This window comes from Mycobacteroides sp. H003, assembly GCF_001440135.1.
In the GTDB taxonomy this organism is placed as follows: Bacteria; Actinomycetota; Actinomycetes; order Mycobacteriales; family Mycobacteriaceae; genus Mycobacterium; species Mycobacterium gwanakae.
Map to the genome: position 1 here is coordinate 56,571 of NZ_LJYL01000010.1, position 57,671 is coordinate 114,241.

The 57,671-nt window shown below is 64.6% G+C and carries 56 protein-coding genes and 1 riboswitch (3 of these 57 running past the window's edge); of the genes, 13 read left to right on the top strand and 43 right to left on the bottom strand.

What is annotated here, in order from left to right; translation table 11 throughout:
• On the top strand, positions 1-549 hold the 3' portion of the coding sequence (locus AOT87_RS06165; protein WP_256364547.1) for a DUF6498-containing protein. It extends 267 nt beyond the left edge of the window; the window shows 549 of its 816 coding nt (coding positions 268-816); its start codon lies off the left edge, out of view; its stop codon occupies positions 547-549.
• Positions 550-556: 7 nt separating this feature from the next.
• Here the strand turns inward: AOT87_RS06165 and AOT87_RS06170 are convergent, their stop codons facing one another.
• Positions 557-973, bottom strand: coding sequence for a DUF5313 domain-containing protein (locus tag AOT87_RS06170; RefSeq protein ID WP_030093419.1), 417 nt, complete (start codon positions 971-973; stop codon positions 557-559).
• A gap of 171 nt (positions 974-1,144) precedes the next feature.
• Between AOT87_RS06170 and AOT87_RS06175 the strand changes: the two genes are divergently transcribed.
• Positions 1,145-1,522: a metalloregulator ArsR/SmtB family transcription factor gene (locus tag AOT87_RS06175; protein ID WP_030093420.1), complete on the top strand. Its 378-nt coding sequence runs from the start codon at positions 1,145-1,147 to the stop codon at positions 1,520-1,522.
• Here AOT87_RS06175 and dnaE read toward each other — a convergent pair.
• The 4 genes from dnaE to lspA form a co-directional block, all read right to left on the bottom strand.
• Entirely contained in the window at positions 1,519-5,076 is a 3,558-nt protein-coding gene (gene dnaE / locus AOT87_RS06180) for a DNA polymerase III subunit alpha (protein WP_030093421.1), read from the bottom strand. The two genes, AOT87_RS06175 and dnaE, sit on opposite strands and share 4 nt — an antisense overlap.
• A 387-nt stretch (positions 5,077-5,463) precedes the next feature.
• Complete coding sequence (gene rarD, locus AOT87_RS06185; protein ID WP_057969069.1) at positions 5,464-6,378, bottom strand: EamA family transporter RarD; 915 nt, start codon at positions 6,376-6,378, stop codon at positions 5,464-5,466.
• The gene (locus tag AOT87_RS06190; RefSeq protein WP_030093423.1) at positions 6,375-7,292 is read right to left on the bottom strand and encodes an RluA family pseudouridine synthase; all 918 of its coding nucleotides are present in this window, start codon (positions 7,290-7,292) and stop codon (positions 6,375-6,377) included. Before AOT87_RS06190 ends, rarD begins: the two co-directional genes overlap by 4 nt.
• Positions 7,289-7,954 (bottom strand): signal peptidase II, encoded by a 666-nt coding sequence (gene lspA, locus AOT87_RS06195; protein ID WP_346425710.1) that lies wholly within the window; start codon positions 7,952-7,954, stop codon positions 7,289-7,291. Before lspA ends, AOT87_RS06190 begins: the two co-directional genes overlap by 4 nt.
• A gap of 101 nt (positions 7,955-8,055) precedes the next feature.
• Here lspA and AOT87_RS06200 point away from each other — a divergent pair, with 101 nt between their 5' ends.
• Positions 8,056-8,973: an asparaginase gene (locus tag AOT87_RS06200; RefSeq protein WP_057969101.1), complete on the top strand. Its 918-nt coding sequence runs from the start codon at positions 8,056-8,058 to the stop codon at positions 8,971-8,973.
• Here AOT87_RS06200 and AOT87_RS06205 read toward each other — a convergent pair.
• Positions 8,938-10,308, bottom strand: a complete 1,371-nt coding sequence (locus tag AOT87_RS06205; RefSeq protein WP_081343294.1) for a DNA polymerase IV — start codon at positions 10,306-10,308, stop codon at positions 8,938-8,940. The two genes, AOT87_RS06200 and AOT87_RS06205, sit on opposite strands and share 36 nt — an antisense overlap.
• 147 nt (positions 10,309-10,455) lie before the next feature.
• Here AOT87_RS06205 and AOT87_RS06210 point away from each other — a divergent pair, with 147 nt between their 5' ends.
• Entirely contained in the window at positions 10,456-11,025 is a 570-nt protein-coding gene (locus AOT87_RS06210) for a class I SAM-dependent methyltransferase (protein WP_198528430.1), read from the top strand.
• Positions 11,026-11,035: 10 nt separating this feature from the next.
• Here AOT87_RS06210 and ileS read toward each other — a convergent pair whose 3' ends face one another.
• Both ileS and AOT87_RS06220 read right to left on the bottom strand, forming a co-directional pair.
• Positions 11,036-14,245: an isoleucine--tRNA ligase gene (gene ileS / locus AOT87_RS06215; RefSeq protein WP_057969072.1), complete on the bottom strand. Its 3,210-nt coding sequence runs from the start codon at positions 14,243-14,245 to the stop codon at positions 11,036-11,038.
• Between the two features lie 218 nt (positions 14,246-14,463).
• On the bottom strand, positions 14,464-15,720 hold the full coding sequence (locus AOT87_RS06220) for an MFS transporter (protein WP_057969073.1): 1,257 nt from the start codon (positions 15,718-15,720) through the stop codon (positions 14,464-14,466).
• A 91-nt stretch (positions 15,721-15,811) separates the two neighbouring features.
• On the opposite strand from AOT87_RS06220, the gene AOT87_RS06225 reads away from it, so the two are divergent.
• Positions 15,812-16,684, top strand: coding sequence for a LysR family transcriptional regulator (locus tag AOT87_RS06225; protein ID WP_057969074.1), 873 nt, complete (start codon positions 15,812-15,814; stop codon positions 16,682-16,684).
• Between the two features lie 15 nt (positions 16,685-16,699).
• Positions 16,700-17,752: a putative nucleotidyltransferase substrate binding domain-containing protein gene (locus tag AOT87_RS06230; protein ID WP_057969075.1), complete on the top strand. Its 1,053-nt coding sequence runs from the start codon at positions 16,700-16,702 to the stop codon at positions 17,750-17,752.
• Here the strand turns inward: AOT87_RS06230 and AOT87_RS06235 are convergent.
• The 4 genes from AOT87_RS06235 to mutA are packed head-to-tail and all read right to left on the bottom strand — an operon-like array spanning position 17,741 to position 23,378.
• Positions 17,741-18,289 carry an exonuclease domain-containing protein gene (locus tag AOT87_RS06235; RefSeq protein ID WP_030093432.1) on the bottom strand — a complete coding sequence of 183 codons (549 nt, stop codon included), beginning with the start codon at positions 18,287-18,289 and terminating at the stop codon, positions 17,741-17,743. The genes AOT87_RS06230 and AOT87_RS06235 overlap by 12 nt on opposite strands.
• Positions 18,290-18,310: 21 nt before the next feature.
• Positions 18,311-19,270, bottom strand: coding sequence for a methylmalonyl Co-A mutase-associated GTPase MeaB (gene meaB, locus AOT87_RS06240; RefSeq protein WP_057965894.1), 960 nt, complete (start codon positions 19,268-19,270; stop codon positions 18,311-18,313).
• Positions 19,271-21,550 carry a methylmalonyl-CoA mutase gene (gene scpA, locus AOT87_RS06245; RefSeq protein WP_030093434.1) on the bottom strand — a complete coding sequence of 760 codons (2,280 nt, stop codon included), beginning with the start codon at positions 21,548-21,550 and terminating at the stop codon, positions 19,271-19,273.
• Position 21,551: 1 nt separating this feature from the next.
• A complete protein-coding gene (gene mutA, locus AOT87_RS06250; protein WP_057969076.1) occupies positions 21,552-23,378 on the bottom strand; it encodes a methylmalonyl-CoA mutase small subunit in 1,827 nt (608 codons plus the stop codon).
• A 180-nt stretch (positions 23,379-23,558) separates the two neighbouring features.
• Here mutA and AOT87_RS06255 point away from each other — a divergent pair, with 180 nt between their 5' ends.
• Positions 23,559-24,290: a TVP38/TMEM64 family protein gene (locus AOT87_RS06255; protein WP_030093436.1), complete on the top strand. Its 732-nt coding sequence runs from the start codon at positions 23,559-23,561 to the stop codon at positions 24,288-24,290.
• On the opposite strand, the gene AOT87_RS06260 is transcribed toward AOT87_RS06255, so the two are convergent.
• From AOT87_RS06260 to AOT87_RS06285, 8 genes are all read right to left on the bottom strand, one after another.
• On the bottom strand, positions 24,287-24,661 hold the full coding sequence (locus AOT87_RS06260) for a DoxX family protein (RefSeq protein WP_057969077.1): 375 nt from the start codon (positions 24,659-24,661) through the stop codon (positions 24,287-24,289). The two genes, AOT87_RS06255 and AOT87_RS06260, sit on opposite strands and share 4 nt — an antisense overlap.
• Positions 24,658-25,026 (bottom strand): DoxX family protein, encoded by a 369-nt coding sequence (locus tag AOT87_RS06265; protein WP_057969078.1) that lies wholly within the window; start codon positions 25,024-25,026, stop codon positions 24,658-24,660. Before AOT87_RS06265 ends, AOT87_RS06260 begins: the two co-directional genes overlap by 4 nt.
• 53 nt (positions 25,027-25,079) lie before the next feature.
• A complete protein-coding gene (locus AOT87_RS29490) occupies positions 25,080-25,211 on the bottom strand; it encodes a hypothetical protein (RefSeq protein ID WP_256364546.1) in 132 nt (43 codons plus the stop codon).
• Positions 25,212-25,297: 86 nt separating this feature from the next.
• Positions 25,298-27,019, bottom strand: a complete 1,722-nt coding sequence (locus AOT87_RS06270) for an Nramp family divalent metal transporter (protein ID WP_057969079.1) — start codon at positions 27,017-27,019, stop codon at positions 25,298-25,300.
• Complete coding sequence (locus AOT87_RS06275) at positions 27,016-28,320, bottom strand: CBS domain-containing protein (RefSeq protein ID WP_057969080.1); 1,305 nt, start codon at positions 28,318-28,320, stop codon at positions 27,016-27,018. The genes AOT87_RS06270 and AOT87_RS06275 overlap by 4 nt, the downstream gene beginning before the upstream one ends.
• Positions 28,321-28,457: 137 nt before the next feature.
• Entirely contained in the window at positions 28,458-28,595 is a 138-nt protein-coding gene (locus tag AOT87_RS28990) for a hypothetical protein (RefSeq protein WP_044103922.1), read from the bottom strand.
• Between the two features lie 232 nt (positions 28,596-28,827).
• Positions 28,828-28,996: riboswitch (M-box (ykoK) riboswitch) on the bottom strand.
• A gap of 61 nt (positions 28,997-29,057) precedes the next feature.
• The gene (locus AOT87_RS06280; protein ID WP_030093441.1) at positions 29,058-30,212 is read right to left on the bottom strand and encodes an SPFH domain-containing protein; all 1,155 of its coding nucleotides are present in this window, start codon (positions 30,210-30,212) and stop codon (positions 29,058-29,060) included.
• 30 nt (positions 30,213-30,242) lie between these two features.
• Complete coding sequence (locus AOT87_RS06285; RefSeq protein WP_057969081.1) at positions 30,243-30,668, bottom strand: NfeD family protein; 426 nt, start codon at positions 30,666-30,668, stop codon at positions 30,243-30,245.
• A gap of 65 nt (positions 30,669-30,733) precedes the next feature.
• Between AOT87_RS06285 and AOT87_RS06290 the strand changes: the two genes are divergently transcribed.
• The gene (locus AOT87_RS06290; RefSeq protein WP_057969082.1) at positions 30,734-31,561 is read left to right on the top strand and encodes a hypothetical protein; all 828 of its coding nucleotides are present in this window, start codon (positions 30,734-30,736) and stop codon (positions 31,559-31,561) included.
• Here the strand turns inward: AOT87_RS06290 and AOT87_RS06295 are convergent.
• The 9 genes from AOT87_RS06295 to AOT87_RS06335 form a co-directional block, all read right to left on the bottom strand.
• Positions 31,558-32,580 carry a ferrochelatase gene (locus AOT87_RS06295; protein ID WP_057969083.1) on the bottom strand — a complete coding sequence of 341 codons (1,023 nt, stop codon included), beginning with the start codon at positions 32,578-32,580 and terminating at the stop codon, positions 31,558-31,560. The genes AOT87_RS06290 and AOT87_RS06295 overlap by 4 nt on opposite strands.
• Before the next feature lie 10 nt (positions 32,581-32,590).
• Complete coding sequence (gene inhA, locus AOT87_RS06300; RefSeq protein ID WP_030093445.1) at positions 32,591-33,400, bottom strand: NADH-dependent enoyl-ACP reductase InhA; 810 nt, start codon at positions 33,398-33,400, stop codon at positions 32,591-32,593.
• 71 nt (positions 33,401-33,471) lie between these two features.
• The gene (gene fabG1 / locus AOT87_RS06305) at positions 33,472-34,209 is read right to left on the bottom strand and encodes a 3-oxoacyl-ACP reductase FabG1 (RefSeq protein ID WP_057969084.1); all 738 of its coding nucleotides are present in this window, start codon (positions 34,207-34,209) and stop codon (positions 33,472-33,474) included.
• 61 nt (positions 34,210-34,270) lie between these two features.
• Positions 34,271-35,281: a VWA domain-containing protein gene (locus AOT87_RS06310; protein ID WP_030093447.1), complete on the bottom strand. Its 1,011-nt coding sequence runs from the start codon at positions 35,279-35,281 to the stop codon at positions 34,271-34,273.
• Complete coding sequence (locus tag AOT87_RS06315) at positions 35,278-36,249, bottom strand: DUF58 domain-containing protein (RefSeq protein ID WP_030093448.1); 972 nt, start codon at positions 36,247-36,249, stop codon at positions 35,278-35,280. The genes AOT87_RS06310 and AOT87_RS06315 overlap by 4 nt, the downstream gene beginning before the upstream one ends.
• The gene (locus AOT87_RS06320; protein WP_057965904.1) at positions 36,246-37,394 is read right to left on the bottom strand and encodes a MoxR family ATPase; all 1,149 of its coding nucleotides are present in this window, start codon (positions 37,392-37,394) and stop codon (positions 36,246-36,248) included. Before AOT87_RS06320 ends, AOT87_RS06315 begins: the two co-directional genes overlap by 4 nt.
• A gap of 181 nt (positions 37,395-37,575) precedes the next feature.
• Positions 37,576-38,262, bottom strand: coding sequence for an NlpC/P60 family protein (locus tag AOT87_RS06325; protein WP_234795874.1), 687 nt, complete (start codon positions 38,260-38,262; stop codon positions 37,576-37,578).
• 74 nt (positions 38,263-38,336) lie between these two features.
• Positions 38,337-39,782: an NlpC/P60 family protein gene (locus AOT87_RS06330; protein WP_057969102.1), complete on the bottom strand. Its 1,446-nt coding sequence runs from the start codon at positions 39,780-39,782 to the stop codon at positions 38,337-38,339.
• Positions 39,783-40,098: 316 nt separating this feature from the next.
• On the bottom strand, positions 40,099-40,656 hold the full coding sequence (locus AOT87_RS06335; protein ID WP_030093452.1) for a DUF6676 family protein: 558 nt from the start codon (positions 40,654-40,656) through the stop codon (positions 40,099-40,101).
• A gap of 269 nt (positions 40,657-40,925) precedes the next feature.
• Here AOT87_RS06335 and acnA point away from each other — a divergent pair, with 269 nt between their 5' ends.
• The 3 genes from acnA to AOT87_RS06350 are packed head-to-tail and all read left to right on the top strand — an operon-like array spanning position 40,926 to position 44,818.
• Positions 40,926-43,715, top strand: coding sequence for an aconitate hydratase AcnA (gene acnA / locus AOT87_RS06340; RefSeq protein WP_030093453.1), 2,790 nt, complete (start codon positions 40,926-40,928; stop codon positions 43,713-43,715).
• A gap of 16 nt (positions 43,716-43,731) precedes the next feature.
• Entirely contained in the window at positions 43,732-44,304 is a 573-nt protein-coding gene (locus tag AOT87_RS06345) for a TetR/AcrR family transcriptional regulator (RefSeq protein ID WP_030093454.1), read from the top strand.
• The gene (locus tag AOT87_RS06350) at positions 44,288-44,818 is read left to right on the top strand and encodes a DinB family protein (protein ID WP_030093455.1); all 531 of its coding nucleotides are present in this window, start codon (positions 44,288-44,290) and stop codon (positions 44,816-44,818) included. Before AOT87_RS06345 ends, AOT87_RS06350 begins: the two co-directional genes overlap by 17 nt.
• Here the strand turns inward: AOT87_RS06350 and AOT87_RS06355 are convergent.
• The 7 genes from AOT87_RS06355 to AOT87_RS06385 form a co-directional block, all read right to left on the bottom strand.
• Positions 44,815-45,384, bottom strand: a complete 570-nt coding sequence (locus AOT87_RS06355; protein WP_044103924.1) for a hypothetical protein — start codon at positions 45,382-45,384, stop codon at positions 44,815-44,817. The genes AOT87_RS06350 and AOT87_RS06355 overlap by 4 nt on opposite strands.
• Positions 45,385-45,462: 78 nt before the next feature.
• Positions 45,463-46,095, bottom strand: coding sequence for a hypothetical protein (locus AOT87_RS06360; RefSeq protein WP_030093457.1), 633 nt, complete (start codon positions 46,093-46,095; stop codon positions 45,463-45,465).
• A 64-nt stretch (positions 46,096-46,159) separates the two neighbouring features.
• Positions 46,160-46,342, bottom strand: a complete 183-nt coding sequence (locus AOT87_RS06365) for a helix-turn-helix domain-containing protein (RefSeq protein WP_030093458.1) — start codon at positions 46,340-46,342, stop codon at positions 46,160-46,162.
• A gap of 118 nt (positions 46,343-46,460) precedes the next feature.
• A complete protein-coding gene (locus tag AOT87_RS06370; RefSeq protein WP_030093459.1) occupies positions 46,461-48,089 on the bottom strand; it encodes an ABC-F family ATP-binding cassette domain-containing protein in 1,629 nt (542 codons plus the stop codon).
• 37 nt (positions 48,090-48,126) lie between these two features.
• On the bottom strand, positions 48,127-48,936 hold the full coding sequence (locus AOT87_RS06375; RefSeq protein ID WP_030093460.1) for an enoyl-CoA hydratase: 810 nt from the start codon (positions 48,934-48,936) through the stop codon (positions 48,127-48,129).
• A 56-nt stretch (positions 48,937-48,992) separates the two neighbouring features.
• A complete protein-coding gene (trxA, locus tag AOT87_RS06380; RefSeq protein ID WP_030093461.1) occupies positions 48,993-49,346 on the bottom strand; it encodes a thioredoxin in 354 nt (117 codons plus the stop codon).
• 43 nt (positions 49,347-49,389) lie between these two features.
• The gene (locus tag AOT87_RS06385) at positions 49,390-50,517 is read right to left on the bottom strand and encodes an NADH:flavin oxidoreductase (protein ID WP_057969086.1); all 1,128 of its coding nucleotides are present in this window, start codon (positions 50,515-50,517) and stop codon (positions 49,390-49,392) included.
• A 52-nt stretch (positions 50,518-50,569) separates the two neighbouring features.
• Between AOT87_RS06385 and AOT87_RS06390 the strand changes: the two genes are divergently transcribed.
• Positions 50,570-51,331, top strand: coding sequence for a DUF5666 domain-containing protein (locus tag AOT87_RS06390; protein ID WP_220096905.1), 762 nt, complete (start codon positions 50,570-50,572; stop codon positions 51,329-51,331).
• Positions 51,332-51,441: 110 nt separating this feature from the next.
• The gene (locus tag AOT87_RS06395; RefSeq protein WP_057969087.1) at positions 51,442-52,209 is read left to right on the top strand and encodes a DUF5666 domain-containing protein; all 768 of its coding nucleotides are present in this window, start codon (positions 51,442-51,444) and stop codon (positions 52,207-52,209) included.
• Here AOT87_RS06395 and AOT87_RS06400 read toward each other — a convergent pair.
• Positions 52,206-52,550, bottom strand: coding sequence for a metal-sulfur cluster assembly factor (locus tag AOT87_RS06400; RefSeq protein WP_030093465.1), 345 nt, complete (start codon positions 52,548-52,550; stop codon positions 52,206-52,208). The genes AOT87_RS06395 and AOT87_RS06400 overlap by 4 nt on opposite strands.
• Positions 52,547-53,014, bottom strand: a complete 468-nt coding sequence (sufU, locus tag AOT87_RS06405) for a Fe-S cluster assembly sulfur transfer protein SufU (protein WP_044103925.1) — start codon at positions 53,012-53,014, stop codon at positions 52,547-52,549. Before sufU ends, AOT87_RS06400 begins: the two co-directional genes overlap by 4 nt.
• Positions 53,011-54,294: a cysteine desulfurase gene (locus AOT87_RS06410; protein WP_057969088.1), complete on the bottom strand. Its 1,284-nt coding sequence runs from the start codon at positions 54,292-54,294 to the stop codon at positions 53,011-53,013. Before AOT87_RS06410 ends, sufU begins: the two co-directional genes overlap by 4 nt.
• A gap of 2 nt (positions 54,295-54,296) precedes the next feature.
• The gene (gene sufC / locus AOT87_RS06415; RefSeq protein ID WP_046253847.1) at positions 54,297-55,061 is read right to left on the bottom strand and encodes a Fe-S cluster assembly ATPase SufC; all 765 of its coding nucleotides are present in this window, start codon (positions 55,059-55,061) and stop codon (positions 54,297-54,299) included.
• A gap of 15 nt (positions 55,062-55,076) precedes the next feature.
• The gene (gene sufD, locus AOT87_RS06420) at positions 55,077-56,243 is read right to left on the bottom strand and encodes a Fe-S cluster assembly protein SufD (protein WP_057969089.1); all 1,167 of its coding nucleotides are present in this window, start codon (positions 56,241-56,243) and stop codon (positions 55,077-55,079) included.
• A 3-nt stretch (positions 56,244-56,246) separates the two neighbouring features.
• Positions 56,247-57,671, bottom strand: the 3' portion of a protein-coding gene (gene sufB, locus AOT87_RS06425; protein WP_030093470.1) for a Fe-S cluster assembly protein SufB. The gene runs 3 nt beyond the window's last position; the window shows 1,425 of its 1,428 coding nt (coding positions 4-1,428); its start codon lies off the right edge, out of view; its stop codon occupies positions 56,247-56,249.
• On the bottom strand, position 57,671 holds a 1-nt sliver of the coding sequence (locus AOT87_RS06430) for a metalloregulator ArsR/SmtB family transcription factor (RefSeq protein WP_044103926.1). 782 nt of this gene lie beyond the right edge of the window; only 1 of the gene's 783 nt is visible here; its start codon lies beyond the right edge, outside the window; only part of the stop codon is in view: it crosses the right edge, with 1 base visible at position 57,671. Before AOT87_RS06430 ends, sufB begins: the two co-directional genes overlap by 4 nt.

Genomic DNA, 57,671 nt, shown 5'->3' on the forward strand with positions numbered 1-57,671 from the left:
CGAACTTCCTTCATCAAGGGATTCCTCTTCACGACTCTTATCTTTTCGGCGGCGCACGGGTTCTTCCTGGCTGTCATCGTGTTGCTACTCACCCACAACGGCAAGGCCGCACTGATTGGCATCGATTGGCACACTGTCGGATTCGGATGCCTGCAGGTTCTTGTCGCGCTGGCCGTCGACTTTTTGATCGACCTTCCATCACTGCGCCGCTGGTCTTTCTGGCAGCTGGAGGTGATGGCAAGCCGTGGCTTCATGCGCGTTGCCGTCGTGCACCTCACCTTGATTTTCGGGATGTTCGCGGTCGCGGTTACCGACGCACCCTCGGCGCTGTTCGGCGTGTTCGTCGTTCTGAAGACCATGTATTCGCTCAGTGTCACGTTCCCGCAATGGGAGCCGGCCACCCCGCCGCGCTGGCTCAGCCGGGCGATGAACCGGATCCCCAGCGCACGGCCCGGACTGACCTTCGAGCAGCAATGGGCCAAGGACCGGAACGCAGAGGCGGCACGGCGGAAGAAGAATGAAGAGCCCTGGACAGGGACGCGGCGTTGAACGCTTCTCAGATGGGGTCGCTGCTGGAGTAGGTGTCGGTCGACTCCGGGCGCGCGCCGTAGCGCTGGGCATATGTCTGGTGCTTGCGCGCATGCTTTTCGCGGTTACCGATATCGGCGAGTTTCGGGTCCAGATCGTGCTGGGCCAACCGGTAGCGGCGCCAGATCTTGTTGAGAGCGTGGGTCATCAGGATCGCCCAGACGTAGATGGGCAGGGTGATCGCCACATGCAAGAGCAGTCCACCCGGTAGGAGCCAGAACGGCGCCAGGATGAAGTGCGGCGGGATCACGTACCGGATCATGTGCCTCCGCACCGCTCCGGGGCCGGACAGATCGTTGGTCACCCAATCCCGCATCGAGTCCGGCAAGCGCTTTCCGTAGGCGTAGGTGATGTACTGCCCCGCAGTGGGCCGATCCGTTGTCATACACACTCCTGGCGTCTTATGCGGCTCTCGCCGGAGTGAGCAGCAGACAGCCCTGCTGAGTACAGGTAAGGCCCCGACGAGAGCCGTCAGGAACTATAGACGGGCCCCTGTCCTGCAGTGTTGCCGGGTTGCTAATCTTTGCAAGTTGTTGTGTGGTGAGGTGGACTGGATATGGATGCGCGTCAACCGCTGTACCGAATGAAGGCGGACTTCTTCAAGACATTGGGCCATCCGGTGCGGATTCGGGTGCTGGAGCTGCTCAGCGAGCGCGATCAAGCCGTGTCGGAAATGCTGCCCGAAGTGGGTATCGAGGCGGCCAACCTGTCGCAGCAGCTGGCCGTATTACGGCGTGCCGGCCTGGTGACCGCCCGCCGCGAAGGACTGTCCGTGCTGTACACACTGACCTCACCGCGCGTCGCCGAGTTACTCGCGACCGCACGCAAAATCTTGACCGGTGTGGTGGCCGATCAAGCCGAATGGCTCGACTCCGCCGATCCCGTCGTGCCCGAGCTCGCCGATGCCACAGCGACCCGACACGCGCAGACTTAGCCGCCCAGGCAGCCCGGCCCGAGTAGCGCCTTGAGGTCACCCATCAGAGCCGATGATGGCGTCACCCGAAGCGACTGATCGAGTTCGAGGGTGGTGACACGCTCTCCGCTGATCAAACGCAGATGGACCTGGTTGGTCCCGGGATGCCGCGCTAACACCTGCTTGAGTGCGGTCACCTTGTCGATGGTGCACTGCCGCGTCGGCAGCGTGACTGCAACCGGACGATCGTCGGAGGCCTGCGAGAAGTCCGGCACCACAAGGTCATTGGCAATCAGTGAAATCCGGTCATCGCGGATCGCCACCTTCGCGTTCACCAGAACGACCGCGTCATCGGCGATCTCGGCACCGTACACCGAATAGGCCTGCGGGAAGAAGAGCACCTCGATGCCACCGGTTAGGTCCTCGAGTTGCGCAGAAGCCCAGGGCATTCCGTTCTTGTTGACCCGACGGTTGACCGAGGCGAGGATTCCGCCCACCCGCACCTGAGTGTCATTGGCGATGTCGCCTTCGAGGATCGTGGGAATCTGGGTGTCGGTCTGACGGCCCAGCAGGTGCGCCACCCCGTTGAGTGGGTGCCCGGATACGTACAGCCCCAGCATCTCTCGCTCGAGCGCGAGCTTATGCTTTTCTTCCCATTCCTCGTCGGGCACCTTGATGGCGAACACGCTGGATGCGTCGGCGTCGTCGTCCCCGGCACCGCCGAAGAGATCGAACTGCCCCATCGCTTCGGCTTTCTTGGTGCCCAACACCGAGTCGACGGCATCGGATTGGACGAGGAAAAGCCCCTTGCGGGAATGCCCCAGCGAGTCGAAGGCCCCGGCCTTCACCAGCGATTCCGTGACCTTCTTGTTGCAGGCCGCGATGTCGATCTTGTGCAGATAGTCCGAGAAATCGGTGAAGGCGCCCTTTGATTCCCGGGTGGCGATCAAGGACTGGACCACATTGGCGCCGACATTTCGCACGCCGCCGAGCCCGTATCGGATGTCTTCCCCCACCGAGGCGAAGTTGTGGACCGACTCGTTGACGTCCGGCGGCAGCACCGTGATGCCGAGACGACGGCAATCGGCGAGGTAAACAGCCGCCTTGTCCTTGTCGTCACCCACGGAGGTGAGCAGCCCGGCCATGTACTCGCCGGGGTAGTTGGCTTTGAGGTAGGCGGTCCAGAACGACACCAATCCGTAGCCGGCCGCGTGCGACTTGTTGAACGCGTATCCGGCGAACGGAAGAATCGTGTCCCACAGCGCCTTGACGGCCTTCTCGGAGAAGCCGTTGTTGGTCATGCCCTCGTAGAAGCCCTTGTATTCGGCTTCCAGCACTTCAAGCTTCTTCTTGCCCATGGCCTTGCGGAGCGCATCGGCCTTACCCATGGAGTACGAGGCGACCTTCTGGGCGATGAACATGATCTGCTCTTGGTAGACGATCAGACCGTAGGTCTCCGAGAGGATGTCCCTGAGGGGCTCCTCCAGCTCGGGGTGAATCGGCTTGATCGGCTGGCGACCGTTCTTGCGGTCGGCGTAGTCGTTGTGGGCGTTCATGCCCATCGGGCCGGGGCGGTACAGCGCCAGCACGGCCACGATGTCGTTGAATCCGGTGGGCTGCATGCGGCGCAGCAGATCCCGCATGGGCCCGCCGTCGAGCTGGAACACGCCGAGAGTGTCACCGCGGGAGAGCAATTCGTAGGTGGCCGGATCTTCCAGCGGCAGATGATCCAGGTCCAGATCGATGCCCCTATTGGCCTTGATGTTGTCCAGCGCATCACCGATGACGGTCAGGTTGCGCAACCCCAGAAAGTCCATCTTCAGCAGGCCGATGGCCTCACACGACGGATAGTCCCAGCCGGTGATGATGGCGCCGTCCTGCGCGCGCCGCCACAGCGGGATGGCGTCGGTGAGTGGCTCCGAGCTCATGATGACGGCACAGGCGTGCACACCGGCGTTGCGGATCAGGCCTTCCAGACCGCGGGCGGTCTGATAGATGGTCCGCACATCGGGATCGGTGTCGATCAGGGTGCGAACCTCGGCGGCCTCTTTGTACCGCTCGTGTTCGGGGTCGGTGATACCCGAAAGCGGAATGTCCTTGGCCATGATGGGCGGTGGCAGCGCCTTGGTGATCCGGTCGGCGATAGCGAATCCGGGCTGGCCGTAGTGGATACGCGCCGAGTCCTTCAGCGCCGCCTTGGTCTTAATAGTGCCGAAGGTGATGACCTGCGCGACCCGGTCGCTGCCCCACTTATCCGTGGCGTACCGAACCATCTCACCGCGGCGACGGTCATCGAAGTCGATATCGATATCGGGTGCCGACGGTCGTTCCGGATTCAGGAAGCGCTCGAACAGCAGCCCGTGCGGGATGGGGTCGATGTTGGTGATCCCGAGCGCGTAGGCGACGAGCGATCCGGCCGCCGATCCACGGCCCGGGCCCACCCTGATTCCGACTTCCTTGGCATGGGTGACCAAGTCCCCGACGACCAGGAAGTATGCGGGGAAACCCTTCTGCTTGATGACGTCCAGCTCATAGTGCGCACGGGTGAAGTACTCCTCGGGTACCCCGCCGGGGACGCCGTCGAAGCGACGCTCCAGTCCACGGTCGACCTCCTTGCGCAGCCAGGAGTCCTGGTCTTCACCCTCAGGCACCGGGAACACCGGCATGCGGTCCTTGAAGCTCCAGACGTCTTCGTACGACTGCACCCGCTCGGCGATGAGCAGGGTGTTGTCACACGCGCCGGGCACGGCGTCATCCCAGAGGTCGCGCATCTCGGACGCCGGCTTCAGGAAGTAGCCGTCACCGTCGAACTTGAAGCGCGTGGGGTCCGACATGGTCTTGCCGGTCTGCACACACAGCAGTGCTTCGTGGTTGTGCGAGTGGTCCTTGGTGACGTAGTGGCAGTCGTTGGTGGCCAGCGGAGGTATGCCGAGCTTCTTGCCCAACTCCAGCAGTCCCTCGCGCACCCGGCGTTCGATGGACAGCCCGTGGTCCATCAGCTCCAGGAAGAAGTTCTCCTTGCCGAAGATCTGCTGCCATTTGGCGGCGGCTTCGAGTGCCTCGGCCTCCTGACCGAGACGGAGCCGGGTCTGCACTTCACCGGAAGGACATCCGGTGGTGGCGATGATGCCGCTGGCGTGCTCGGCGATGAGCTCGGCGTCCATGCGCGCCCATTTACCCAGCTGGCCCTCGAATGAGGCCAGTGAGGACAACTTGAACAGGTTGCGCAGTCCTGTCGCGTTCTCGGCGACCATCGTCATGTGGGTGTAGGAACCCGAACCGGACACGTCATCGGACTTCTGCCCCGGATCGCCCCAGAAGACACGCTTGGTGTCGAACCGAGAGGCCGGCGCGATGTAGGCCTCGATGCCGATGATGGGCTTGACCCCGGTCGCGCTGGCGACGTTGTAGAACTCGCTGGCGCCGTACATGTTGCCGTGGTCGGTCATGCCGACCGCCGTCATGCCGAGGCGCTCAACCTCGGCAAGCATCGGCTTGATCTTCGCGGCACCATCGAGCATCGAGTACTCGGTGTGGTTGTGCAGGTGCACGAACGAAGAATTCGAGGAGCTCACACGTGCCTTTCGTACCGACCCACGATGGGGGCGTCAATCGCTAGAGGGGTCAGTTTATGGCGAGGGTCCGACAGTCCCGGGCGTGTCGGGGGTGTGTCGCCCCGCTCATCCAGCTACCCGAATCACAGCGGTCACAAAAGCCTCGTCAGCAACGATCAGGGCCCGTTTTCCCGACGAATCCTCGCACGGGTGGCGGCTGCCATTGCAGCACCCGATCCCTCTGCCGTAGGGACATACCCCGGGTGGCCCGCAGCGCCGCGTCACGCAACGGCGTCAACCACGGGTTCGAGACGAGTCCCAGCGCACCCAGTCGGCGGGAATCGCGTGCGATCCGCTGTGTCCGGCGTCGGCGCCGCGCAACGGCGCGCCGGCGACGGTAACTGTGTGTCAGGTCGTAGCGGGCCGCACCCGGCGCGCACTGAGCACCGCGTCGACCGTGAAGACGACCAGCGCCGCCCAGATCAGCGCAAAGCCGGCCCACCGCTCCGGGGGCATCGCCTCATGCTTGACCAGCACACCCCAGAGCATCTGCAGCGATGGTGTCAGGTACTGCAGCAACCCAAGGGTAACCAGTGGAATGCGTTGTGCCGCAATTCCGAACATCAGCAGCGGCAGCGCCGTCACCACGCCGCTGAACACGATCAGCGCGGTGTGACCGTGGGTATAGCCAAGGAAGTGCTGCTGCCCGGCGAGACCGAGAAACACCACATAGGCCAGCGCGAACGGTGCCGCGACGATTCCCTCGGCCGTCAGGCTCACCCGCGGATCGACAGTCACCGTCTTCTTGATGGCTCCGTACCCGGCGAACGAGACGGCCAGGACCAAGGTGATGACCGGCAGCTGCCCGTAGTTGATCGTGAGCACGATGACTGCCGTGACTGCCAGTACCAGGGCCAGCAACTGCCATCGGCTGAGCGGCTCCCGGAAGATCAGCACACCCAACAACACCGTCACCAACGGGTTGACGAAGTATCCGAGCGCGGCGTCCAGGACATGCCCCGAGTTGACGGCATAGATGTAGACACCCCAGTTGAGGGCGATGAGAGCCGAGGCACCTGCGAGGAGGAACCAGTTGCGCGGCCCCATCGCGATGAGATCGCGCAATCGCCCGGAAACGGCGACGACGATCACCATCAGCAGCAGCGTCCAGATCATCCGGTGCGCCAGGATCTCCAGCGCACTGGCCGGCTTCAGCAGAGGGAAGAACGCAGGAAACAATCCCCACATGAAATAGGCGGCCGCACCGAACAGGTATCCGGACTTCAGACGATTCTCTTCGGGAGCGGTGACGATCCCACTCATCGCAGGACGTCGAGCGCGTGCGCCAGATCGTCCGGATACTCGCTGGTGATTTCCATCCAGCGACCATCGCCCGGATGTGTGAAGGCCAGCGACTTGGCGTGCAGCCATTGCCGTTCCAGCCCGAGCTTGGCCGCCAGCGTCGGATCCGCGCCATAGGTCAGATCACCGCAGCAGGGATGTTTGATGGCCGAGAAATGCACCCGGATCTGGTGGGTGCGACCGGTTTCCAGATGTACGTCCAACAGGCTGGCCGCCACGAACGCCTCAAGGGTGTCATAGTGGGTGATCGAATGACGCCCGTCCTCGACCACGGCGAACTTCCAGTCGTGTCCCCGGTGCCGCCCGATGGGGGCATCGATGGTGCCGCTGGACGGGTCCGGATGTCCTTGCACGAGAGCGTGATAGCGCTTCTCGACGCGCCGGTACTTGAAGGCGCGTTTGAGCTCGGTGTAAGCCTTCTCCGACAACGCGACAACCATGACGCCCGAGGTTCCGACGTCCAGGCGGTGCACGATTCCCTTGCGTTCCGGCACACCGGAGGTAGTCATCCGGAACCCGGCGGCGGCGAGCCCGCCGAGCACGGTGGGACCGCTCCACCCGACTGAGGCATGGGCCGCGACGCCCGCTGGTTTGTCGACGGCGACCAGATCGTCATCGGCGTAGAGAATCTTCATGCCCTCGATGGCCTCGACCCGATTCTCCGGCGGGGCCTTGGGTTCGGGGAGGGTGACCTCTAGCCAGGTGCCCGCGGTGAGTTTCTCGGACTTGGTGACCGCAACCCCATCGAGAAGCACCGCGCCCTCTTCGGCGAGAGTTGCCGCGGCCGTACGCGACAGCCCGAGCAGGCGCGCCAGCCCGGCGTCGACCCGCATGCCGGACAGGCCGTCGGGCACCGGCAGGGAACGCGAGGTCATGTCGGCTTGATCTGGGAAGCCTGCGCGTCGGCGTCGTCCGGCGTCGATCGCTCGTCTGTGCTCGATGCTCCTCGCGTCGAGCGCTCGTCTGTGCTCGATGCTCCTCGCGTCGAGCGCTCGTCTGTGCTCGATGCTCCTCGCGTCGAGCGCTCGTCGGAGTCGTAGTCGTAGCCGAACAGTGACAGCGCCACCAGCAGGATCGCCCCACCTACCACCGCCGGATCGGCCACATTGAAGACCGGCCACCACCCCACCGAGAGGAAGTCGACCACGTGACCGCGCAGCGGCCCGGGTCCCCGAAAGAACCTGTCGACGAGATTGCCCAGCGCACCGCCGAGGATCATGCCCAAACCGATCGCCCACCACGTGGAGACCAACCGGCGGCCGATGAGCAGGATTCCCACCACAACCGAGATGGCGATGAGGGTCAGCACCCAGGTGTATCCGGTGGCGAAGGAGAACGCGGCGCCCGAGTTACGCACCAGCGTCCAGCTGACGGTGTCGCCGATGATGGGTACCGGCTTACCGGGCTGCAGCAGTTTGACGGCGAGAACCTTGCTGACGACATCCACCGCGAGTACCACCGCCGCCACGATGAGCAGCATTTTTATCCGCCGCTTGGGCTTCGGGGCGGTCTCGGGCTCGTCACTCACGCCACCCATCATCCCTTACTCGGTGAGGCGCTTTGCGCAGCGTGTCTGCGATGATCGCCGCTGTGCCCGATGCTCTTCACCCCAAAGGCCCGTCACCGACCCTTGTGCTGCTGACCACCGGCGGAACCATCGCGACCGAGGTCGGCAGCGACGGCATCGCCCGGCACCGCAGTTCAGGTGGTGACCTGCTCGCGGCGTCAGGGTACGGCGAGGTCGTGGTCGACGACCTGATGACGATCGACAGCTCGGAAATGACCCCGCAGCGCTGGCAGCAGATCGCCGCGTCCATCCGCGCCCATATCGCCGGCGGCGCCTCTGGAGTCGTCATCGCGCATGGCACGGACACCTTGGAGGAAACCGCGCTCTGGCTCGCGCTGACCTGCGCGGTGCAGGTACCCGTCGTCCTCACCGGGGCGCAGCGCAGTGGCGACCACCCCGAATCCGACGGCCCGGGAAATCTTCGCGATGCGTTCACGGTGGCCGCCAGCGGCGAGACTCTGGGCGTGGTGGTGTGCTTCGCGGGGCAGGTGTATGCGGCACCGGGCCTGCGCAAGATCGATCTGGCCGATCCCGCCGGATTCGCCGGTGCCACTACCGTCGGGCACGTGCGCGACGGCGTGTTCGTTCGCAGCTGCGATGCCCCCGCCCCATTCCTTGGCACCGTGACCCGCGCCGCGTTACCCCGCGTCGACATCGTGAGCCTGTACCCGGGTGCCGACGCGGTGGCGCTCGACTCCTACGTGCGAGCCGGCGCCCAGGGACTGGTGCTGGAATCAATGGGCGCAGGTAACGCCAATGATGTTGTCATCGAGACAGTTTCGCGTCTCGTCGAGAACGGGATACGCGTGCTGGTGACCACCCGGGTGCCGGGCGGGGCGCTGACGACCGGATATGCGCCGGGCCAGAGATTGATCGACGCCGGTGCGGTGGTGGTGCCCCGGTTGCGTTCCGCGCAGGCGCGGGTGCTGTTGATGGCGGCACTGGCCACCGGATCAGATCTGCGCGCCGTCGTCGACCGGCTCGGCTGACTCCTGCGGCCAGTCCAGACTGGCCACCGGATCGGCACGGGTGACATCCTGGTCATCGACACCGAAGGTGCGCGCGATGCCGGGCCCGCTGCCACGTGTCTCGAATCTCACGGTCATGACGCCGTGCCCGGTGCCCTGGATCCAACCGTGCCCGAACTCGGGATGGCTGACGTCGTCGCCGACGCCCCAGCTCGCCGCACGTGGTTCCGGCGTGGCGACAGCCGATGCGGCCTCATCGGTCTCGCCAATCGATTCGGTCTGGTCCAGGTCGGGAAAAAGAGAGGCCTGCTGGGTGTCGGAAAATCCCGAGAATCCCACGCCAACAAGGCGAATGGGGCCGATCTCAATAGGGTCGAGTAGCAGCCGGCGCGCAGCCGACATCAGTACCGCGCGTTCAGTGGTGGCGTAGGGCAGAGTCGCCGATCTGGTCAGGATGCTCATGTCTGAGCGCCGAAGTTTGACGGTGACGGTACGCACGCCGCGACCATGCTTGATCAATCGCCGGTGGGCGTGGGCGCCGATGGGTTCGATGGCCTCGCGCAATTGATCGAGAGTCGTCAGATCATCGGCGAAGGTGGATTCGGCGCTGATCTGTTTGGTTTCGGCACGTTCGGCGACCGGACGCTCATCGATCCCCCGTGCGAGTTGATGCAGCGCGGGGCCGATCGTGCCGCCCAGCACCGAGGCCACCTCACCGGTCTGCAGCGCCGCGAACTGGCCAATAGTGTTGATTCCCAGGCGGTTCAGCCGCTCTTCGGCAACGGGTCCGATTCCCCACAATTTGCGCACCGGCAGATCCTCGAGCAGTGCGCGTTCCTCCGCCGGAGCGATGATCCGCACCCCGTCGGGTTTGGCCAATCCCGATGCGATCTTGGCGAGCTGCTTCCCCGACCCCGCCCCGACCGATGCGGTGAGCCCGGTCTCGGCCAGCACCCGGGAACGAAGTTCCTCGATGTACTGGCCTACCGTTTCGGTTGTGGCCCCGGCCAGTTCGGCGGGCTCTCCGAAAGCCTCGTCGAAGGAGAGCTGTTCCAGCACCGGAATCATCGATCGCACCGTCGCAAACACCCGTCGGCTCGCGACGCCGTACACCGCCCCGCGAGGCGGCAGCACAACGGCGGAGATGCCCACGAGGCGCCGCGCCTGATGCATGGGCATAGCCGAGCGGGCACCGAAAACCCGGGCCTCATAGCTCGCGCCGGCCACCACGCCCCGACCTCCCGTGCCGCCGACAAGGACCGGTCGCTCACGCAGGGTTGGCCGGGTCAGCTGCTCGACCGAGGCGAAGAAGGCATCCATGTCGAGGTGCAGAACCCATCGACCGGCAGCACACACGCGATCATCGTATTGCGCAGGTCGGACGTGCCCTGTCCGGCGATCCCGCCACACTGAGCACCACGATCGCCACCCGATGGCCGAACGCCGATAAGAAATGGCTGAATCACGCTACTCGGACAGCCGATGCGTCCCTAGCCTGATGTCATGGCAATGAACTTGGTGCACCGGTGGTGTTGTAGCTCGGAGATGTGGGCACGTAAGACCGAGTCGCAGCTCCTGCCGTGGGCGCTGCAGGACGTCGAGCTCGGTGCGGACACCTTGGAGATCGGGCCCGGTTATGGCGCGAATCTGCGCGTGCTGACCAAACGCACCCCGCAGCTGACCGCCGTCGAGATCGACGACACCATGGCCTCGCGGCTGCAGCGGCTCTATGGCGATCAGGCGACCGTGATCCAGGGTGACGGCACCAAGCTCGGTTTCGACGACGACCGCTTCAGCTCCGTGGTGTGCTTCACCATGCTGCACCATGTCCCGACAGCTGATCTGCAGGACCAGCTGTTCGCGCAGGCGCACAGGGTGCTGGCCCCCGGCGGTGTCTTCGCCGGCAGCGACGGAGTGCATTCCACCTTCTTCCGGCTGCTGCACATCGGTGACACCTACAACCCGGTGCCGACGACATCGCTGCCGGGTCGCTTGCGGGCTGCGGGTTTCACCGATATCGAGCATCACCTCGACGGCGGCAATCAGCGCTGGCGCGCGGTGAAGGCCGCCTAGAACCGACGTACTAGCCCGCCGTCTTCTTCAGGGACACCCGGACCCCGTCACCGAGATCGGTGGCGGGTGTCCGCATATTCTGGCCGGCTTCGCCGATTTCCAGTGTCGTGGCCAGGATTTCACCGGCGATCAGATCGCGGTGGTGTTCGGCCCAGGCACTGCGCTCGGCGGGAACCTCGAGGGTGACCTCGATACGGTCGGATACCTCCAGGCCCGACGACTTGCGAAGGTCCTGAAGCTCCCGGATGAGATCGCGCGCCCACCCCTCGGCTTCCAGCTCCTCGGTGACGGTGTCATCGAGGATGACCAGTCCCCCGCCCTCAGGCAGGGCCGCCGTGGAATCGGGCTCCGCGGCCACCAGCCGTGAGTCGAATTCGCCCTCCTGCAGGGTGATTCCGGCAGCGACGACGGTTCCGTCGGCCTGCTGCGCCCAATCGCCGGCCTTGACCGCGCGGATGACGGTTTGCACCTCTTTACCCAGCCGCGGGCCTGCGGCGCGCGCATTGACGGTCAACTCGAACTTGCCATAGCCAGCGATATCGTCGGTGAGTTCCACGGATTTCACGTTGAGCTCATCGGCGATCAGTGCCCGGTAGGGCTCCAATCGCTCGGGGTTCGGCACCGCGACAGTCAATTTCAGCAGCGGCAGGCGCACCCGCAGCTTCTTGGCCTTACGCAGTGAAGACCCAGTGGAAGCCACCTTTCGCACCTCGTCCATGGCGGCGACCAGGTCGGGATCGGCGGGCAGTGCCGATTCGGACACCCAGTCGGCCAGGTGCACGGAGCGCTCCCCCGTCAACCCCTTCCAGATCACCTCGGTGGTCAGGGGCAGCAGCGGCGCGGCCAGACGGCAGGTCGTCTCCAAGACGGTGTGCAGGGTGTCGATCGCATCCGCATCTTCGTCCCAGAACCGCGAACGTGACCGTCGGACATACCAATTGGTCAGCGCGTCGGTAAACTGCCGCAGGTGTTCGCACGCCCCGGAGACATCGCAGGTATCCATGGCCGCGGTGAGGTCGTCACGCAGCTGCGCCAGTTTGGCCAGGATGTACCTGTCCAGTACCTGCGTCGAATCGGTGCGCCATGTGCCCGGCTTGGGTGCGTACAGCTGCAGGAAGCTCCACGCGTTCCACAGCGGCAGGAGCACCTGCCGCACACCCTCGCGGATGCCCTGCTCGGTGACGATCAGGTTGCCGCCGCGCAGGATCGGCGATGCCATCAGGAACCACCGCATCGCGTCGGATCCGTCGCGATCGAAGACCTCGTTGACATCGGGATAGTTGCGCAGCGACTTACTCATCTTCTGGCCGTCGTTGCCCAGCACGATGCCATGCGACACACAGGTTCTGAACGCGGGCCGATCGAAGATCGCGGTCGCCAGCACATGCATGACGTAAAACCAGCCGCGCGTCTGGCCGATGTATTCGACAATGAAGTCGGCCGGGAAGTGATTGTCGAACCACTCGGCATTCTCGAACGGATAGTGCACCTGCGCGTACGGCATTGAGCCCGAATCGAACCAGACATCGAAGATGTCCGGGATGCGGCGCATGGTGGACTTGCCGGTCGGATCGTCCGGGTTGGGGCGGGTCAACTCGTCGATGTACGGCCGGTGCAGATTGGTCGGACGAACCCCGAAGTCGCGCTCCAGCTCGTCGAGACTTCCGTACACATCGATGCGCGGATACGCCGGATCGTCCGACTTCCAGACCGGAATGGGACTGCCCCAGTATCGATTCCGGGAAACTGACCAGTCGCGCGCACCCTCCAGCCACTTGCCGAACTGGCCGTGCTTGACGTGTTCGGGATACCAGGTGATCTGTTCGTTGAGCTCCACCATCCGATCGCGGAACTCGGTCACCTTGATGAACCACGACGACACCGCGCGATAGATCAACGGGTTTCGGCAGCGCCAGCAATGCGGGTACGAGTGGTCGTAGGTCTCGTGACGCAGCAGGACGGCATCGTTGATAGCCGCGGAACCGGTGCCGTTCTTGAGGTCTTTGATGATCTGCGCGTTGGCATCAAAAACCTGCTGGCCCTGGTAATCGGGCACGGTGGCGTCGAATCGGCCCTTTGAATCGACCGGGGTGACGGGGGTAATCCCGGCCTTGTCGGTCACGTTCTTGTCTTCTTCACCGTAGGCGGGGGCCATATGCACGATGCCGGTGCCGTCGTCGGTGGTGACGTATTCAGCCGAGAGCACCGTGAAGGCATTCGGTGACGCATCCTGCTGGAAGTACGGGAACGGCGGAAGGTACCGCAGGCCCAGCAGTTCGGCCCCGGTGTACGTGTCCAGTACGGTCGGCTCTTCACCCAGCTCGCGCGCATAGGTTCCGATTCGCGCCTGCGCCAACAGGTAACGCTCCTCGGAACCCTCGGGTTTCACCACCGCGTAGGCCACCTCTGGATTGACCGCGACGGCCAGGTTCGAGGGCAGAGTCCAGGGGGTGGTGGTCCAGATCAGCAGGCGTGCACCGTCGAGCGCCGCCCACCGGCTGTCCGCGTTGCCCGCAATCCGGTACCCCACGGTGACCGCGGGATCCTGGCGACTCTGGTAGACGTCGTCGTCCATCCGAAGCTCATGGTTGGACAACGGTGTCTCGTCACGCCAGCAGTACGGCAGTACCCGGTATCCCTCGTACGCCAGTCCCTTGTCCCACAATTGCTTGAACGCCCAGATGACCGACTCCATGAAGGTCGGGTCGAGCGTCTTGTAGTCGTTGTCGAAGTCCACCCAGCGCGCCTGCCGGGTGACGTAGTCCTGCCACTCCTTGGTGTAGCGCAGCACCGATTCGCGGCAGGCGTCGTTGAACTCGGCGATACCCATGTCGTCGATCTGCGATTTGTCGGTGATGCCGAGCTGGCGTTCGGCTTCCAGCTCAGCGGGCAAACCATGTGTATCCCAACCAAATCGGCGGTACACCTGATGTCCGCGCATGGTCTGATAGCGCGGCACGATGTCCTTGACGTACCCGGTGAGTAGATGTCCGTAGTGAGGCAGCCCGTTGGCGAACGGCGGACCGTCGTAGAAGACGTATTCCGGTGAGCCGTCCCGATTGGCGATGCTGGCGCGGAACGTGTCGTCCGCGTCCCAGTAGCGCAGCACCTGTTCTTCCAACGCAGGAAGATTCGGTGATCCGCTGCGCTGATCGGCGCCAAGATCGGTGCGTGGGTACGCGTCTGTGGATGAGCCGCTTGCGCGAAAACCATCAGGCATAGTCGGTACATCTCCCTGTGCTCGCCGGCACGGGGACGATGGGACGCCGTCGGCGTACCTCCGCGGTACCACCCCGCTTGCCCCTACTTGCCCGGGGCCTCTCACACAGGCTGTGACGGGCCTACCCGTCCGGCTCTACTCGGTGATCCGTGCTGCGCACGGAGCCTTTCTTCCGGAGACTCCCCGGTGATGGCCGGATCGATGTCTGTAGGGCAATTCTATTCGGGTGCGTTGATATGGCCAAACCGGTTTCGGAGCATCATCACGGCGGCCAGGACCAGGGCAATCGCCAGGAGGGCGCTCACGAAGAGCACCGTCAGCGCCCACCCGCCGGCCTGATACGCCAATCCGCCCGCTGCGCCTGCCACCGAGCTGCCCAGGTAGTAACTGAATAGGTACAGCGCGGACGCCTCCGCCCGGTCACGCTGCGCGACGGCGCCAACCCAGCCACTCGCGACGGTATGCGCGGCGAAGAATCCGGCGGTGAACACCCCCACGCCGATGATCACCGTGATGAGCGAGTCCGGGATGGTCAGTGCGAGCCCCACCGCCGTGATGGCCACCGCCGAGATCAGCACCAGGCCGCGGCCGCGACGGTCTGCCAGCCGCCCGGCCATCGCCGAGGACACCGTTCCCGCCAGGTACAGCAGAAACAACAGACCGGCAATGGCCGTGGGTAAACCGAACGGCGGGGCGACCAGCCGATAGCCCAGGTAGTTGTACACGGTGACGAACCCGCCCATCAGCACAAATGCCAACCCGAACATGACGAGCAGGACCGGGTTTCGCAGGTGCACACCCAGGACCCGCATCGTGGTGCCGACCCGCACCCGCTTGGGCACAAAGAACTGGGACTTCGGCAACAGCACCGCGAACAACACTGTGCATACCAAAGTCATTGCGCCACTGCCCAGTAAGGCGATCCGCCAATTACTCACATCGAGCACCGAGGAGGCCACGAGCCGTCCGGAAAGTCCGCCGACCGTCGTGCCGGCAATGTATCTGCCCATCGCCGAACCCAGGGAGCCCGGATGTACTTCTTCGGCGAGGAACGCCATCGCGACAGCCGGAATCCCCGCCAGTGCTGCACCTTCGGCGGCACGGCCGATCAACAGCACCGCGAAGGTGGGACTGGCCGGGAGCAGTAGCCCGATGATCGTCGTCACGATTGCCGAGACCAGCATCACCCGGGTACGCCCGTACCGCTCCGAGAGCGCGCTTGCCGGAATGATCGACAGCGCGAGCATTCCGGTGGTCACCGAGACCGTCAGCGCGGCGGCGGCGGGACTGACACCGAAATCCGCGGAGAGCGCCGGGAGTACCGCCTGCGTGCCGTATAGAGCGGCGAACGTGGCAAGCCCGGCGGCGAAGAGGGCGCCCGTCAGACGCCGATATCCGGCGGTGCCCGTCTCGTGGGGTATGGGATCAGCGGCGCTGATCGCCGGGGTGTGCTCGGTACTTGGAGCCATCGCCATGACAGGAAATGCTCCTCCCGACCAGGCATATCACGGAAATGAGCGATGTGACGATCTATAATTCAATTTGCGCATATAAGGAGGTGGCAGCGTGGCCGACGGCGACTACGAGTGGTACATCACACTCGCCGAACGACAAAACGTCACCGCCGCCGCCGAGCAACTGCAGATCGCCCAGCCCACGCTCACCCGGATGCTGGCCAGATTGGAGCGACGGCTTGGCGCTCAACTGTTCGACCGGCACGGCAAGCGGCTTACGCTGAACCCGTCGGGACGGATCTTCTATCAGCACGCCAGGCGCGCCCAGATGGAGCTGGACTCCGCCCGCCGAACCATCAACGACCTCGCCAACCCCGCCGAAGGTGAGATCCGGCTCGGATTCCTGCACACCTTTGGCCCCACGCTCGTCGCCCGGCTGATTGCCGGCTTCGCCGCGACGTCGCCACACGTGCGCTTCGTGCTGGAGCAGGGCGCCGCAGGCAGCCTTGATGACCTTGTCGCGAACGGCGATCTCGACGTCGCGATTGTTTCGCCGCGTCCTCTCCGTACAAATCTTGCATGGCGCAACCTCTTCCGGCAGCGCCTGGGAGTGGCCGTACCGACGGATCACCGGCTGGCACAAGCCGAAGACGTATCGATGATCGATCTGGCCGACGAGCCTTTCATCGGGATGCATCCCGGGTACGGCATGCGTCGTCTCCTCGAAGAGCTTTGTGCTGCCGCACAATTCCAGCCACGCATAGTGCTCGAATCGAGCAATCTCACCACCGTCGCGGGCCTGGTGGCGGCGGGCCTGGGCATCACGGTGCTCCCCGTCGATGCCACCACCTACCCACCCGATCTCAGGATGTTGCGCCTCGTGGATGCCGACGCACACCGGGACGTCGGCATCATCTGGAGCTCCGGGCAGCCTCTTTCGCGCCCGGTACGAGATTTCATATCCCACGCCATCGCCTCGACCTAGGTAACAATCATCCCCATGTCTGCCGACGTGCCGCCCGAGAACGGGATCGCCCTGGCCATAACGCAGATCGATATCGCCGCCGACGAGGCACAGTTCTATGCGGCCATGGCCGCGGTCCGGGCGGCGATGGCACGCGAAGTGCGTGCGCGTACACCGGAAGCGGCGCTGGCTGCAGCCTGGTCGGAAGCGTTGCGGCATAGCATCCACGCGTCGGCGCGTCTCGTCACCAACGGTGTGAATCCGGGCTGGGCATGGTTCGTCTCGGGAAGCGTGGCCCGGGGCGAGGCGGCACCCGGTTCCGATGTAGAGACGCTGCTTGTCGTCGACGACGAGGTTGACGCTGACGGCAAGACGTACCTCATGGAGACGGCCGCTCAGGTCCACGCCATGCTCGAACGTGCAGACATCGGCAGCGATGCCAACGGAGTCCTGGCAAGCCGCGGCCGATTCTGCCGCCGCAAGACCAACTGGTTCGAGGGAATCGAACGTTGGTGCGCCAACCCGCCCGAGGACCGGGGTGTTGTGATGGCGGGGCTGATGGCCGACTCTCGCGGGGTTGACCCGGGATCATTGTTGTCCGACAACGCACTTCGCAGTGAGAACGTCCGCTGTGCACAGCGGCACTACGCCATCCGGCTTGCCATGCTTCAGGACGCGGTGGCCGTGCGCGCCGGGTTCCCCTCGCGATTGCGGATATTCGCCACGCAGTCCGATGCTGTCGACCTCAAGGTCGCGGCGATCGATCCCGTGGTGAAGATCGCCCGCTGGGCGGCGTTGTCCGCCGGATCGGACGCCCTCGCGACACCGGAACGCCTCGACGCCGCCTCGGCGGCCAAGGTCTTGGACGCCGACGATGCCTCGACGCTGCGGGATTGCTTCGCGTGGCTGCTGCGATTTCGGTGGCGGTCCCGGGCCGCAGCCTGGCAGGACGGACGGCAGCTGTCCGACACCGTGTCACTGGCCGCCCTTGCCCCACAGGAACGTGCGGTGCTGCGCTCCGTGGCGCGCGAGATCGCCGGCATCCGGCGCAAGCTCATCTACCTGTCCTCGACATCCTCATTCCGATAACCGGTCGTACCAGCGCATGGCCCAGCGAGCATCGCCCAGGGCCGTGTGCCGCTGACCGGCACTCGGCGTTCTGACCCCGAATTGCAGCGATAGGTTCGAATAGTCGGCGTCCGGTATCAATCCGCGTTCACGGATCCGGGCCGCCGTCACTGCGACAACATCGACAAGATCCGGATTCCACGCCGGGTGAACCCCGTGTGCCAAGAACATTCGCGTCAGACACTCGGCGTCGAATTGAGGTATCACCCCGACGATCGTGGCTCCCGCCGTCCATTCCCCGACGAGCGACGCTGCCTCAGCGGCACGGAAGACGCGCGGGAACTGCAGCGGGCGCAGACGCACCTGCGGATGACGTTTGTGGAAACCGCTGATCTCAAGGCCGGCCGGATCCGCCGATTCCAGATCCAGATCCTGAACGTCCACGCACAGGTGCAGCTGCCGCTGCCCGGCATCGGTACGGCGAATGATCGCTATTTCCCATGGCTCGCGCTCACGGTGCAGCCCAGTGGTCTCGGTATCGAGAAAGACCAGGGCCATGGAACATCCTCTCGCGCGCGACTACGAGCTGAGCTTGAGCAATTGCTCGGCCGCCAGGGCGGGCGTCAAGGTTCCCTCGCGCACTTGCTGTTCGATATCCGCCCGCGCCGCCTTCACATCCGGCGCGTTGAGCACCCGATCCAGCACCGCGTCACGCACCATCGCCCACATCCATTCGACTTGCTGACGACGGCGTTTGGCGCCGAACTCCCCCGCCTCCGTCAATACCTCGCGGTGCCGCAAGACGGTCTCCCACATCTCGGACACCCCGCTGTTCTCCAATGCGCTCATGGTGAGAACCGGTGGGCGCCAGAGGGTGTCATGCGGATAGATCAAGCGTAGGGCACCCGACAATTCCCGTGCGGCCTTCTGGGCCTCGATGGCATGGGCGCCATCGGCCTTGTTCACCACCACGATATCGGCGAGCTCCAGGACACCCTTTTTGATGCCCTGCAGCTGATCTCCGGTGCGTGCCAACGTCAGGAACACAAAGGTGTCAACCATGTTCGCGACGGTGACCTCGGACTGTCCGACACCGACGGTCTCAATGAGAATGACGTCGAACCCGGCCACCTCCAGCAGCACCACCGTCTCACGGGTCGCCTTGGCGACCCCGCCCAGCGTTCCTGAGGTGGGAGAGGGACGGATGTACGCATCGGGATGTACGGAGAGCCGCCCCATCCGGGTCTTGTCACCGAGGATCGATCCTCCGGTGCGAGTGGATGACGGATCGACCGCCAGCACCGCCACCCGGTGCCCCTGCTCGATGAGATACATGCCGAGGGCCTCGATGGTGGTCGACTTGCCCACCCCGGGCACACCGGTGATACCGACCCGTAGTGCTTCTCCCGCATCGGGCGAGATGTCCAGCAGTAACTGCTGAGCCTGCGCTCGGTGATCCGGGCGCGTCGACTCCACCAGCGTGATGGCTTTCGCGAGCGCAGAACGATCACCCGAACGGATCGCGTTGCTCAGGTCCATTTACGCGAGCTTGTATCCGAGTCGTTCAGCCAGCTTGTGCAACAGCCCAATCGCGGCCTCAGCGATGACGGTCCCTGGGGGGAAGATGGCCGCGGCACCCGCCGCGTACAGCTCATCGAAATCACCGGGCGGGATGACACCGCCGACGACGATCATGATGTCGGGGCGGCCCACCTCTGCCAAGGCCTCGCGCAGCGCCGGCACCAGAGTCAAGTGCCCCGCGGCCAGCGAGGACACCCCGACCACGTGCACGTCGTTGTCGGCGGCCTGGCGTGCGACTTCCTCCGGCGTCTGGAACAGCGGGCCCACGTCCACGTCGAAACCGATATCGGCGAAGGCCGTTGCGATCACCTTCTGCCCACGGTCGTGCCCATCCTGGCCCATCTTGGCGACCAGCACACGCGGCCGGCGACCATCGGCGTCGGCGAACTTTTGCACGAGCTCGGTCGCTTGCGTCACGCTGTTGACGGCGCCATCCCTTCCCACCTCGTCGCGGTATACGCCGCTGATGGTACGGATTTCGGCTTGATGGCGCCCGTAGACCTTCTCCAGCGCGTCGGAGATCTCCCCGACCGTCGCCTTGTGGCGAGCGGCGTCGATGGCCAGCGCCATCAAGTTGTTGCCCAATCCGTCTTCCCCGGCACGGCTGGAATCAGCCGCGGCCCTGGTCAGTTCATCAAGTGCACGCTGCACCGCGTCGTTATCACGCTCGGCACGCAACTGCTGCAATTTGGCCAGCTGTTCGGCGCGCACCCGCGAGTTCTCGACCTTCAGCACCTCGATCTGCTGATCCTCGACCACCTGGTACTTGTTGACGCCGATCACCGGCTGACGGCCCGAGTCAATGCGTGCCTGAGTACGTGCGGCGGCCTCCTCGATGCGCAGCTTCGGGATGCCCTGATCGATGGCCTGCGCCATCCCACCGGCTTCGGTGACCTCCCGGATGTGCTCGCGCGCACGGGAAGCGAGCTGATGGGTCAGCCACTCCACGTAGTACGAGCCACCCCATGGGTCGATCGGACGACACGTGCCCGACTCCTGCTGGATGAGCAGCTGGGTGTTGCGTGCGATACGTGCCGAGAAGTCGGTGGGCAGCGCCAACGCCTCGTCCAGGGCGTTGGTGTGCAGCGACTGGGTGTGCCCTTGGGTGGCGGCCATCGCCTCGATGCAGGTGCGGGCGACATTGTTGAACACATCCTGCGCGGTCAGCGACCAGCCGGAAGTCTGCGAATGCGTACGCAGAGACTGCGATTTGGCGCTCTTCGGATCGAACTGCGCCACCAGCTCGCTCCACAGCAGACGCCCGGCCCGCAGCTTGGCCACCTCCATGAAGAAGTTCATGCCAATGGCCCAGAAGAAGGACAGACGCGGCGCGAACACATCGATGTCCAGGCCGCCCTCCAGCCCCGCCTTGATGTACTCGACGCCATCGGCCAGGGTATACGCCAGTTCGAGATCGGCTGTGGCACCGGCCTCTTGGATGTGATAGCCGGAAATGGAGATCGAGTTGAACTTCGGCATCTTGGCGCTGGTGTAGGAGAAGATGTCCGAGATGATCCGCATCGACGGCTTCGGCGGATAAATGTAGGTGTTGCGGACCATGAACTCTTTGAGGATGTCGTTCTGGATGGTCCCGGCCAGCTGCTGGGGACTGACACCCTGTTCCTCGGCGGCCACCACGTACAGCGCCAGAATCGGAAGCACCGCGCCATTCATGGTCATCGACACCGATACCGACCCCAGGTCGATCCCGTCGAACAACTGACGCATATCCAGGATGGAATCGATGGCCACACCGGCCATGCCGACGTCGCCCTGTACTCGCGGATGATCCGAGTCGTATCCGCGGTGGGTCGCCAGGTCGAAGGCCACCGATAGGCCCTTCTGGCCCGCGGCCAGGTTGCGGCGGTAGAAGGCGTTGGATTCGGCGGCCGTGGAGAAGCCCGCGTACTGGCGGATGGTCCACGGCTGATTGACGTACATCGTCGGGTACGGCCCGCGCAGAAACGGCACCTGCCCCGGGAAGGTATCCAGTGGGTACCCCTGCTCCCGCACGGCATCTCGGTCTGCGGCGGTATAGATGGGCTTGACGGTGATGGCCTCGGGCGTCTCCCAGTCGAGTTGCTCGGGCGTGTACCCGTGAGCGCCGGCGGCGGTACTCACCGCGGCCGCGACGGCGGCAGCGTCCGGCGCGACCGGCGCACGGTCACCGTGCAGCGGTATATCAGCGAAACTGCCCAGGGTGGTGTCGGATACCGAAAGATCCGTGAGGTCAGTCATGTCACGCCCCCAACTTGGTCAATATGGCTGAAAGCGCTTCGACAGCATTGATTTTCATGGTCAGATAGCCATCGGGTCGTGACGTCTGCGCGACCTCCGCGACGGACTTCTCGGGTCCCGCAAGGTAGACGTCGGTGATCCCCGCCGCCCTGGCCGCATCGACAACCGCACCCGCCTCAGCGGCGTAGCGGGCGTCGGTCCCACAGATCACCGCGATGCGCGCTCCCGCATCCGCCACGGCACCCGCGACGGATCCGGCGTCGAGTACACCGGGATTGACGGCCTCGATACCGCCTGAGGCCAACAGGTTCGAGGCGAAGGTGGTGCGCACGTTGTGCTCTGCCAGCGGACCCAGCGGAATCAGCAGCGCGGCCGGACGCGCGCCCGACGCGGCCAGGGCTGCGTCGGAGCGATCACGAAGGGCCTCGAATTCGGCGGCGTACCGGTAACCCACCGCGGCATGTGGTGGCAGCGGCGCTTCCGACAGGTTCGGGAATTCGTTCACTCCGGTCACCGAGGTACGCCGATGAGCGATGTCGTCGGCACGCTGGGCGCGCGTTGCGGCGATGCGTTCCCGAATCAGTTCGGCGGCCGCCTGGAATCCCCCGGCGCCCTCGATCTCGGTGAACAGCGACCATGCCTGCTGCGCAAGGGTTTCCGTGAGGTCCTCGATGTACCAGGAGCCGCCACCGGGGTCGAGCACCCGGCCGACATGGGACTCCTCGATGAGCAGGAGCTGCGTGTTTCGGGCGATTCGCGCGGAGAACGCCGGGGATACCGAATCCAGTCCACCGACGATCGCGTCGTCGAATTGGCGTACCCGCACGCTGTCCGCGCCACCTACTCCGGCGCCGAAAGCGGCCAAGGTGGTGCGCAGCATGTTCACCCACGGATCACGCTGGGCCATCATCGGCTCTGAAGTCACCGCGTGCATGAGAGCTCCGCCGGCCTCGGGCGCGCCGGCGACCTCAGCCACCCGCGCCCAGAGCACTCGGGCGGCACGGAATTTTGCGATCGACAGGAACTGATCATCGGTCGCAGCGAAGCGGAAACTGATCTGCCGCAATGCTTCCGCAATTCCCAGGCCCGCGTTCTGCAATAGCCGCAGGTAGGCAACCCCGGCGGCTATCGCGACCGCGAGTTCCTGGCTGTCGCTGGCGCCGAGTTCGTGGGCGATGGTGCCGTCTGCGGTGATGGCGCGGATCTGCCCGGTCCGCGCGACCGCGCGCCTGGCCAACGCCACCGCGTCGTCGATCGCGACGCCCGAACGGCCGGTGAACGTATCCCCCAGCGGATCGGCGCCAAGGTCCACCACAACACCGGCGGCATTTCCCTCGTAAGCATCCAGCACCGCGAAGATCGCCTCGGCTACCCCGATCAGCTCGGCACCGGCCTCCACCTGGATCGGAGCCAGATCGAGGTACACGTCCTGCAACGCGCGCCCCACAGCCTCGGGCGCAAGACCGGCCAGGACGACGGCGCTGGTGCCCTGCCCCAGGGCGTCGAGAATGGCCTCATTCAGGAGCGCCGCATCGGCAGCGGCACCGTCGAAACGCTCGGCGACCTTCCATCCACTGTTCACATCGCGTTGCGGATCACCACCCCGGGCAAATGGCCATTGTCCGGGCAAGGACGACTCGGGAAGCTCATCGAGCGCCGTGTACAACGGACGGATCGCAATCCCGTCGTACGTTGGCGAGTCGAGCAGTCGCTCGGGATCGGCGGGCAGATCCTCGACAGCCTTGCGCGTCGACTTGGCCAATACCCCGGCGACGTTCTTCTGCCACCGTGCGAAGTCATGCCTGATCTCGGGTACCTCAACAGTCACGAAACTGCTCCCTGCTGCTCGTCGTCGAGCGACACATATGGCACTCCATGCCGAAATGCCTATCACACTTAGTCATCAGGCTAAATGACGCCATCGACTACTGCCCAGTACGGGGGCACGGCCATCGCGGCACCCGTGTCCTGTCCCGTTCGTTCATCCGACCTCCGTAGGCTGACGACCATGGGATTCCGGCAGGTCTGGGGCGCGTCCGTCGCGGCGGCGCGACGGATTCCGCCGCGGCAGCTGCTATGGACCGGTGTGGCCGTTCTCATCGTGGCCGCGGCCGTGCTGTTTCTTCCGCTGCCGACCGCCCTGCAGATGCGGGACTGGGCCCGTGAGCTCGGCCCCTGGTTCCCACTGGCCTTCCTCGCCGCACACACGATCGTGACGGTGCTGCCGTTCCCACGCACTGCCTTCACCCTGGCCGCCGGCTTGCTTTTCGGCACGCAGCTCGGCGTACTCCTGGCCGTCGTCGCGAGCACCGCGAGCGCAGTGCTCGCGCTGTGGGGTGTGCGGGCGCTGGGGTGGAAGCTCAGCACGCTGCATCACCGTCCCGGCGTGAAGAACGTCGACGATCAACTACGCCGTCGCGGGTGGATCGCCGTGATGTCCATGCGGCTCATCCCGGCCGTGCCGTTCTCGGTGCTCAACTACGCAGCCGGCGCCTCCGCGGTGCGGGTATTGCCGTACACGCTGGCCACGTTCATCGGCCTGCTTCCGGGCACCCTTGCCGTCGTCGTACTCGGTGATGCACTCACCGGGCACATCAGCGGCACGCTCTTCATGGTTTCTTTGGCCACGTCGGTGATCGGCGTGCTGGGCATCTTGTACGAGATCCGGCGCTACAAGCGCACGCACACCGAAATCGCCACGCCCGAGGCCTCGGATGAACCCGAACGGGTCGGCGGCTAAACCGCGGACTCGCGCGCCTGGAACCCTTTGCCCGCGAGAACGGCGAACCACACCAGCAGGCTTGCCGCGGGCAATGCGCGGAATGCCTGGTCGTGCGCACGGATGTGTGCGCCGACCGCCAGCGTGAAGTAGACGGTGAGCATGAACGCGGTCAGCCGACCCAATGCCGTCCACCGGATACCGCCGAGAAGCCCCACGGCCGAAGCCAGCTTGACGACCGGCAGAACCCACCAGATCCGTTGTGGCAAACCCACTTTCTCCAGCGCATCCTTGATCGGTTTGATCGGACGGACGCATGCCGCGGCATCGGCAGCCTGCATGACCGCCAACGCGGTCAGTACCGTCGGTGTCGCCAAACGCCGTTCTGTCATGACGATTTCGCCGCCAATCCCCTGGCTGCCAGCACACCGTAGGTGGTCAGCAAGGTCGAGGCTGATAGCGCATTGACACCGATATCGCGCACCCGCAGATGCGCGCCCACTGCCAGACTGAAGTAGATGGTGAGCAGCACCAGCGTCAGCTTGGCAAGCCCCGGAAAACGGACTCCACCCAACAGGCCTATCGCGGACGCGGCCTTGATCGGCGCGAAGATCCAACGGTTTTGCTGTGGATAATGCACGTCATCAAGGCATTTGGCTACATAGGGAACAGGCTGGACGCACAGCGCGGCGTCGATCGCCTGAAAGGCACCCAGCAAAGCCAAGACTCGGGGAGATACGAAAGCGTCGTTGCTCATTGCTCCAGTCAACCACCACAACATCGGGTAGTCGATTGGTCGGCCGATTCCGGCTAGTGCGGTGCGTGCGCTCCGAGGGACGCCGAGATAACCGCCAGGGGCGAATGGGCCAGCTGCATGTTGGCGCGCTCCTGCGGGGTCAACCGATGGCGCTCCAGGAAAAGTCGCAACGCGCGAATACTCATGTCTTCATTGGACGCGGTCGCGCCGACAGAATCCAGCGCGACCGCGTCTTCCCAACGATTTCATTACGCGTTACCCCAGCAGACACTCAACTTCCGTGCGCAAGTTGAATTGCCTTCACCACCAACAGGATGGCACCGACAACCAGGTATCCCCGAAGGGCGAGCATGCCCAGCTTCGTCGCCGGACTCCACGTGACCGGTTCCAGTAGGGCCAGCGGGGGCATGCGCCAGGTCCGGGCGTCCACGCCTTCGAGGGCCTTGTTCATCGCTATCACCGCCGGATCGACGCCGTGCCTGCCCGAGGCCCACCACAGGCCAATCCCTATCAGCACCCCGAGGACCGCGACTCCTACCCCGAGGTCACCGGCAACCTGCACGACGTCCAGGTCCGGGAAAAGGGTGGTGGCCATCAAGATGCCGGAAAGGAACAGCAGCACACCGACGATGAGCCCAGCCACGACGTTGAGCCACGCTTTGTTGACCCACGGACCCAGCACCGCCTTGTCATTGCACAACAACAACAGGAACACGCTCGCGCTGGGCAGCAGCAGGCCGGCCAGGGCTTGCACCGCGGTGGTCATCAGCCCGAGCGGGGCGTGCGGGATCAGCACGATGGCGGCCCCCACGCCGACCATCACGGTGTAGGACAAGTAGAACGGCTTGGCGTCCTTGAAACTCCGGTGCAGCGAGTGCTTGAGCCCGAAGGTGTCTCCGAACGCGTAACTGGTCGCCAGAGTGACCGCCGCCGCGCCGATGATCGACGCATCCAGCAGGACGATGGCAAAGATCTTGCCCAGCAATGGCTGAGCCTGTCCCAACCAGCCGGCGATCAGACCCGCGTCGCCACCGTCGCCCCATTTGTCCGGGCCAGAGTTCCCGGTGACGCGGGCTGCGTAGTCGGCCGTCATCAGCAACGCGGCCGCACCTATCACCACCACGAGTGAGCCGATAACGGTGTCAGCACGTTCATATCCGATGAACCGCGGAGTGATGCGCTTGTCCACGATGTTCGACTGCTGGAAGAACAGTTGCCATGGCGCCACGGTGGTGCCGACCATGGCGATGATCAGCAGTACCGCACCCGAACTGATTCCTCCTTCGATTCCTGGCACCACGAAATCGTGTGCTGCCCTTCCCCACTGCGGATCCGACATCAAGAACATGGGGATCTGCAGCAGTGTGATCACAATGAACACGAACATGGCGCGCTCCCAACGGCGGAAGCTCCCGGTGGCCATGATGAGAATCAGCGCGATCGCGGCAACGGGCACTGTGTAGTACTTCGGCACTCCCAGGTACTCGGAGGCCAGTGCCACACCGATGAATTCAGTAACGAGGGTCAGAAAGTTCAGGATGAACAAGTCCCCCACGGAGAACCAGCCCCAACCACGGCCGAACCGTTCGTTGATCAACCTCGCGTGTCCGACTCCGGTCACCGCGCCGAGCCGAACCACCATCTCTTGGTTGACGATGAGAACCGGGATGAGCAGCAGAAGCACCCACAACAAGCTGTATCCATAACTCTGACCGGCCTGGGCGTACGTCGCCACACCGCCGGCGTCGTTGTCGCCGACCATGACGATGATGCCCGGCCCCAGGATCGCAGCCATGGTGGCCATCCGGGTCTTGAAGGTCCGCGCCTGGCCTGGATCACTCACACTGATCTTGCCGAAAGCGCCCTCGATGTCGCCCAGATGCGCTGAGTCAAGCACCGCGCTCTTCGGCTGCACCGTGGCGACTCCGGGTCTCCCCGCCACGAAGTTCTCCGAGTTTCCCAACGTCGCGTCGACCATTCCCTTGTCGCTCATGGGCTGACTCCGTCTGGGCTCGAAGCGATCTGGCGCACCGGACGCGGAGCCGGTTCACGACGACGCCAATCCTCGGGGATCAACGCGGCCAGCACATCGTCATAGGTGACCACGCCAAGCACCATGTCTGCCTCATCGACAACGGGAATTAAAGCCAGGTTGTAGTCGGCCATCAACAGCGCGACATCGGTGAGGTCGGCCTCCGGGGAGACCCGCACCGGATCATCGTCCATGATCGATTCCACGGGGACGTCACGATCGGCCTGCAGCAGCCGGATCACCGACACGACACCCACCAATTCACCGTTATCGGCGATCACGTGCACTTTCAGAAGCGCCTCGGGCTGTAGGGATTTCGCCTCAGAGATCGCAGTAAGCGCATCAACGGCGCTGCTGCCGAGCACGCACGAAACAATATCGACGTTCATCAGACCACCGGCCGACTCGGGGCTGAAGCCCATCAACGTGACCACCTTGGTGCGTTGTGGACCCGGCATCAGCTCCAAAACAGCCCGGCGACGCGACTGGCGCAGATCGAAGATCGCATCCGCCGCGTCATCGGCACGCATCCTGCCAAGGAGAGCGGCGACCTCGGCATCGGGCATGTCCTGGAACAGCTTGCTGGCCTTATCGGAGTCGAGTTCCTCGAATACATCGGCTTCGAGTTCGGGGTTGTCGCGGACCCGGTCGAGGATCTCGCCGCCCTCTTCCTTGGTGGCATCCTCGAGTAGGTCGGCGATTTCGGCGGGTTTGAGGGTGTTCACTCTCCCGCCGACGCGGCGTGCCAGCAGGGAACCGCCGTGACCGATCATCGGCTCAAAGGCCTTCCAGTCCCTACCGGCCTGGCCGGCCCCGGCCTTGATCAGGCCGAAAAACCTTGCCGGACGCCGTGTATCGAGTCGAGCAAGAATCCACCCTTCCGGCGATTCCACCAGCTCGATATCGTAGGCATGCACCAGTTCGGCATTCTCCACATCGATAAACCGGTGATCGAGTACGTCCTCGTCGAGCAGGTATTCCCCGCCACGACGTTCAAAGCCGCGTAGATCAACTTTGTTCTTACTCAATTCAATTCGTGCAGGCGCCACAGCGGAAACCGCGTCTGAGGAGACGAAGACCCTGCGTCCACCCATGTCGACGACGTAGCCGGTGACGATCGGGTACTCATCTGCCCCACGGAACCGAACGATGACGTCTTCCAATCGGCCTACTGTGTCACCGGAACGTGCGACTACCGGGGCCTTCAATAGGTCCGAAAATTGGATCACCCGCGGCACAGCCGCATTACTCGAAGTAGACATGCCGACTCCTCAGCGATTGGACCAATACGCTTCGTCCGCCCAGCGGGCGGCCGAAGCGTATTGGCCTCGAATGAATTCCGAATGTCCACGCACTGTGAATCGGCTGTGCGTGGACCCAATGGCGATGCCCCTCGGGGTTACCGCGGTGGGTGCGCCCCAAGAGACGCCGAGACAACCGCCAGCGGTGAGTACGCCAGTTGGAGGTTGGCGCGCTCTTGCGGGGTCAGCCGGTTACGTGTCCACAGCCGGCGTACTGCGTTGAATGTGGTGTTCATGATCGGACTCCTTTTGGGAAGCCGCATACCTGAACGCGAACGTCAAACACGTTGGCTAGAGCGAGGAATCAGCCTCGAATGAGCAGCAAGGTATGCGGCAGCTGTTGTCTATGCGGACTGTCACCGGATATCACGGTTGTGCCTCACCTCCTTGCCGTCGGGGCGCACGCGGGCGCCTGCTGTGTGGAACAGCGACCACAAGAGGAAATCACCGAACACTCAGGGCGTCCGGTATGCACCCCTCTCGTCAGGGCTTCGGCACTACGTGACGTGTCCGCTCGCGGAAGCCACTTCGGGTCATCCCTTAGTCCGGGAAGACCTGTCCTAACCTTGGGCGTCTCTCGACGTCGTCAGATCAGTGGCCTGTATTCACGTAGGAGCCTCACCTAGCAAGGTGCTGAACCGCTACCCATGATGGGCCGGAGGAATCACCTTGTCAAGCAGACTGCGCCCGTGCCGGTCTCACGCCCCCGGCAGTCCGTGACGGTTGGCGGGATCGATCGCGGGGTCCGCTGCCCCGATTTCCTGGGCCGCGGATTGCGCCGCGGCAACTGCCGCAGCGACTTCCGGAGTGGTCTTTGTCTCGAACCATCCGGCGACCTCGGTGGCGTCATCCTCGGGGCGCTCGGTCGACTCATCGGCCGGGGAAGGCTCGTAGCGGAACACTCCGTCGCTGCCGGGAGCACCCAGCAGTTTGGTGAATCCCTGTAATGCCGAACCGAAGTCACTGGGAATGAGCCACACCTTGTTGGCTTCACCCTGAGCCATCTTCGGCAATGTCTGTAAGTACTGGTATGCCAACAACTCCGGAGTGGGCTTACCGGATTTCACTGCGGCAAAAACCTTTTCGATGGCCTTGGCCTGGCCCTGGGCTTGCAGATACTGAGCGGCACGCTCGCCCTCGGCACGCAGGATGCGGGATTGGCGTTCACCCTCAGCGGCCAGGATGGCCGACTGGCGCGAGCCTTCGGCGGCAAGGATCTGGGCCTGCTTCTGCCCCTCCGCCGACAGAATCGCGGCTTGCCTGGCACCTTCGGCCGACAGGATCATGGCGCGCTTCTCGCGGTCGGCCTTCATCTGCTTTTCCATCGACTCCTGCACCGAAGGCGGCGGGTCGATGGATCGCAACTCGACGCGTGCGACGCGCAGGCCCCAGCGTCCGGTGGCCTCGTCGAGCACGCCACGCAGCTGGCCGTTGATCTGATCGCGTGAGGTCAGCGTCTGCTCCAGCGTCATGCCACCGACCACATTGCGCAGCGTGGTGGTGGTGAGCTGTTCCACACCGACGATGTAGTTGCTGATCTCGTACACCGCGGCCTGCGGGTTGGTGACCTGGAAGTAAACAACGGTGTCGATGTTCACCGTCAGGTTGTCCTCGGTGATCACCGGTTGGGGCGGGAAGGACACCACCCGCTCACGCAGATCAACCTTCGCCCGGATGCGATCGACGAACGGCACCAGAATGGTCAACTGCCCGCTCACGGTCTTCGAATACCGCCCCAGGCGCTCGATCACCGCTGCTTCTGCCTGCGGGACGAGTGCCACGGACTTCAGCACGATAGTGACGCCCAGGATGATCAAGACAATGAGCACAAAGGCTCCGGCAGCTACTCCCATACCCGTACTCCTGTCACTGGAATTCTTGCGCTAGATCTTCTCGACAACCGCCGTTGCGCCGTCGATTTGAACAACCGTCACCGTCTCACCCTGCTCGAATCGGCCAGACTTCTCCAGGCTGCGCGCGGACCACATCTCGCCACCGAGCCGGACCAGCCCATGGACGTCATCGACCGGTTCAATCACAATGGCGCTCTTACCCTCCAACGCCTTGACGTTGGTGTGCAGAATCGGGCCTGCCGTCAGCCGCTTACGCAGAGCAGGCCGCACGCCGACCAGCAGAATGACCGCACTGATGACGAAGACCAGGCCCTCGGCCCACAGCGGCATGTCAAACACCCAGCCCGCACCGGCCGTGACCAGGGCCGAACCGCCGAGCATCAACAGGAACATGTCCCCTGTCATCAGCTCGGCGGACGCAAGCAGGATGCCTGCGACAAGCCACACAATCGGCATGGCTCCACATTAGACCGCGTGGGCAACTGGTGGGGGCGGATACGGGGCCTTAGACTGCGAGCACTATGGCGAATCCGAGTGTGTCCCTGGCGGTGTGGGCAAGCGCGTGGCTGGCTGGCCGCGCGGCTCCCGACGACGTCATTGATGCTCTTATCGCTTGGGCACCAAGACATTTGGTCACCGCATACGACGCTGTCGCCGCCGGTCACACGGGACTTTCGTGGCCCGATATGGACGACAACGGCCCTATCGGCCTACTCCAGACGGTCCGTACCGCCACCGGCCAGCCACACGGTGTCCCCGATATCCATGTGATCCTGCCCGCTCCCGGCGACCCGCGCGGGCTGCCCGCCAATACCCAGTTCCAACGTGACGCGATGGAGGCCAGCGAGGCGATTGTGCTCAGCGACCGCCAAAACAACTCCACGGCAATAGGATTGGTTCCCGCTGTGGAGTATGACGAGGATCGCGATGAGACCGTTGGCCTATCCTGGACCGTGTATTCGCTCCCCGCGCGAATCCCAGCGCAAGCCGGACCAGATCTTGGGGAAGCCGAATATCAACTACGCCAGGCAGTCCGGACCGCCACAGCAACACTCAACCGCCTCGACAGGGTCGTGGACACCGCGGATGCCGACCCCCGCGCCCTGGTCGAAGAGGTGCTTTCCACGCTACGCGGGCATCGCCTGCCCGACTACGCGCCACACCGGGCGGTGCGCGTCCTGGATTCGGCCAACCAGGTCGAGGCCATAGCTACCGCGGCGGCCGAGGTCATGGAGTTGCCCGGCGCCCTCGATGACGGCGCGGTCGCCGATGTGCTGCGCCCCCTCGTGATCCTGGTGCGTGAGGCGCGGATGGCAGCCGCAGCCGCCATCATCGAAGGCGCGCGTTAAACATCCTGGCGACCGCAGTGCAGCGGTGAACACGGGGCGCCATTCACGCTGAACCCGCATCCGGGGACCGGGTTCGCTCCGGCCACACGCCGCGGCGGCGTGCCGTCCGCAACCTCTGCGATCAAGTCGACCGCCATCCGCGCGAATCGCTCGTCCGCACCCGGTGTCGCCGCACGCACGAATTCGATGTCATGTTCGGCCGCATACTCACGCGCCTCGTTGTCCAAGTCCCACACCACCTCCAGATGGTCCGAGACAAACCCGATGGGCGATACCACGACGGAGCGAATGCCCCGATCTTTCAGTGCTGCAAGATGATCGACGATGTCGGGTTCGAGCCACGGCACCTGGGGTGGGCCGGAGCGAGACTGCCACACCACATCGTAATCCTGGTAGCCGGCCGCCTCGGCAACCAGCTCGGCAAGGTAGCGCACCTGTCGGCTGTACAAGTCGGGGCCGTGCCGCTGGTCGGCAGCGATGGGGATGGAATGCGCGGTGAACACCAGCCGCGGTGTCTCCCGCATCCCCGACACCGCGGCGGTCACCCCTTCTGCGTACAGCTGCACCAACGCGGGGTGGTCGAAGTACTGACGAAGCTTGACCAGCTCGGGTGCTCCATCGCCCACCGCCGCCCGGGCGCGCGCAATGTCTTCTACGTATTGGGTGCATCCCGAATAACCGCCCCAGGCAGAGGTCGTGAAGACCGCTGCCCGCCGAATGCCTTTGTCGCGCATGTCGGCAACGGTTTCTTCCACCATGGGGTGCCAGTTGCGGTTGCCGAAGAACACCGGCAGTGGGCGTCCGCTCAGTTCCAGCTGGCGCGAGATCTCAGCGATCAGGGCACGATTGATGCCATTGATCGGTGAGACACCGCCGAAATGGTAGTAATGCTCGGCCACCTCGTCGAGACGTTCCGGCGGAACGCCGCGACCGCGGGTGACGTTTTCCAAAAACGGCCGAACCTCCTGCGGCCCCTCAGGCCCCCCGAAGGACAGCAGAAGCACCGCGTCAAAAAGCATGGGTGTGTCCCTAGAGCAGCTGGGTGTGCGCGCCGCCGTCAGCAAAGATGATGTCGCCGGTGGTGGCGGGCAGCCAGTCTGAGAGCAGGGCACACACGGTCTTGGCGACCGGTGTCGGGTCCTTCATGTCCCAGCCGATCGGAGCACGCTGGTCCCAGCCATCCTCGAGCACACTCATCTGCTGGCCGGCCTCTTCGCCCAGCGCGCCGCCGACGATCGCACTCATGGCCAGCGTCCGGATGGGACCGGCGGCAACCAGATTCGAGCGAATACCGGCCGCACCGGCCTCGCGCGCGACAAACCGGTTTACCGATTCCAGTGCGCTCTTGGCCACGGTCATCCAGTTGTAGAACGGCATCGCGCGGGTCGGGTCGAAGTCCATACCTACGATGCTGCCGCCTGGGTTCATGATGGGCAGCACAGCCTTGGCCAGCGAGGCGTACGAGAACGCCGAGATGTGAAACCCCTTGGCCACATCCTCGAACGGAGCCTCGAAGAACGGGTTCAGCCCCATGCCGGTCTGCGGCATGAAACCGATGGAGTGCACCACGCCGTCCAGCTTGTTGCCCTCTCCGATCACCTCGGTGACACGCTCGGCAAGGCTGTCCAGGTGCTTCTCATCCTGCACGTTGAGCTCCAGCAGCGGCGCGGGCTCGGGCAGGCGCTGGGTGATGCGCTCGATGAGACGCAACCGGTCGAATCCGGTGAGCACCAGCTGTGCGCCCTGCTCCTGCGCGACCTTCGCGATGTGGAACGCGATCGACGAATCGGTGATGATGCCCGTCACCAGGATCCGCTTGCCCTCAAGTAGTCCTGCCACGATTCTCCTTAGGTAATTGCGATGCCCACGCTCGTCGCGCGGCCACACTGATCGATGTCCGAAACGTCCTTCTAATGGCCCATGCCCATGCCGCCATCAACCGGGATAACTGCACCGGAGATGTAACTGGCATCCTCGGACGCCAGGAAGCTGACCACCCCGGCGACCTCAGCGGCGGTGCCCACTCGCTTCGCCGGGATGAATTCCAGTGCGCCCTCCTGGACCCTTTCGTCGAGCGCGCGCGTCATCTCGGTGTCGATGAAACCAGGGGCGACCACGTTGGCGGTGACGCCCGCCTTGGAGAGCTCCCGAGCGATCGAGCGCGCCAAGCCGATGACACCGGCCTTGGAGGCCGCGTAGTTGGCCTGGTTACCGATTCCCCAGGTGCCGGAAACCGAACCGATGAAGATCATCCGGCCGAAGCGCTTGCGCTGCATCGTGCGCGACGCCCGCTGGGCCACCCGGAACGCTCCGGTCAGGTTCGCGTTGATGACCTTCTCGAACTTCTCCTCGGTCATGCGCATCAAAAATGCGTCCTGCGCAATGCCCGCGTTGGATACCAGCACCTCGACAGGCCCCTGGTGCTCCTCGACCTCTTTGAAAGCCCGGTCGACGGCGTCGTTGTCGGTGACATCGCACTCCACCCCGAACAAGCCCTCCGGCACCCCGGATCCACGATGGGTCACCGCCACCTTGTGCCCGTCAGCGGCAAGACGTTGCGCGATCGCAAGTCCGATACCCCGGTTACCACCGGTAACCAGCACAGAACGGGAGACGAACTCGGGGCGCGCGCCAGCAGCATCAGTCATGCGTAGGATCTTATCGTCCTCTTAGAGTCCCGCCCGCAGGCCTCGCCGGTGCAGTCCATACCTAGTTGGGCAGACGCCGGTTGATCACCAGGCCGACGAAGGCCGCCGCGAGCACCAGCAGAGCACCCAGACGCAACCATCCGACACTGGCGTCGCCGCGGATGGTCTCGTACCCGATCTGCTGCTGCAGGTTGGCGTACACCTCCTTGAGCTGACCGAGCGTGGAGGCCGTATAGGTCTCTCCACCCGACAACTTGGCCACCTTCTCCATCATGTCGGGGGCGTACGGCACGTTCTGGCGCTGCCCGTTGATCTCGACGTACCCGTCCTTGGTGCCGAACGCGATCGTCGAAATCGGTACCTGCTGATCCTTGGCGGTGCGGGCCGCCGTGTAGGCACCCTTGGGGTTATCCGGGTTCGACGGCACCGTTTCCTTACCGTCGGACATCAACACGATGCGCGCGGGCGGTGGCTTGTCGCCGCCGCCGATGACCGCGCCCACTGTCGCGATGGCCTGCAGCGCCGTGAAGATGCCCTCACCCGTGGCCGTCCGATCCGCGAGCTGCAGGTTGTCCAACGCGTTGACGGTCGCGTCGCGGTTCGTGGTCGGCGAGACCAGCACCGTCGCGGTGCCCGCGTACGCGATCAGACCCAGGTTGATGCCCGGGGTCAGGTTGCGGGCGAACTCCTTACCGGCTTCCTTCGCGGCCCCCAGACGGTTGGGGGCGACGTCGGTCGATTCCATGGACCGCGAGACGTCGATGACGAGCATCACCACGGCACGGTTCCGGGGAATCCGCACGTCATGGCTTGGCCCGGCGAGCGCGATGGTCAGCACCATCAGGCCCACCACCAGCAGCGCGGTGGCCGCGTGCCGCCAGGCGCGCGGACGTTTCGGGGCGACCGAATCCAGCAGCTCGGTGTTGGCGAATCGCAGCACCCGCTTCTCGCGCAGATACTGCGCAAACACATACAAACCGACCAGCGCGGCCACCAGCAGCAGGACCAGGAAGAACCACGGGTGGGTAAAGCCCGTGAGAGTCATCGGCCCGAAGAACGGCAGATCACTCATCGAGCCCCCGCTCCTGTCCCGGCGACCGCACCGCGGCGCTGTTGAGAGACGAATCTCACGATGTCGTTGATCCAGTCACGGTCGGTCCGCAGACTCAAAAGCGGTGCACCGCAACGACGCAATGTGCGTGCCACCTCTTCATGATGCCTTGCCGCCGCCTGAGCGAAATCCCGGCGCAGGTTCTCGTCAATCCGATACTCCTTGGTGATGCCGGTCTCGGCGTCCTGCAGGAGCACCTCACCGACATCCGGAAGTTCCATGTCGCGCGGGTCCAGCACCTCGATGCCCAACACCTCGTGCCGGGCCCCGATGGCGCGCAGCGGCCGCATCCAGTTGATGGGGCCCAGGAAGTCGCTGATGACGACCGCCATGCCGCGGCGGCGCTCCGGGCGCCGCAGTGCGTCGATCGCCAGTGACAGATCGCCGCGGACACCCTGTGGCGCCTTCGGCATGGTGGCGATGCTGCGCAGGATGTCCTGCTCGTGGGCACGTCCGGACCGCGCCGGTAGCCGAACGATCTTGTCCCCGTTGGCGATCAGCGCGCCCAGCCGATTTCCGCCACCGCTGTTCAGGAAGATGATGGCGGCCGCTGCCGCGACCGCGAGATCGCGCTTCTCACAGTTGGTCGTCCCGAAATCCAGGCTTGCCGACATGTCGACCACCAGCCAGGTCTCCAGCTCGCGGTCCGCGATCATCTGGCGTACGTGCGGGCTCGTGGTTCGCGCGGTCACCGACCAATCCATCCGGCGCACGTCGTCACCGGGCTGATAGAGCCTGGACTCCCCCGGCTCCGATCCGGGACCGGGAATCAGCCCGAGGTGGTTGCCGTGCAGCACCCCGTCAAGCTTGCGGCGGATCTTCAGTTCCAAGGTCCGCAGCGCTGCCGAGAGCTGCGGATCACGGATCTCACCCCGACGCAGGGACGGGATGTCTACCGGCCGGGCGCTGCCCGGACTGGGTGTGCTCACCTGGGCGCGGCGTTATGGGCTGCCGGGGCCGGGCCGTTCGTCCCGACCATCGCCGGCGGCACCGAATGCCCTTGCTGCGGCACGGCATTCACCTGCGGCAGGCCCACCGTCTGCAGAATCCGGTTGATGGCGGTGTCGGCGGAAACCTCGTCGGCGAGTGCGTCGTAGCTCATTACCAGGCGGTGACGCAGCACATCCGGGATGACCTCGATAACGTCCTGCGGGATCACGTAGTCGCGTCCACGAACCAGCGCCAGCGCCCGGGCCGACGCGATGATGCCCAGCGACGCACGGGGACTGGCGCCGTAGGAGATCCAGTTGGCGACATCGCCCAGCCCGAACTGCGCCGGGTTGCGGGTGGCCGAGATAACCCGAACCACGTAGTCGACCAGGGCGTGGTGCACGAAGTTGTTGGCGGCCAGATCCTGAAGGCGCAGCAGTGCCTCCGCGGACAGGATCTGCTTAGGCTCCGGCGGCGTGACACCCATCCGGTAGATGATCTCGCGCTCTTCTTCGACAGTCGGGTAGTCGACGTTGATCTTGAAGAGGAAGCGGTCGCGCTGTGCTTCCGGAAGCGGATACACGCCCTCGTTCTCGATCGGGTTCTGTGTGGCCATCACCAGGAACGGCTTGGGCATCGGGTAGGTCTTGCCACCGATCGAGACGTGCCGCTCGGCCATGACCTCGAGCAAGGCCGACTGCACCTTGGCGGGCGCACGGTTGATCTCGTCGGCCAGCAGGAAGTTGGCGACCACCGGGCCAAGCTCGGTGTCGAACTCTTCCTTGCCCTGGCGGTAGATGCGGGTACCGATGATGTCGGTAGGCACCAGGTCCGGGGTGAACTGGACACGGGAGAACGACCCGCCCACCACCTTGGCGAAGGTCTCGACCGCCAGCGTCTTGGCAACACCGGGCACACCTTCGAGCAACACGTGCCCCTTAGCGAGCAGACCGACCAGAATTCGCTCGACGAGCCTGTCCTGACCCACGATGACGCGCTTGACCTCAAAAATGGCGCGCTCGAGGTTCTGCACCTCGGCGGCCAGGGCCGGTGATGTCGCACCCTGCGGGGCGTGCGGCGCGAGGCCGGCGCTTCCGCCGGAGTAACCGGCACCTCCCCCTGGTGACCCTGGTGATGACATCAACTTCCCTCCGGCTCTGCCTGACGATTCCGTGCTACTTCGGTGGCTTCTTGGTAGCCATGTCCCTGTGGGCGGCGCCCAACCCTGGGCGGCGCCTCCGGTCCACTATTCCAGCATCCTGGGATTTGGTCCACGTACCCGTTCGCTGGCGCGCCGTTCTAGCTCACCCGAGAGATCAGAAGAGCTACCAGGCGATGATACGAACGGCGTAAGGAGTCATCCCGCCCGTGCGGACCGGCGACACCGTCACCTTTTCGGCGCTGCCGCTGGCTTCCAGCATCTGACCGTTACCCAGGTAGATCACCACATGCTGGGAGCCACCCGGTCCGTAGAAGAGCAGATCCCCACGCTTGGCCTGCGATACGGGAATCTTCTGGCCCGCGTTGTACTGGTCACCGGAGTACTTGGGCAGCTTCACGCCGGCTGCCGCGTAGGAAAACATCGTGAAGCCCGAGCAGTCGAAGCCCACCTTGCCCGCGTCGTAGTCGACGCCGCCGCTGGGGCCGCGGACGGTGCCGCCACCCCACGAGTACGGAACACCCAGCTGGGTGCCGCCGCGCTGGATCACAGCTTCCACCGCCTGACGGCCGTACACGAGTGGACGTCCGGCTCCCGCAGACGCGCGGTTACCGCCGATGCCCAACGCACCCAGCGCGGTCTGTCCGACCCCCATCACCCCGTTCATGATCTTCGTGGGGTCGGCGCCCTGACTCGGCCCCGCGAAGGGCAGTGTGTTGTCCCAGTCGCCGCCCGACGGGTTCAGCCCGAGGGCGTTCAGGAAGGCAGTGCCAACATTCGGGCTGATCGGGTTGTCATCGGCCGAGGCCCGCGGGACACCCATGAACAGCACCAGTGCGACAGCGATCCCCACCGCGAGGGCCGCACGCACGACGAAGAGGCCCTGAACTTTGAGCAATCTGGTCGTTTTCGCTGTGTTCACAGGTTCTACCACTCAATCAATCGGGTTACGAAGGGCGTCATGCCGCTGGTGCGAACCGGCGACACCTTGACCACATCGCCGGTGTTCGGCGCTTCGAGCATCTGACCGTTGCCGAGGTACAACGCAACGTGCTGGCTTGCGTTGGGGCCGTAGAAAATCATGTCGCCGCGCTTCATCTGCGCACTGGGCACCTTGCGCCCGGAGTTGTACTGATATCCGGTGTAGTGCCTGAGTCTGATGCCGACCGCGGCGAAGCCGTACATCATCAGTCCAGAGCAGTCATAGCCGACAGTGTTTGCACCCGAGTCGATTCCGCGGGTCGGACCGTTGTAGGAACCACCACCCCACGAGTACGGCGTGTTCATCGCGCTACCGGCGCGGGCGATCACCCGCTCCACATTCTCCCGGCCGTAGACCTTGGGGATGTACTCGCCACCCTCGCTGGAAGCTGCCGCCGCCGGGGCAGCTTTGGGGCAGAACATTCCGATCACACCGCACACCGCGGACTGGCCGACGTTGGCTGCGGTGTTGCCGATGCCCAACACCATGTTGATGGTCTGCGTCGGATCGGTCGGCACGTTGGCGCTGGCGATCATCGGGAGCGTGGTATCCCATTGGCCACCGGCTGCGGCAGCAGGAGCCGGCCCCTCGGTCCACTCGTTGCCATTACCCGCGATGGCGGCACTCGGATTGACCACCCGGGCGGTCGCCGTCGACGCCGCGAACTCCGGCCCACGGGCGGCAGCTAGCTGCGCCTCGGCGCTCTTCTTCTTGGCCGCCAACTCCGACGCGGTTCCGCGCTGCGCTTCGAGCTTCTTCTGTACATCCTTCATCGCCGACACCAGGTCGTCCTGCTGCTTCTGTGCGTCAGCGGCGGCCTGGTCGGCCTTCTCCTGGATGGCCCGCGCCTGCGATTCCTTGTTGACCTGCTCGGTACGTGCGCGGCGCAGGTTGTCCATGACGGTCTGCGAGCTCGCCTCGACACTCTTGGTCACCGAGGCCAGACGCACCACGTCGTCGGGGCTGGTAGCGGTCAGGTACGAACCCGAGGGGCCGGCCATGTACGTGGCTGCGGCCATCCGGTCGAACTTGCCCTGCGCTTCGACGATGGCGCCATTCGCGGCGTCGACCGCGCGCTGACCTTCTTCAACTGCTTGACCGGCCGCGGCGGCGTTATCGCGCGCGTCTTGCAGGTCGACCAGGCCCTTGTTGATGGATTCCTGCTGGGTCTGCACGTCGGCGGTGAGCTGTTCGATCTGCTGGTTGGTATCGGCCAACTGAGTGATCAACGAGGCCATGTCGTTCGGCTCGGCGGAGGTTACGGGCAGCGTCGTGGGCCACATCATCAGACTGGCGGTCATTAGCGGCGGCACCATCAGCGCGACCACCGCGGTTCGTTTGCCACGCACCACGAAACGGTCCGCGAAATGCTGCGGGACTGTCCGTTTCATTCGGTCTGCCGTCTCCTCGATCTTCGGCGTGCGGCGAGCCTTCTCGGTCATAGCGGCCCTTCCCCGACACGCTCCCAGTTGTCACATAAGACGCACTAACCACTTTGGCGCCACTTGCACCGTACGTCACTTTTGCAACTAATGAAACTTTAGTCACAAATTACAAAGTTGTAATTAATTGGCCTCTGACAGGCAATTGGCGGCACACCTTCTGACGGTTAATTGCCCCGAATTGAATACCGGCAGATCATCCCGGTTCCATACTGCGCGCGGCTATTTCATGAAAAAACAGGCTGCGCGAATGGTTTGCAAATCGTTACTTAACCGAGTCGTTCGCGAATCGGCCGCGCACGAGCGTAATTCCGGCGCACACCGCCGCGACGAGCAGGACAAGCGCAATAGTCAACGCCGTCCATGAGAAGTGCTCTCGCCCGATCTCGTTCACGAAGTTGTTCGCAGAGAGCACGGCGTTGCCCGTCTTGGCGACGTCCTGCCCGGCCTCCAGCGTCACCCTGTCGAACGTGGCGCTGTAGGTACCGGCGTAGGACGGACTGATGACCAGGACCGTCGAGTCCGGGTGGTCCTTGCCGATCTCGGTGGCGATATCGCGCAACGGTGTATCGATCCAGGGATTGTTGGGAAGCGCCACGACCTTCAGGTCGATGTTCTTGGCGTGCGCCTTCGCGATGACATCCTTTAATCCGGCGACATCCGCCGACGGGGCGGCGACTCCGTCCTCGTTGACATCCGCGCGCGCCATCTCCAGGCACTTGACCGACCAGCCGAGCGGATCGGTGCCCGCGGTCTGGACCGAGACGCCCACCGCCTGGCACAGCTCGGCGGGGATGAAGGTGGGCAAGTGCTGCGGCGTCACGCGATCAATCTAACCCGCACCGGGCGCGGTGTTGCGCAGGTAGACCCGCAGCATTTCGCGTGCATAACGACACCCTGGCCGACAGTGACCGATGCCACGACGGGAATGGCGGGTGAAATTTGGGCATCCCCCTTATTACGGGACAAGCGTACTGTTAGACTAGCGATGGAAGGCAGCCATCTGCGGTGGCGCCTCCGGAACCCCGCCTGGCACAGCCCGCCGGCGGGTGGCCTTCGAGCTCTGGAGCTGATGTGACTAGCAATGAATCGGTGAATTCCTTCGGCGCGCGCGGCACTCTGCAGGTTGGCGATGAGTCGTACGAGATCTTCCGCCTCAATGCCGTGCCCGGTACCGAGAAACTGCCCTACAGCCTGAAGGTGTTGGCGGAGAACCTGTTACGCACCGAAGACGGCGCGAACATCACCAAGGAACACGTACTGGCGCTGGCCAACTGGGATCCCTCGGCCGAGCCGAGCGTCGAGATCCAGTTCACCCCGGCACGCGTGGTCATGCAGGACTTCACCGGTGTGCCCTGTGTGGTCGACCTGGCCACCATGCGTGAGGCAGTGGCGGCGCTGGGCGGCGATCCCGACAAGGTGAACCCGCTCTCCCCCGCCGAGATGGTCATCGACCACTCCGTGATCCTGGACGTCTTCGGCACCGCCGACGCCTTCGAGCGCAACGTCGAACTCGAGTACGAGCGCAATGCCGAGCGTTACCAGTTCTTGCGTTGGGGCCAAGGCGCTTTCGACGATTTCAAGGTTGTCCCCCCGGGCACCGGCATCGTGCACCAGGTCAACATCGAGTACCTGGCCCGCACCATCTTCACCCGTAACGGCCAGGCCTACCCGGACACCTGTGTGGGTACCGACTCGCACACCACCATGGTCAACGGCCTCGGCGTCCTCGGCTGGGGTGTCGGTGGTATCGAGGCCGAAGCCGCGATGCTCGGCCAGCCGGTCTCGATGCTCATCCCCCGGGTCGTCGGCTTCAAGCTCACCGGTGAGATCCAGCCGGGCGTCACCGCCACCGACGTGGTGCTGACCGTCACCGACATGCTGCGCAAGCACGGCGTGGTGGGCAAGTTCGTCGAGTTCTACGGCAAGGGCGTGGCCGAGGTGCCGCTGGCCAACCGCGCCACCCTGGGCAACATGAGCCCCGAATTCGGTTCTACCGCAGCGATCTTCCCGATCGATGAGGAGACCATCAACTACCTGCGCCTGACCGGCCGCGATGACCAGCAGCTCGCACTGGTCGAGGCGTACGCCAAGGAACAGGGCATGTGGCACGACGCCGACCACGAGCCGGCCTTCTCGGAGTACCTGGAACTCGACCTCGCCACCGTGGTGCCCTCCATCTCCGGCCCCAAGCGTCCGCAGGACCGCATCGAGCTGTCCGACGCGAAGAACGCGTTCCGCAAGGACATCCACAACTACGTCGAAGAGAACCACCCTGCTCCTCACACGAACCTCGATGAGGCCGTTGAAGAGTCGTTCCCGGCAAGCGATGCCGCGGTGCTGTCCTTCGCTGAGGACGATGCCGTCGTGCCGTCGGCCGCGAACGGTGCCGAGGGCCGGCCCACCAAGCCGGTCACCGTGAAGTCCGCCGAGCGCGGCAACTTCGTCCTGGACCACGGCGCGGTTGTGGTCGCGGGCATCACCTCGTGCACCAACACCTCCAACCCCTCGGTCATGCTGGGCGCTGCGCTGCTGGCGAAGAAGGCCGTTGAGAAGGGCCTGACCACCAAGCCGTGGGTCAAGACCAACATGGCACCGGGTTCGCAGGTCGTCACCGATTACTACAACAAGGCGGGCCTGTGGCCCTACCTGGAGAAGCTCGGTTACTACCTGGGCGGCTACGGCTGCACCACGTGCATCGGTAACACCGGCCCGCTGCCCGACGAGATTTCCAAGGCCATCAACGACAACGATCTGTCGGTCACCGCCGTGCTTTCGGGTAACCGCAACTTCGAAGGCCGCATCTCCCCCGACGTCAAGATGAACTACCTGGCCTCCCCGCCACTGGTCATCGCCTACGGCATCGCGGGCACCATGGACTTCGACTTCGACACCGACCCGCTGGGACAGGACCACGACGGCAACGACGTCTACCTGAAGGACATCTGGCCCAGCGCCTCAGAGATCGAAGAGACCATCGCCTCGTCGATCAACCGCGAGATGTTCACCAACTCCTACGCCGATGTCTTCAAGGGTGACGAGCGCTGGCGCGGTCTGCCCACCCCTGAGGGCAACACCTTCGAGTGGGTCGACACGTCCACCTACGTGCGCAAGGCGCCCTATTTCGACGGGATGCCGCTGGAGCCCACGCCGGTCACCGATATCAAGGGTGCGCGGGTGCTGGCCCTGCTCGGCGACTCGGTGACCACCGACCACATCTCACCGGCCGGTTCGATCAAGTCGGGCACCCCGGCAGCGCAGTACCTCGACGAGCACGGTGTAGACCGCAAGGACTACAACTCGCTGGGTTCGCGACGCGGTAACCACGAGGTGATGGTGCGCGGCACGTTCGCGAACATCCGCCTGCGTAACCAGCTCCTGGACGACGTGTCCGGCGGCTACACCCGCGACTTCACCCTGGAGGGCGGCCCGCAGTCGTTCATCTATGACGCCTCGGTGAACTACCAGAAGGCGGGCATCCCGCTGGTGGTGCTGGGCGGCAAGGAATACGGCTCCGGTTCCTCACGCGACTGGGCTGCCAAGGGCACCCGCCTGCTGGGCGTCAAGGCCGTGATCACCGAGTCGTTCGAGCGCATTCACCGGTCGAATCTGATTGGTATGGGAGTGATTCCGCTGCAGTTCCCGGCCGGGGAATCGGCGGCCTCGCTCAAGCTCGACGGCACCGAGACGTACGACATCAGCGGTATCGAGAAGCTCAACGAGGGCTCGACACCGAAGACCGTGCACGTGACCGCGACCAAGGGCGATGGCTCCAAGGTCGAGTTTGATGCGGTAGTCCGGATCGACACCCCCGGTGAGGCCGACTACTACCGCAACGGTGGCATCCTGCAGTACGTGCTGCGGAACATGCTGGCCGGCTAGAAACGGCTGAACAACAGTGCCGCGCGTTAGCGAGGATCACCTCGCGGCTCGTCGCCGCCAGATCCTTGATGGCGCGCGGCGCTGTTTTGCCGAGTACGGGTACGACGGCGCCACCGTGCGCCGCCTCGAACACACCATCGGCATGTCGCGGGGGGCGATATTCCACCATTTCCGCGACAAGGACACGCTGTTCTTCGCGCTGGCCCGCGAAGACGCCGAACGGATGGCGAACGTCGCCAGCCGCGAGGGTCTGGTGCAGGTGATGCGCGACATGCTGGCCGACCCCAATCAGTTCGATTGGTTGGCCACGCGTTTGGAGATCGCCCGCAAGCTGCGCAACGACCCCGAATTCCGGCGGGGCTGGAACCAGCGATCAGAAGAACTCAACACCGCCACACTGGCACGGCTGCAACGCCAGAAGAAGGCCGGCCGATTGCGCGAGGACGTGCCCAGTGAGGTGATCCTGGGGTATCTGGATCTGGTGCTCGATGGCCTGGTGGCCCGCCTGGCCGCCGGAGAGTCCACCGAAAGCCTCAGCCGCGTCCTGGATCTCGTCGAGGACTCGGTGCGCCGTGCCGATCACTCCTGATACCAAGGACTGGACCTGGGTCCTGGATAACCGCTGCGCGGAGTGTGGATTTGATCCCGCCACAACATCTTTCACCCAGATACCCGATATCGTGCGGGGCAACCTGGCGGCGTGGCAGCCGGTGTTGTCCCGGCCAGAGGTGCGCCAACGTCCCGATGAGCAGACCTGGTCGCCGCTGGAGTACGGCGCCCACGTCCGGGACGTGTTCCGCATCTTCCTGACCCGGTTGCAGCTGATGCTCGCCGAGGAGGATCCGCTATTCGAGAACTGGGACCAGGACAAGACCGCCATCGAAGACAGGTACGCCGAACAGGACCCGCAGACGGTGGCGCGGGAGCTGGCCACCGCGGGCGAAGCCATCGCCGCCGCCTTCGCCGGGGTGCCCGCAGGCTCGCTAAGCCGTCGCGGAAGGCGAAGCAACGGTTCAGTTTTCACCGTCGAGACACTGGGTCTGTATTTCGTGCACGACCCGGTGCATCACCTGCACGATGTTTCCCGCCTGCCAGCGGACTAGTGCGGGAAGTCGATGACGGCGCGCGCGGGCGTGTCGGCGATGTACACCACCGGACATTTCGAAGCCTGTGCAGCGACCTTCCAGGCCATCACGCCGTTCTTGTCTTTGAAGATGTCCGGGTCCTGCAGCAGTCGAGCTGATCGAACCACCGGGGCGCCCGCGGGCGCGCCGAGATCCTTCGGCTGCGGAAAGGACTTCACCTGCTGGTTCTCGGGTCGGTCCCACGTTCCCAGCACGGTGTCGTGTGCCGCGGCGCCCCGAAATGCCACCGCGTATCCGCCGCTCACCGGAGTTACCGAGAACGGTGGTGCCTGCCAGTAGGTGACGGGCCCGGTCGGCGGCGCCAGCTTGTCGGGCCCGAAGCTGAACGTCACCCTGTCGAGGTCGTCGAGGGTTTCGATGCGCACATCGTGCAGGACGTTGGCGTAGTTCTCGGCGCCACCATCGGTCAACGTCGGGCACTCCGGCGCGGCTGTCGCCTGCGGGGCACCTACGAGCGAGCCGACTACTAGTACAGGCGGTACCAGGTATCGATACATGGTTAGCGAATGTACGGCCTCACGCACCGAACCGCTGGCGTTCGGGCGGGGATTGTCCTGGGTTGCTAACCGTGGCGCAGGCGGTGGTGCCCGGTCACAACTGCGCTAGTGCGGCAGATCGACCACGAGACGAGGCGGATTGGTCAGCGTGCTCACCTGAGGGCAGCGCTGTTTGTTCAGGCCCAGCGCCCACCGCACCTTCCCCTCGAAGTCCTCGCCTTGCTCGGCTTCTGCCAGGATCGGGAAGTCCTTCGGCTTGATCTCACTCGGCCCCGGATAAGACCGGATGGGCTTATCGGTCTCGTGCGCGGACGCGCCGTCGAAGAGCACACCGAGCAGGGCGGATCCGGCGACGATGACGTTGTCTCCCTTGGGGCCCGCGGACACGCTGGTGGGGCTGTCCACCGTGTACCTGGGAACCACCAGCTCGTCCAGCGCCACCTTGCTCTTGGCGTCCGGCCCGAATTCGAAGGTGACCCTGTCGTAGTCGTCCTGCTTGCCCACCCGCACATCCCGCAGCTGGGTGGCGACGTTCTTGCCGCCGCCACCGCTGACCGTCTCGCACGCCGTGACACGGAAGGTCTCCGGGGCGGGTGTCGACGTTTGCGGCAACGCCGTCGTGGTGGCCACGGGCGACACCGCCTCGTCCACCTGGCGCACCTGACCGGCGCAACCGGATGCCGTCAGTGCCGCCAGCGCCAGCACGCCGATTTTCCGGATACCGCCATGTCCTCGCATCGCATAACGGTAGCAACAATTGTCGCCCGAAAGCTCAACGGGCACACTGCGTGTCGGACGCCAGTTAAACCTTGCGGCCGCGCCGATTCGGGCCGCCGCGCCCGCGCAGCGCCACACCCGATTCCACGAGGGCACGATGCACGTACCCATACGATCGGCCGGCATCCGCAGCAAGTGTGCGGATACTCGCACCCTGCTCGTATGCCGCCTTCAGCTCGACGCGTTCCTCGTCGCGCGTTTTGGCCATCGCGACCTCTCTCCCGACTCCATGCCGCGGCCCCTGTGGGCTGCGGCTCGACCCGGTTGCACCATAGCGCAAATGTGATCACGCGTGTGTATGAGACGCCTAGGGCGAATGAGGATGGTCAGGCCAGCTCGATGAGGTCCCGGTACTCGTCGGACCAGTAGTCTTCGGTGCCGTCCGGCAACAACACGACACGTTGCGGATTTAGCGCCTCGGCGGCCCCCGGGTCGTGGGTGACAAGAACGACCGCGCCGAGGTAACTGCGCAGCGCGTCGAGAACCTGTTCACGGGATGCAGGATCCAGGTTGTTGGTCGGCTCATCGAGCAGCAACACATTCGCGGTCGAGGCGACCAGACCGGCCAGGGCCAGGCGGGTCTTCTCACCACCGGATAACGTTCCCGCCGGCTGTTCCAACTGTGGGCCGTTGAACATGAAGGCACCCAGGATCCCGCGTAGCTCCTGCTCCCCGGTATCCGGAGCGGCGTGGCGGATGTTCTCCCACACCGTGGCGTGATCGTCCAGGGTGTCGTGCTCCTGTGCGAAGTATCCGAGCTTGAGGCCGTGGCCGGGCTCCAGCGCGCCGGCGTCGGCGGTCTCCGCGCCCGCGAGCAGCCGCAACAACGTCGTCTTCCCCGCGCCGTTGAGTCCGAGAACCACAACCCGCGAGCCGCGATCGATGGCAAGGTCCACCCCGGTGAAGATCTCCAAAGATCCGTAGTTCTTGGTCAGTCCCTTGGCCACCAGCGGTACCCGGCCACATGCGGCGGGCGTCGGGAACTTGATGCGGGCCACCTTGTCGGCCACCCGCTCCTCGTCGAGCCCGGACAACATCTTCTCGGCTCGGCGCAACATGTTCTGTGCGGCAACGGCTTTAGTTGCCTTGGCGCCCATCTTGGCCGCCTGGGTGCGCAGGGCCGAGGCCTTCTTCTCGGCATTGGCCCGCTCGCGCCGGCGCCGTTGTTCATCCAGTGACCGTGCGTCCAGGTACTTCTGCCAACCCATGTTGTAGACGTCGACCTCGCCACGGACCGCGTCCAGGAACCACACCTTGTTCACCACATCGGCCAGCAGCTCGACGTTGTGACTGATGACCACGAGCCCGCCTTCGTGGTTTTGCAGGAAGCCGCGCAACCAGCCGATCGAGTCCGCATCGAGGTGGTTGGTCGGCTCGTCGAGCAGCAATGTCATGTTCGACCCAGCGCCACCCTCGGCCGCTCCGAACAGAATCCGGGCCAACTCCACACGGCGCCGCTGACCGCCCGAAAGGGTGCGCAGCGGCTGGATCAGCACCCGCTCAGGCAACCCGAGGCTCGAACAGATGCGCGCCGCCTCACTCTCGGCGACATACCCACCCAGCGAGGAGAAGCGCTCCTCCAGCTGCCCGTAGCGACGAACCGCCTTATCGCGCTGAGCCTCATCGGCCAGCTCAGCCATCAGCGTCTGCTGCTTCTCCATATCGCTGATGATGGTGTCCAGGCCACGCGCCGAAAGCACCCGATCACGTGCCAGCAGATCCAGGTTGCCTTCCTTGGGATCCTGTGGCAGATAACCTATTTCACCGATACGCGATACCGAGCCGGCATACGGTTCACCCTCGCCGGCCAAAATTCTCATCGAGGTGGTCTTGCCCGCCCCGTTACGGCCCACCAGCCCGATGCGGTCGCCGGGCTGGATGCGTAACGCGGGGCCCGGCGCGTAGACGAGCGTGCGGGCGCCGGCGCGGACCTCGAGGTCCGTCGCGGTAATCACTACTTACTCCTTGAATGCTGTGTAGCGTCTGGCGCTGTCAGCGCTTGTCTCTAAAGGCCGCTTTACGCTGCTCCTTGCGGGCGGCGGTGGCTTCTTCGAAGTTGTCGGTGAGCAGCCGGACGTACAGCTGGCCCAGGCCCTCTTGGTGCATGTGACTTTCCAGGCTAGCGGCGTCCAGCCCACTCCAAATGGTGCGCTTGGTCAATTCGATCCCTGGACGGGAGAACCCGGCGATGCGCTCTCCAATCGCGTAACACTCTTCCAGCAGGGATTCCGAGGGCACCTTGCGGGATACCAAACCGATGCGTTCGGCCTCGTCGGCGTCGACGTCGCGGCCGGTCAACATGATGTCCGAAGCGCGGGAGGTGCCGATGGCACGCGGCAGCAGATAACTCAGGCCCAGCTCGCTGGCGGTCAGCCCGTTGTTGATACCGGCAGCCCGGAAGTACGCAGCCTCCGATGCAACCCGGACATCACAGGCCAGCGCCAGGCACAGGCCACCGCCGATGGCGGCGCCGTTGATGGCCGCGATCACTGGCTGATGCATCCGGCGCAGCGTGAGGATGACCTCGTCAAGGAGCTCCATGGAGCGCAGCGCGATCGTCGGCTGGGTCAATCCCCCGATATGCGGGATGGGCCCAGCAGATTTCTGATCGGCACCCGAACAAAACCCCTTGCCGGCCCCGGTGATGATGACGGCCCGCACATCGTTGTCATGACTGATGTCGACGAGCGTCTGCTTGAAGGGCAGCATCACATCGAACGCCATCGCGTTCATCCGCTCCGGCCGGTTCAGGGTGACCAAGGCAATATCCGGACGCGGACGGTCGACCAGCACGAAACTCATGCGTCCATATAACCGACCGCGGCGGGTTGCACCAAATCGTTTCCGCGCGGGCCGCGCTACGCCTCTTGTTCGCGCAGTGCGGCCTCAACGTCGAGATCGCGGACCTTCTGCACCAGGTCGGCCAACGATGCCGGGGGCAGCGCACCGGCCTGGTTGAACACCAGCTGGCCCTGCTTGAACACCATCAGCGTGGGAATCGACCGGATGTTCGCCGCCGCCGCCAGCGCCTGCTCGGCCTCGGTGTCCACCTTTGCGTGGACGACGTCGGGGTTCTCCTCCGAAGACGCCTCGAACACCGGCCCGAACTGGCGGCACGGCCCGCACCAAGACGCCCAGAAATCCACGAGCACGATGTCGTTGTCGTGGACCAAGTCGTTGAACGCGTCAGCGGTGATGTCACGTGTTGCCATGTTGTCCTCAACGTCGCCGGGGTGCGTGATGTTCCAGGGGCCCTCAGTACAGCGCGGCCAGGGCCTTGCCGATGTTGAATCCCACGAACTCCTCCTGCCGGCCGGTGCGCAGCTTGTTCACCCAGTCGGGATCCGACAACAGCGCGCGGCCCACGGCGATGACGTCGAACTCGTTGTCGGCAAACTGCCGCAACACCGCCTCAACGGGCGCGGGCTCGATGTCCCGGACCTCGGTGGGTTTGAACTCCGTCTGCAATCCCACGGAGCCGACGGCAATGGCCGGCAAGCCCGTGACACGTTTGGTCCAGCCGGCAAGACTCAGCGCTCCATCGGCCCCCGCCAGATCCGAGAACGCCGGTACGTAGTGGCGACGTGTGGACGGGTGGAAAACGTCCACACCTGCCTCGACAAGTGGCGCGAGCAGACGCTCCAGCTCTGCGGGGCTATCGGCCAGGGTGGCTGTGTAGTCGGCCTGCTTCCACTGTGAAAACCGGTACAGGAGAGGGAAATCGGGCCCGACGGCCGCGCGTACGGCCCGCACCACCTCGACCGGGAATCGCACTCGATCGACGATCGATCCGCCATACCCGTCGGACCGAATGTTGGTGCGCTCCCACAGGAACTGGTCGAGCAGGTAACCATGCGCACCGTGTAGTTCGACGGCGTCGAATCCGGCCGCCTTGGCGTTGCGCGCCGCCGTCGCGTACTGCTCTGCGAGCGGAGCAAGTTCACCGGTCAGCAGCGCTCGGCCCAGCGGGGAAGCATCTCCGGCCAGGCCCGACGGGCTCACCGACTCCACCTGGGGATTGAACTCCGGATCGGCGCCGCGCTCGACACCCTGGTGCCACAGTTGGGCCGCGATCGCCGATCCCTCGCCGTGCACGGCGTCGGTGACCGCCGACCATCCCGCCAGTGCGTCGTCGCCGATCAGGCGTGGAACGCTGGCCTGACCGCCCGCGGCATCGTCGGGAATGAAGACGCCCTCGGTGATGATCAACCCAACACCTCCCGCGGCGCGGCGGCGGTAGTACGCCGCCACGTTCTCGCCCGGGACACCACCGGGAGAAGCCGATCGTGTCATCGGCGCCATCGCGAACCGATTGGGGGCGGTCAGCGATTTCACGGTGAACGGTTCGAAAAGGGGCGCTACGTCTGGTCTCACGTCGGTCACGAGGTGTCAAACTACGCCGACACCTGATCCATTCCGGATAACGTGGTCAACCATGTCACCAAATCTCCGGCCACCGCCTACGTTGCTCGTGATCGCCGGAGTCGTCGTGTTCGCAAGCGCGGCATGCGGTGGCTCCGCGGATAAGCCGGCCCAGCCGTCAGCGGGCCCTGCCTCGACCACCGTCATACGGCACGCGGGTGGGCACGACAGGGCCGGCGGATTGATCTCCTCGGTGTCGGGGCACACGGTCCAGGTGACCAACCCTGTGGGCAGCATAGATATCGACTTCAACACCATGACCAAGCTCACCGAGGTGCAACCCGCGGATCTGTCCGATGTGATCGTGGGCAGTTGCGTCAGCGTGCAGGCGACAGCCGGTGCAGATGAGTCGGAACAGGCCACGGCGCAACGGGTGCTGATCAGTGCGGCCGAGGACAACAAATGTGCGCTGGAGACACCACCCGGCGGCGCACCACCTCCCGGCATACCGCCGGGGCCGCCCCCGGGCGGCGCACCCGGGGGTTCACCTCCACCATTCGGCGGCCCCAGCGTCCAGGGTGCTGTCGCGTCGGTCAATGGCAGCACCATCGTGGTGTCGAATACCGATCCCAGTGGGGCGTCGGAGATTCAGACCAACGTCACGGTGACCGCCGACACCCGTTACGACCAACGGCAACCCACCGAGGCCACCGCGATCATCGCCGGCAAATGCGCGGATGCACACGGCACCAAAGATGCCGAGGGAGTGCTGCAGGCCACCAAGATCGACCTAGGCCCGGCGACCGACGGGCGATGTGGACCTGCCCCGCGATAGGTCCGATCTGGCATCCGCGATACACAGCAACTTCTCACGCATGCCGGAGCGCACCCTCAGCCCGCGCCAGCACGCTGAGGTGTCCCATTCATCGACCATGGAGAACACCGATGTCCCCACACCAGACACCCGCCCCACCACGGCTCGCCCGCGGCGCACTGTTCGCACTCGCCGGACTCACCGCGCTTTCGGTGGCCGCCTGCGGCACGCCTACAAACACCAACGGCGCGTCCACGAATTCATCGGCACCGGCTACGTCCTCGGCCGCACCCCACGGTGAACGCAACGGGAAGGACCATGTAGCCGGACTCATCGCCTCGGTTTCGGGCAGCACCATCCAGGTGACCAAGAAGGACGGCACCGCGACCGTCGGATTCAGTCAATCCACGAAAGTCTCCGAGATCACTTCCGCGCAATTGACCGACGTCACCACCGGAAGCTGTATCGCCGCGATGGCACAACAGGACTCCAACCCGCCAACGGCCCGCCGGGTGATGATCTGGCCTGCCGAGGACGGCAACTGCGCACCAGCACACAAGAAGGGTTCACCCGAGCCTTCCCCGGCCCCGACATCGGAGAAACGCCCCGAGCATCAGGCTGTTCGCGGGACAGTCTCCGCCGTCAGCGGAAACACCATCACCGTGTCCGCCACCGACCCGAACGGCGGAGCCGCCACCGCGGAGACGGTGACTGTCAACAACGACACCGCCTATGCCAAGCGTGCTCCGGCGGCCCAGAGCGCGATCGCCGCAGGCAAGTGCCTCGCCGCACACGGCTCCGACGACGCATCGGGCAATCTTCAGGCCGCGACGATCACCCTTCGCGCCGCGAAGGACGGCTCATGCGAAGGCGGCCAGGAAGGCCACCACCAGCACTAGACGGTGAAGCCGAGGGCCCGGAGCTGCTCCCGACCATCGTCGGTGATCTTGTCCGGGCCCCACGGCGGCACCCAGACCCAGTTGATCTTGATCTCGTTGACCAGCCCGGCGCCCACTAGCGCGTTACGCGACTGGTCCTCGATGACATCGGTCAGCGGGCATGCCGCCGAGGTGAGCGTCATGTCGATCATGGCGACTTTGCCGCTCTCGCCCTCTTCGACGTTGAGCCCGTACACAAGTCCCAGATCTACGACGTTGATTCCCAGCTCGGGGTCAACAACGTCACGCATTGCCTCTTCGAGATCTTCGAGAAGCTTCACTTCCGCTGACACTTCGGTCATCGCTTCACCTTCTCAGTAGTGCCGCTGGTCGCGGCGTCTGCCTGCACGAGAGCGTCTTTGAATGCCATCCATCCTAGGAGCGCGCACTTCACACGGGCCGGGTACCGCGAAACTCCCGCGAACGCGACGCCGTCACCGATGACATCCTCGTCCCCGTCGATGGTGCCGCGTGAGGAAATCATCTCGTTGAACGAGGCCACCGTCTTGAGTGCCTCATCCACAGTCAGCCCGATCACCTGATCCGTCAGGACCGAGGTCGCGGCCTGACTGATCGAGCAGCCCTGTCCGTCATAGGACACATCGGCGATTCTGTTGTCATCCAAGGTGACTCGCAGGGTCACCTCATCGCCGCAGGTCGGGTTCACGTGGTGCACCTCGGCCGCGAACGGCTCACGCAGCCCGCGATGATGCGGATGCTTGTAGTGATCCAGGATGACTTCCTGGTACATCTGCTCAAGCCTCACAGGAACGATCCCCTGTCGCTCCGCTCGCCCAGGAAAAACTCCTGCGCGCGACGGACTCCTGCCACCAATCGGTCGACTTCATCCAGGGTGTTGTAGACCGCGAAGGACGCCCGGGCGCTCGCCGCGATACCGAAGCGTCGATGCAGCGGCCAGGCGCAGTGGTGCCCGACCCGTATCGCCACACCCTCGTCGTCGAGCACCTGACCCAGATCGTGCGCGTGGATTCCGTCCACCACGAAGGAGACCGCGCCACCACGGTCGACGTTCTCCGTGGGACCGACGATACGAACGCCCTCGACACTTCCGAGCCCGGCCAGCGCGGCCGATACCAGCTGATACTCATGCGCGGCAACGGCTTCCATGCCAATCGCATTGAGGTAGTCAACGGCAGCGCCAAGGCCGACCACCTGCGAGGTCATCGGCACACCGGCCTCGAATCGCTGCGGCGGCGGCGCGTAGGTGCTGACCTCCATGGTCACCGTCTCGATCATGGAGCCACCCGTGATGAACGGAGGCATGGCTTCCAACAGTTCGCGACGGCCGTACAGCACGCCGACACCCGAGGGGCCGAGCATCTTGTGCCCTGAGAACGCCGCGTAGTCGACACCCAGTTCACGGAAGTTCACCGGCATATGCGGGACGGACTGGCAGGCGTCCAACACGACAAGGGCACCAACAGATTTAGCGCGGCGCACCAGCTCGGCAACGGGAGCCACCGCACCCGTCACGTTGGACTGGTGTGTGAAGGCGACAACCTTGACGGCGCCCGTGAGCTCCAGTGAATCCAGATCGATGCGACCGTCATCGGTGACGCCGTACCAGCGCAAGGTGGCCCCGGTGCGGCGGCAAAGCTCCTGCCAGGGAACAAGATTCGCGTGATGCTCCAGCTCGCTGACGACGACCTCGTCGCCCGGGCCCACCGCACGGTCGAACCGGCTGTCACCGAGGGTGTACGCCACCAGGTTGAGCGATTCGGTGGCGTTCTTGGTGAAGACGATCTCGCCGTCATCGACACCCACGAAACGAGCGATGGTGTTCCGCGCGCCCTCGTACGCATCGGTGGCTTCTTCGGCCAGCTGGTGTGCACCGCGATGAACCGCGGCGTTGCGCTCGGTGAGGAAGACACGTTCGGCATCGAGAACCTGGATGGGCCGCTGCGAGGTCGCACCGGAATCCAGGTACACCAACGGCTTACCGCCACGCACCGTCCGGCTCAGGATCGGGAAGTCATCCCTGATCTCCGAGATCCGGGTGGTGTCCAGCGGCACCGTGGCCGTCACGGTCAGGCTCCCACCGCTTGGGTAAAGCGCACGTAGCCGTTCTCCTCCAGCTCGTCGGCCAGCTCAGGACCGCCCGACTCGACGATGCGCCCGCCGACGAAGACATGCACGAACTGTGGCTGGATGTAACGAAGAATCCGGGTGTAGTGGGTGATCAGCAGCACGCCGCCGTGCTCACGCTCCGCGTAGCGATTCACGCCCTCGGACACAATCCGCAGGGCGTCGACATCAAGGCCGGAGTCCGTCTCATCCAGGATGGCGATCTTCGGCTTGAGCAGGCCCAGCTGCAGGATTTCGTGGCGCTTCTTCTCGCCGCCCGAGAAGCCCTCGTTCACGCTGCGCTCGGCGAAGGCGGAGTCGATCTCCAACTCTCCCATCGCTTCCTTGACTTCCTTGATCCAGTGGCGCAGCTTCGGAGCCTCGCCGCGCACGGCGGTGGCGGCGGTGCGCAGGAAGTTCGACATCGAGACTCCGGGCACCTCGACCGGGTACTGCATGGCCAGGAAAAGACCGGCACGCGCGCGTTCGTCGACGGACAGTTCCAGCACGTCCTGGCCATCGAGGGTGATGGACCCCGAGGTCACCTCGTACTTGGGGTGTCCGGCGATGGCATAGGACAGCGTGGACTTCCCGGAACCGTTGGGGCCCATGACCGCATGGGTCTCCCCCGAGTTCACCGTCAGGTTGACGCCCTTGAGGATCTCGATGGCCTCGCCCTCGTTGGGCGAGATGCTGACGTGCAGGTCCTTGATTTCCAGAGTGGTCATTGAGTTGCTTTCTATCTACGAGTTGGTCTGGGCGAGTTCGTTTTCGACGGCCGCGGTGAGGCGGTCGCGCACTGACTCGATCCCGATCCGGCCAATAATGTCCTGGAAGAAGCCGCGCACCACCAGTCGGCGCGCATCCTCCTCGGCAATACCGCGCGAGCGCAGGTAGAACAGCTGCTCGTCATCGAATCGCCCGGTGGCACTGGCGTGCCCGGCCCCGGCGATCTCACCGGTCTCGATTTCGAGGTTGGGCACGGAGTCGGCCCGGGCGCCGTCGGTGAGGATCAGGTTGCGGTTCAGTTCGAAGGTGTCGGTTCCGGTGGCCTCGGCGCGGATGAGCACGTCACCGATCCAGACCGTGTGCGCGTCGGGCTTATCGGAAGCCGGATCACCCTGCAGCGCACCCTTGTACGTGACATGGGAGCGGCAGTTGGGCTGAGCGTGATCCACCAGCAGCCGGTGCTCGAAGAACTGGCCGTCGTCGGCGTAGTAGAGACCGAGCAACTCGGCGTCACCCCCCGGCGCCCCGAACCGGACGGTGCCGGTGAGACGGACCAGATCGCCGCCCAGGGTGACCGCAATGTGGCGCAGTACCGCGTCTTTGCCGAGCTTGGCGTGATGTGCGCAGACGTGCACCGCGTCATCGGCCCAGTCGGCGATCGAGACGACGGTAAGCCGGGAGGCATCGTCGAGCACGAATTCGACGTTCTCGGCGTACGTTCCGCTGCCCCGGTAGTCGATGACCACCACCGATTCCGAAAGCTCGCCGGCCTGAACCTGGGTGTGCCCGTAAGCCACCTGCCCGGCACCGGGACCGGTCACCGTGATCTCAATCGGGTCCGCGGCCACCGCCTGCTTACCGACGGAAATGACGGTCGCCTTCGAGAACGACGAGTACGCCTGTGCGGCAACTCGATCCGACGGGACGCCGCCACGGCCAAGCCGCTCATCGGCACGGTCCACGGTCTCGACCGTCACACCGTCAACAGCGGCGACGGCCACCGTGGGCTCGGCGGTCGCGGTGGCGCTGCCGTCGTGCAGACCACGCAACCGGCGTAACGGGGTGAAGCGCCAGAGCTCGTCACGGCCGCCGGGCACTTCGAATGCGCTGACGTCGTAGGAGCTGAACAGCTCACCCTTGTTGACAGCCGTACCCTCTACGGCTTCAGTGAGATTCGACATGCCTTAACCGACCGCGCCTTCCATTTGCAGCTCGATGAGACGGTTGAGCTCAAGCGCGTACTCCATCGGCAGTTCCTTGGCGATGGGCTCCACGAATCCGCGCACCACCATGGCCATCGCCTCGTCCTCGGTCATGCCGCGGCTCATCAGATAGAACAGCTGATCGTCGCTGACCTTCGAGACAGTTGCCTCATGCCCCATCGTGACATCGTCTTCGCGGATGTCGACGTAGGGGTAGGTGTCGCTGCGGCTGACCGAGTCGACCAGCAGCGCATCGCATTTGACGGTTGAACGGGAGCCGTACGCCCCCTTGTTCACCTGGACCAGGCCCCGATAGGAGGCCCGCCCACCGCCGCGCGCCACCGACTTGGAGACGATATTGCTCGACGTGTTCGGCGCTAGGTGCAGCATCTTGGCGCCGGTGTCCTGGTGTTGTCCCTCGCCCGCGAAGGCCACCGAGAGCACCTCACCCTTGGCGTGCTCACCGGTCATCCACACGGCCGGGTACTTCATGGTGACCTTGGAGCCGATGTTGCCGTCGACCCATTCCATGGTGGCCCCCGCCTCAGCCCGGGCACGCTTGGTGACCAGGTTGAACACGTTGTTGGACCAGTTCTGGATGGTCGTGTAGCGGCAACGCCCACCGGCCTTCACGATGATCTCCACCACGGCCGAGTGCAACGAATCGGACTTGTAGATCGGTGCGGTACATCCCTCGACGTAGTGCACATAGGCACCTTCGTCGACGATGATCAGCGTGCGCTCGAACTGGCCCATGTTCTCGGTGTTGATGCGGAAGTAGGCCTGCAGCGGGATATCGACCTTCACGCCCGGTGGCACATAGATGAACGAGCCACCCGACCACACGGCGGTGTTGAGCGCGGAGAACTTGTTGTCCCCAGCCGGGATGACGCTGCCGAAGTACTCCTTGAAGATCTCCGGGTGTTCACGCAGGCCCGAGTCGGTGTCCAGGAATATCACACCCTGGGCCTCCAGGTCCTCACGGATCGAGTGATAGACGACTTCCGACTCGTACTGTGCGGCGACGCCGGACACCAGCCGCTGCTTCTCGGCTTCGGGGATACCGAGGCGGTCGTAGGTGTTCTTGATGTCAGCGGGCAGGTCGTCCCAGGTGGCTGCCTGCTTCTCGCTAGAGCGCACGAAGTACTTGATGTTGTCGAAATCGATGCCATCAAGGTTCGATCCCCAGTTGGGCATCGGCTTCTTGTCGAAGGTGCGCAGCGCCTTCAGGCGGACATCGAGCATCCACTCGGGCTCGCTCTTCTTCGCCGAGATGTCACGCACCACAGCCTCGGACAGACCGCGCTGCGCACTAGCTCCCGCGGCATCGGAGTCCGACCAGCCATAGCCGTAGTTGCCCAGCGACGCGATCGTCTCGTCCTGGGTCAGCACCTCACGCTCGAGGGT

Coding starts and splice junctions, on each gene's coding strand:
- AOT87_RS06175 (WP_030093420.1), top strand. CDS start 1,145: ATGGATGCGCGTCAACCGCTGTACCGAATGAAGGCGGACTTCTTCAAG.
- AOT87_RS06290 (WP_057969082.1), top strand. CDS start 30,734: ATGGCGAATCCGAGTGTGTCCCTGGCGGTGTGGGCAAGCGCGTGGCTG.
- rarD (WP_057969069.1), bottom strand. CDS start 6,378: ATGAGTGGGATCGTCACCGCTCCCGAAGAGAATCGTCTGAAGTCCGGA.
- lspA (WP_346425710.1), bottom strand. CDS start 7,954: ATGGGTGGCGTGAGTGACGAGCCCGAGACCGCCCCGAAGCCCAAGCGG.
- AOT87_RS06190 (WP_030093423.1), bottom strand. CDS start 7,292: ATGACCTCGCGTTCCCTGCCGGTGCCCGACGGCCTGTCCGGCATGCGG.
- trxA (WP_030093461.1), bottom strand. CDS start 49,346: ATGGCAACACGTGACATCACCGCTGACGCGTTCAACGACTTGGTCCAC.
- sufC (WP_046253847.1), bottom strand. CDS start 55,061: ATGACCACTCTGGAAATCAAGGACCTGCACGTCAGCATCTCGCCCAAC.
- AOT87_RS06375 (WP_030093460.1), bottom strand. CDS start 48,936: ATGAGTTTCGTGCTGGTCGACCGTCCGCGTCCGGATATTGCCTTGGTC.
- AOT87_RS06395 (WP_057969087.1), top strand. CDS start 51,442: ATGTCCCCACACCAGACACCCGCCCCACCACGGCTCGCCCGCGGCGCA.
- fabG1 (WP_057969084.1), bottom strand. CDS start 34,209: ATGACTGATGCTGCTGGCGCGCGCCCCGAGTTCGTCTCCCGTTCTGTG.
- AOT87_RS06365 (WP_030093458.1), bottom strand. CDS start 46,342: ATGGCCAAAACGCGCGACGAGGAACGCGTCGAGCTGAAGGCGGCATAC.
- AOT87_RS06330 (WP_057969102.1), bottom strand. CDS start 39,782: ATGAAACGGACAGTCCCGCAGCATTTCGCGGACCGTTTCGTGGTGCGT.
- AOT87_RS06400 (WP_030093465.1), bottom strand. CDS start 52,550: ATGACCGAAGTGTCAGCGGAAGTGAAGCTTCTCGAAGATCTCGAAGAG.
- AOT87_RS29490 (WP_256364546.1), bottom strand. CDS start 25,211: ATGAGTATTCGCGCGTTGCGACTTTTCCTGGAGCGCCATCGGTTGACC.
- AOT87_RS06255 (WP_030093436.1), top strand. CDS start 23,559: ATGGGATTCCGGCAGGTCTGGGGCGCGTCCGTCGCGGCGGCGCGACGG.
- AOT87_RS06210 (WP_198528430.1), top strand. CDS start 10,456: ATGGCAATGAACTTGGTGCACCGGTGGTGTTGTAGCTCGGAGATGTGG.
- AOT87_RS06360 (WP_030093457.1), bottom strand. CDS start 46,095: ATGCGAGGACATGGCGGTATCCGGAAAATCGGCGTGCTGGCGCTGGCG.
- AOT87_RS06265 (WP_057969078.1), bottom strand. CDS start 25,026: ATGAGCAACGACGCTTTCGTATCTCCCCGAGTCTTGGCTTTGCTGGGT.
- meaB (WP_057965894.1), bottom strand. CDS start 19,270: ATGGACCTGAGCAACGCGATCCGTTCGGGTGATCGTTCTGCGCTCGCG.
- scpA (WP_030093434.1), bottom strand. CDS start 21,550: ATGACTGACCTCACGGATCTTTCGGTATCCGACACCACCCTGGGCAGT.
- AOT87_RS06310 (WP_030093447.1), bottom strand. CDS start 35,281: ATGAGTGATCTGCCGTTCTTCGGGCCGATGACTCTCACGGGCTTTACC.
- AOT87_RS28990 (WP_044103922.1), bottom strand. CDS start 28,595: ATGAACACCACATTCAACGCAGTACGCCGGCTGTGGACACGTAACCGG.
- AOT87_RS06280 (WP_030093441.1), bottom strand. CDS start 30,212: ATGGGAGTAGCTGCCGGAGCCTTTGTGCTCATTGTCTTGATCATCCTG.
- AOT87_RS06235 (WP_030093432.1), bottom strand. CDS start 18,289: ATGGCCCTGGTCTTTCTCGATACCGAGACCACTGGGCTGCACCGTGAG.
- AOT87_RS06295 (WP_057969083.1), bottom strand. CDS start 32,580: ATGCTTTTTGACGCGGTGCTTCTGCTGTCCTTCGGGGGGCCTGAGGGG.
- sufD (WP_057969089.1), bottom strand. CDS start 56,243: ATGTCGAATCTCACTGAAGCCGTAGAGGGTACGGCTGTCAACAAGGGT.
- AOT87_RS06270 (WP_057969079.1), bottom strand. CDS start 27,019: ATGAGCGACAAGGGAATGGTCGACGCGACGTTGGGAAACTCGGAGAAC.
- AOT87_RS06220 (WP_057969073.1), bottom strand. CDS start 15,720: ATGGCGATGGCTCCAAGTACCGAGCACACCCCGGCGATCAGCGCCGCT.
- ileS (WP_057969072.1), bottom strand. CDS start 14,245: ATGCCTGATGGTTTTCGCGCAAGCGGCTCATCCACAGACGCGTACCCA.
- AOT87_RS06285 (WP_057969081.1), bottom strand. CDS start 30,668: ATGCCGATTGTGTGGCTTGTCGCAGGCATCCTGCTTGCGTCCGCCGAG.
- AOT87_RS06260 (WP_057969077.1), bottom strand. CDS start 24,661: ATGACAGAACGGCGTTTGGCGACACCGACGGTACTGACCGCGTTGGCG.
- AOT87_RS06230 (WP_057969075.1), top strand. CDS start 16,700: ATGTCTGCCGACGTGCCGCCCGAGAACGGGATCGCCCTGGCCATAACG.
- AOT87_RS06170 (WP_030093419.1), bottom strand. CDS start 973: ATGACAACGGATCGGCCCACTGCGGGGCAGTACATCACCTACGCCTAC.
- AOT87_RS06390 (WP_220096905.1), top strand. CDS start 50,570: ATGTCACCAAATCTCCGGCCACCGCCTACGTTGCTCGTGATCGCCGGA.
- AOT87_RS06275 (WP_057969080.1), bottom strand. CDS start 28,320: ATGTCTACTTCGAGTAATGCGGCTGTGCCGCGGGTGATCCAATTTTCG.